Raw genomic sequence first — 57,671 nt, 5'->3', positions numbered from 1 at the left:
TCGCAGATTTCTCAGCGAATCTGGATCAGCAGCAGTGTTGGCAGTTCCAGAAGGCTACGCCGGCCCACATCCGGGCGAGTATTTACGGGCCGGCAGTCCAGTTTGAAAGCGCAAACAGGTTCAAGAATTGGATAGATGAACCCAGTGTTATCGAAGATGCACGACGCGACACCGAAACAGCCGGTGACAACACCGGTGTTCTGTCTCGGGTCACACGGCTCGTCCGAGGGTAACCACCATGTCTGACCACTCATCTCACCGACGGTTCGACGGGACGCTAGTCACGGCACCGTTCGGGGGCGCGAACGTCGAACGGACAGCGCGAGAGGAATACCGAACACTCCTTGACGAGCACGATTCTGAGGATGTGCTCGTCATTACGGGTGCGCCGACGAGTACGGACACGTTCCGGGAAACGTTAGGTGCGGAACTGCCGGGTGCGGCGACGCCGTACGTGACGTCGCTCGTGGTGCACGCGACCGATGTTCTCAATCAGACCGATGACCGCATCATTCTCTCCGACGCGCTACGGCGGGAACTCCTCTATCGGTTCCTCGCAGATTACGAGTGGGACACGGAGTACCTTCGACGGGCATCTGAGCAGCCGTCGTTCATCGAGGACGTGGACGCCGTGATGGGCACGATCTCTTGGCAGACTGTCACGCCCGAGGAAACCCCGGAACTCCGTGATATAACGGCTGCGCTCGACGCGTTTCACGAGTGGCTGGCTGAGCACGGCCATATGGAGCGCGGGCAACTCATTTCTGAGGCACTCGATGTCCTCTCTGGGGATGCGCGCGACGATGTCGTCGATTTCGAGGCGGTGCTCGCAGTCGAGTTTGAGGAGTTCTTCCCGCTCGACCGTGCGTATCTCGACGTGCTCGCAGGGGACTGTGAACTCGTCTGTATCGCCGAAGAGAACGCGAGCGTGCGCCGCACGTGGGTCGAGACGGGACCGATTACGGATTACGTCTCGTTCAGCGAGACTCGCCGCGGAACAGCGGGAGCACCGTCGACGCGACCGGCTGCCACTGCAGCGTATTTCGCTGACCAGACGGTCCCGGAAGACCCGGAAACGGGATCGGTATCAGTTCTCGCTACGGACTCCAGTGACGAACAACTCGCCGAGGTTGCAAACAAGATTGAGGAAGTCGTCGCGCAGCCGGACTGGAGCTACGACGACGTGGCTGTCGCCACGAAACAAAGTGGGAGTACGGTTACGGACATTATCGAAGCGTTCGAAGGCACCGGGATTCCAACGGAATCGACGACAGTCACCGGGTTCGGAGACGACCCTGCGATTCGGGAGCTCCTCGCTGCCGTCCGACATCTCGCCACAGATGGGGAGGAGAGACCCGATCACGGCCCAGACCTCGATACGGAGCGCTTGGATCGCATCCGCGAGATGGACAGCCTCGAAGACGGGGTCCGCTGGTGGGCGACAGACTCGGGGTTGAAAGAGCGAATCGCGGAGCGCGCAACGCCGTTGGACGCAAGGGCACAGTTCGGGAACGTCAAGCGAGCGTTCCGGATGGCGGAGTTCCTCGAAGACACCGAATTCGTGGATGCGACGTGGGCGTCCTTCGAGGAAATGCTCGAACGCGCCCATGATTACGCACCGCAACAAAACCAGACGAGCGCGACGGATCTCGACGGCGGCGTCCGCGTGGACCACTTGCAGGCGATCAAGAACGAATCGTTCCGCGCCGTCTTTCTCGTCAACCTCGTCGACGCCGAGTACCCGGGTGACCCGTTCCTGACACGGTTGTTCCCAACCGAGCGGGTCGCTTCGATGCCGGACTACCCAGGTGTCACGGACCTCGACGAACCAGACGTGGATGCGACGTTCCCGACGACGTCAACGGCGTCAAGTCGCCCGTTCGCGCGGTACCACACGGAACACGCACGGCGACGTCTGGCGATTGGGGCTGGTGCTGCGGACGAGCACCTGTACTGTTGTCTCTACGAGTACGAGGACACCGCGCTCGAAGAGCGTGCGCAGGCGTCACGATTCCTTACCACCGCCTACGAGAATCTGTCCTGGCTGACCGAAGCCGACGATCCACACATCACGAGCGAGCAAGCGGCAGAGGATTTCCTGTTGTCGCGGGTTGATGACGCGCTCGCGGAGGTTCGGCGCGCGAACAGTCAGGACGTGTCGGTGTCGCTCGACGAGGTGGAAGCTGAACTCGGTGAGATTCAGGACCTGCTCGATAAGAGTGGGGCGCGTGGCGAGAAGCTCCGGAAGGCATTGCGTGCACGTGTCGAATTCGCTAACGGAGAGGTGCGACGATGAGCCAAGAGTCGCTCTCACCGTCGCGGCTGGCGAACTACGCGACGTGCCCGCGGCTGTACGATTATCGGTACGTGCAGGACGTGAACGCGCCAGACCGCACCCAACTCTACCTCAATCAGGGGACGATATACCACGAGACTATCGAGGACGTGTGCGAGGCGACCGACCGGGACGATCCATCAGAGGTGATTCACGACCGGGCGATTCGGATCTTCGATGCGAAGTGGGACGAACACAGCACGCCGGATGATTACGAATCGGCTGCGCATCAGGCGTACCAGCGCGCTGAGAACCGGGCTGCCATCGAGTCGTTCTTCGATCCCGACGGCGGGACCGGCATCGAACACGCACGCCGCTCAATCACAACCGAATGCTGGGTAGAATGTGAAATAGATGGGCGCGGCCTCCACGGGAAAGCAGACAACGTCATCCGGACGGACGACGGCCTCCACATCTTCGACTACAAGCGGAAAACACACGGGATGCTCTCCGACGGGACAGCCGAGTACCTTGGCGACCACCTCGGCGGGGAGGCCCACGAGCCGAAACGTGTGCGGAACGCGTTCCAGACGGCGACATACATCGAGGGCGTGAAGAACGAACCGTTCTACGAGGATGGAATGGAGGTCCGGTTCAGTTTCTACGGCCTCCTCAACAAAACGTCGTTCGAGAGCACGCCCGACGGCTACGACGTGTCTGCACGAGGGTGGCCACGGGAAACCACGGAGATCTACGACGACCACTATGACACGATCTGGGCGCTCATTCGCGCCGCACACGACGGCATCACGAACGGAAACCATGAGCCAGAACCGTTCAATCTCCTCAACGAGGAGGCGTGCCCGGACTGTGACTATCGAGAGATGTGTGCGGATCGCCTGTCGACGGAGGTGCAGCGATGAGCGGCGACAGTGACGACTATCCGTCGTGGTTCCCGGTCCCGGAAGAGGACGTATCGCCGGAGCCCCAACAGCAGACGATCATCGACTCCGACGCGTACCCGATGCGTGTGCTCGCCGGGGCCGGGACGGGGAAGACGTTCACGATGGTGCGGAAGATCGAGCACCTCATCGACGAGGAGGATGTATCCCCGGACCGAATTCTCGCGTTGACGTTCACGAACAACGCTGCGGACTCGATGCGTGAGAAACTCAACGCGAAACTCGGGACAGCGGGGTACGACATCGACGCGTACACGTACCACTCGATCTGCAACGAGATCCTCACCGACTACGCGTACGAGGCGGGAATCGATCCAGACTTCGAAGTCGCCACAGACGCCGAGAAGTACGCCATCGTGCTGGACGTCCTGGACGACATCAAGTATCGGTTTGTGAAACCCAACGTGTACGGGAGCGACGGGTATGCGTCAGGGGCCGCGTCGAAGCTGCTCAACTTCATCGGATCGATGAAACGTAGCGGCATCACGCCCGACGACATCGACGCGTTCCTCGGCCCTGCTGACCGCGTCTACGAACTCGCTGACCTCTCGGAGCGCGTCGAGGCAATTGCCAGCGACCATCTGGGCGGCCGGTCCGTGTCGAGCGTGCTGGACTCGCTCCCGGACGCGCGTGCCGACCTCGTCGCTAAACGCGACGCGCTCGGGACGGACGGTATCGAAGCCAGCGCACGCGACTTCCTCGACCGCCTCGTGGATCTTTGCGACGCGCTGGAAGCAGCGTTCGAAGCCCATGAGGCGGGTGAGCGGGAACTACCGGACAACGCGTACAAGCTCCCGAAATACCTGCTCGGTGGATACGCGAGCGGGGCGCCGAAAGGGATTCCAGACAATCTCGATCTCGAACTCACAGACCATCTCGACTCGTTCGTTTCGGACTGTCTCACGGCCCGTGATCTGACGGCGGGGTATGCGGCGTACGAGCGTGAACTCGACGAGCGGAATCTCATCGACTTCGACGGTCTCGTCGTTGAGACGGCTGCACTGATGGATTCGCCGGTCGGTGAGGAAATCGCCGACCGGTGGGACTACGTGTTCTGTGACGAGTTCCAAGACACGGATCGCCTCCAGTTCGACCTCGTCACATCACTCGTCACCGACGAGAACCTGTTCGTCGTCGGTGACGACGACCAAGCGATCTACGAGTGGCGCGGCGCACACGTCGCCAACATCACCGACGAACTCGACCGCGCGTTCACGGCACTCACTGACGAACCCTTAGAGGAGAACTTCCGCTCCCGACAGCCAATCCTCGATCTGGCGAACGAGGCGATACAGAAGCTCGATCACCGCGAACGACACAAGACACTGAAACGCGTCGACGAACCTGCGTACGACGGGGACACTGTCGCTACCGTCGAACTACCAGACGAGGATGACGACGCAGACGGTGCGACCCAACTTCGCACGGTCGTGCAGAACTTGCTGAGCGGTGACGCGGAGAATCTCGACGACACGTACAACCCAGGCGACATCGCGTTACTCGTCCGGAAGAACGACCACGCGACGCCGGTCATCGAGGAATTCGAAGACGCCGGCATCCCGTACCAGGTTGCTGGTGATTTGGCCACGGAATCGGTCGGCGTCGGCACCGTCACCGCCTACCTGAAGGCACTCGCAAGAACCGAAGACGAGGTGAGTTGGAATCGCGTCCTCCTGATGCGGTATCGGCTCTGCGATGCAGACCTCCGCACCCTCAACGCGGGCGATGACCGCCTCGTGGACACGCTCCGCGAAACGCCGCTGGAAGAGTTCGAAGAGCTCGACCGCGTCGCAGAGGCCCGCGAACACGTCACGAAACTTCTCGACCTTCGGGACTCGGCGTCGCTCAGCCACCTGTACCGCGAACTCACGGACATCACGAATATCGAGTGGTATCTCAGTGAGCAGGAGCGCCGAGACCTCGCCCAGCTAGAGGACGTCATCGAACAGTACGGCGACAGCGCCGTCCAGCCGCCGCTCACGCCGGAGTTCATCGACTCGCTCGAACACTACGACTCCCTGTTCGACGAGAGCGGCTCGTCACCGACGAGTCAGCCGGACGTCGCCGACGACGCGGTCAACGTGATGACCATCCACAAGAGCAAGGGCCTGGACTTCCCAGTCGTCCTCATCCCGCAAGTCACGGCCGACGAGTGGGCACCGAGTTCGCGGACGTACGACGCGCTCGAAACCAGCCTCTCGGACGGCTCGGAGGCGGCGTTCGCCGAGGACTTCGTCGAGCGTGACGCACGTGAAACCCGTCGCGTGTTCCACGTCGGAATCACGCGCGCCGAAGACATCCTCGTTCTTCAGGGCGGCAGCGAGGCCGACGATGCTACGGACGTGCATCCGGTTTTAGAGGCGGTTGACGAGATTCTACCGTCACGGATCCCGTGGCAGCCAGAGCGAGGGCAGCTCCCGCTCTGGACCGACGTGCAGGAGTGTCTCCCGGATGACGCGGTAGACTGGACAGACTCGCTGGCCAGCGAGACGGTCGGGCACGTCGGCGGTACCGTCAATCATGACGGGAAAGAACTAACGGTCGAGGCGGCCCGCGACCGAGTGCTAGACCTCGCAACAGCCACCCTCAACGGGGATCTCTCACCGAGGACCGAGCGCAAGAAACTCCAAGTTGCATCGCTGACCGGCCCGTCGAAGCCAGCACCGTCGCTCTCACACAGCTACACGTCACTGGCGGCCTACGAGGAATGCCCGCGGAGCCACTATCTAGACTACGTGGTTAATGCGTTTCCCGATTATCAGGTGACAGCAGCCACGAACGGATCCGGAGATGGCGTGTCCCAGCGCGAAATCGGGTTATTATTCCACGACACTGCAGAGCAAGCCGCGAATCAGAGCGTGAGAGACCGTGAGGGCTGGTACGAGATCTGCGACCGCCTCGCCAGCCAACGCCGCGCCGCGGACGCGCTTCCGGCGGCGAAGCAATGTATCGACCGGTACTTCGAGTTAGACCTTCCCAACTACGAGATCATCGACGCGGAGCGAGAGTTCGAACTCAATATCGACGGACACGAACTCATCGGCTACATCGACGCCGTCTACCGAACGCCGGACGATGGGCTCCTCGTCACCGACTACAAGGCCACCGAACGCCACCGCGACTTGGAGGACGACAAGCAACTCCCGATTTACTTGTTAGCGTGTCGTGACCTGTACGATGAGCCTGTTACACGTGCTGGATACGCCTATGTCGGTGAGATAGGGCCGAAGATCGAATCCCGAACGTTCAGCGATGGCGACCTGGAAGCAGTCAGAGATGACGTGACAGAGTCAATGAACCACATTACTGAATTCTCGTTTAGCCGGTACACGGCTGGTGAGCACTGCCAGTGGTGCCAACACAACCAACTGACCTGCGCACCGGATTCATTCACCGTCGGTCCAGGATTTGAGGAGTGACCAGTCGAACCCGCGTTATTGGACGGACGGTATTCCCGTCTCTCCAGCCCTGTTTCGCCTGAACTTTCGCTGGGCTTGGTTCGTACTCTGCTCGCAGCCTGAGCATCTCCCGGTTAGGTCTGGTTGACCGAATGTTTAAGTCATTATCGCAATAATCATTATCAAGAGTATGACCTTCTACGACCGAGAGGCGGAACTCGATACCCTCACCGCCGCGGTGGAGTCCCCTGGTTCGGACTTCATCGTTGTTTACGGGCGACGTCGAGTCGGGAAGACAGAGCTCCTCAAAGAATTCTGTGCCAACCGTCCCCACATTTACTTCCTCGCCGCGCAGGAGGCCGAGCATAGACAGCGAGAGAAGTTCCTCGACCAGATCGCGGACCACTTCGACGAGCGCGTCCCGCGAATCGACGGGTGGGACGAGGCGTTTGAGTACCTCGGGGAACAACTCCAGCGTGAGGATCTCGTCGTCGTCATCGACGAGTTCCCGTATCTCGTCGCAGAGAACGACTCGCTCCCGTCGTACGTGCAAGGGTTCGTCGACCAAGAACTCGATGGGGCGGATTCGATGCTCGTACTCTGTGGGTCGAGCGTGAGTACGATGGAGTCAGAGATCCTGGGACACGAGAGCCCACTTTATGGGCGACGAACGGCGCAACTCGACGTGACGCCGTTTTCGTTTCGACAGGCCCGAGAGGTCATCTCGTACGACAGCCAAGATGCGATTCGCTCGTATGCCGTCACGGGTGGCACCCCGATGTACCTCACGCTGTTCGATTACACGCAGTCGCTCGCGGCGAATATTCGGTCGCACGTGCTGTCACCGTCTGCGGTGCTATACAACGAACCAGAGTTCCTCCTGCGAACCGAGCTCCGAAACCCGGCCCGGTATATGAGCATCCTCGAAGCGGTCGCGCTGGGCCATACGACACCGAACGAGATCTCCGGTGCAACAGGGATCGACTCGGGACCACTTTCGAAGTACCTCCAGACACTTCGTCGACTCAGGCTCATCGAACGAGACGTTCCAGTCACGGCCTCGGGGAAGAAATCAAAGCGGTCGCGGTATCGGGTGGCCGATGAGTTCCTTCGGTTCTGGTTCCGGTACGTCGAGCCGAATCGATCCAGTATCGAGGAGGCACCGGAGATCGTGTACGACGGAACGATTGAGCCGGACCTCCCAACGCACGTCGCAACCACGTTCGAAGACGTGTGTCAAGAAGCCGTCTGGGAAGGGATTCGACGCGGCACGTTCGACCCGTACTCGGAGGTCGGTCGCTGGTGGTACGGGGAAGAAGAGATCGACATCGTCGGGCTGGCACCGAACGACGACCGAGTCCTCCTCGCCGAATGTAAGTGGACGACAGATCCAGTTGGGGAAGACCTCGTGGAGAGCCTACGAGCGAAGGCCGAGCACGTCCGATGGGGGCCGTCCGACCGAGACGAACGGTTCGCCCTGTTCTCGAAAAGCGGGTTCGTCGACGGCCTCGAAGAACACCTCGACGACTCCTGGTCCCTGTTCAGCGTAACGGACATCGACGATCTCCTCACGCCAGATTGAGTGCTCCTGTCTCTGGGTCATAGAGAATGTCTGGTTGAGTCGTTTTGATTTCGTGTCGTCTTCCAGATTCCGCACATTCTCGGCGATGTAGTGGCATTACAAAGGTTTCATCGAAGAAGGGAGGGATTCCCGGTGGTGCGCGCGATGGGTTGAGCGATTCACCGTCTTTTCGCGGGTGGAGTAGTATCTATATTGTCACTATCGGCGATATGGTCGTACTGTCAGTCGGACGGTCGTGCTGTGAGTCCGGATTTCGGCTTCTAACGGCCTGTGGCGTTAGAAATGGCGGGATCTCAGGGCTAACCCTTTAATACGACCAGGTAATGTCCCGGTTTGCAATGCAGCGCGTCATCGACCAGAAACTGTACGACACGAACCGAGCCGAAGAAATTGCCCAACATGCCCCAAACACGGATCGAGGTGACTTCTACTACCTCATCGAAACGCTATACAAGACCTCAAGCGGGGAATACTTCCTCCACGGTGAGGGCGGTGCGGCAACCAAATACGCCAAGCCGTGTACTGGGGGCGGCACGACTGGCGGTGCGGAGATCGAACCCCTCGACGAGGAAGCAGCGCTGAACTGGTGCGAAGAACGCGGCATCGACGGTGAGATCGTCGTCGACGAATTCAGTCATCTGATCGAAACGTAGCTCCAGCGGCTGTCACGGACACCCAGCGACTGCCTCGGAACCCCACTCCTCACAAGTGGCTGGCGTACTGCGGATCGTGCCCGCAGCGAGGTATATGAGAGACCCAGAAGAGATCACCCGACTCCACCGTCGGGGAACGAATAACAACGCCCGTCCGTATCCACCGACCCCTGTCCCGTCCCCGGTAACGAAGGGCGGGATAGCCCACTCACCGGCCACCCCAGTAGGGTTAGACGCACGGCGGCGTGAACAGGTAGACGACGTCATCCGGCAACTCACGAGCGGCGGGCACGAGATTCCAGCACCGTTCTCGAAGCGAGAGCTGTACCAGACTGCTGCGAGCGTTGGCATCGAGGTGTGGAAACCCGCAGTAAAGAACCGAGTTACCGAGCGTGTGCTTGACCGACTCAGCTACGAGTGGGACTCGGTCTCTCAAACATCCGCGCCCGTCGTCATGGATGAACTCATCAGGGAGATTCGACGGACAGCAGGCACTATCACTCCAGTATTCGATACGGAGTTATCCGAGTCGCTCCGTGAGCGACTCCAAGAGTGGTGCGAACTACACGGGCTGGGGTCGATAGAAACAGGGGCTGTCCAGAAAACTGTTGCGCGACACGCCGTCCTGAGTGTGCTACTGAAATCAGCCCTGTACGAATGGTACCGGTGTCGCGGTGTCGTTCCGCCGCTCTCCGATTCGGTACAAAGGGCGTTTCGAAACGCGCGGAAGCAGACAGGAGACAGAGCGTTCGATCAGTTCGTTCTGGACCACGTCGCGGAACTGGCTGATGAGGACGCCCTGAAATCTGCGTTGGCCCACCGGGATCGATTGCTATTCTCACCCCAGCCAACGGAAGATATTGGGAAGCTCTACGCGGAGCTAACACCGAGCAAGTATCGACAGTCACTCGGGCAGTTTCGGACACCGCCGGAAATTGCAGTGACTATGAAGTCCTGGGTAGACCGTGACGCCGACCACCTTCTCGACCCTGGAATGGGAGCGGGCGTACTATCCAGCGCGTTTCACCCGCGCTGGAGTCTGAACACTGACCCCACGCACGTCGACGGGATCGAACGTAGCCCCCTCGCGCGAGTCATGGGAGCGACAGCCCTCACGTTGGGTGGACAGCTGAATACGCCGCGAACGCACGACTTCCTCAATCTTGATCCAGACGAACTGCAACACGACATCGGCGGGATCGTGTGTAACCCTCCATACACGAGCGGGGACGCGCTCCCGAAGGAGTACAAAGAACAGGTCAACGCCGACATAGAGCAATCGACAGGAATCGACGTCAGTGCACGATCCCCACTCTACACGTACTTCCTGTACCGCAGTCGGTCGTTCCTGTCTTCGGGTGATCGTGCGGCGTTCCTCACGCCGGACAGCTTCCTCACGACGGCCTACGGTGACTCACTCAAGCAGTTCCTACTTGACGAGTTTTCCATCACTGCTCTCGTGCAGTTCGACCCCGAAGGCGAGTCGGTCTTCGAGGACGCCCAAGTCACTGCCCTCATTTGCTTCTTAGAAGCAGATACCGATGGTGGTACGGGTAAGCATTCGTATTCGGTTTAGGAGCTAAATCGCAAGCCGACGGCTACCTGAACTCGTAGAGCAAAGGGGAGGTGAATGAAGCTCTCCCCAGATGCAATTACGTCGCTGTTGACTTCGCTGTTTCCGTCAGGTATGATCGACGACCTCGCGCGTGAGCGCGAAGTCGTCGTGAGAGAGCGCAAACTCGACGTCCGTGTACTGGTTTGGACGATGGTCGTGGGCTTCGCCGTCGGCGGCGAAGCCCGTTCGATCGCCGCGTATCGCCGTACGTACAACGGCGCTACCGGCCAGAATCTCGTCGCTTCGAGTTTCTACGACCGATTCACCGCACAACTGGAGCAGCTCCTGCGCGACCTCCTCGACCACGCCGTCGAGGAGGTCGCTGTCCCTCACACCATCGCTCCAGCCTTCGACCGATTCCGCGACGTTGTCGTCGCTGACGCCACGGTGGTGCGGTTGATTCGGTTCCTCTCAGCGTTCCCTGCGACGCATCCCGGTGTCTCCGGGCTCAAGCTCTACCTCGTCCACAGCGTCACCACCCAGTCGGTGATCGCGCGCGCGATCACCGACGAACGCACCCACGAAAGCACCCTGTTCAAAACCGGCTCGTGGCTGCGAGGACGGCTGTTCCTGCTGGATCTCGGCTTTTTCAAGTATCGTCGTTTCGCGTTGATCGACGAAAACGATGGCTTCTTCGTCAGCAGACTGAAGCGGAGTTCGAATCCGCTGATCGTCCGAGAACTGCGGGAATGGCGCGGGCGCGCCATTCCGCTCGACGGAACGCGGGTCTTCGATGTTGTCGGTGATCTGTGTAGGGAACACATCGACGTTGAGGTCGAAGTCAGGTTCCAGCGGCGAGCGTACAACGAACGGAAATCGTGGGACAGCAAGCGGTTCCGAGTCGTCGGCGTCCGCGATTCGGACGCCGACGACGGCTATCGGTTGTACATCACGAACTTGCCGAGCGGTGAGTTCAGTCCGGAGCAGGTAGCGACGCTGTACCGTGCTCGGTGGGTCGTTGAGTTGTTGTTCCGTGAGCTGAAGTCGCAGTATGGGCTGGGGAGATTTCGGACGGAGAAGGAACACATCGTCCGGATTCAGGTGACGGCGGCTCTGCTGACACTGGTGGTCAGCAGAGCCATCCTTCGGTTGTTCGTCGATCACGCCCAGGAACTGGGTGATGACTGCGTGTTTCCAACCGAACGCTGGGCGAAGACCTTCCGGTCGTACGCCCAGCAAGTCCTCTCCGAGATCGTCGTTTCGTTCAGCTACGAACCGAATCTCCCAGACACGTGGTATCGGGAGGCGAGGCAACCGTCTCCATCACGGCTGACTCTACTTGAGGAGGTGAATGCAGCGCTGTATGCTGGTTTCATGTCTTAACCGAATACGAATGTACGGGTAAGACACGCTTCATTCGCGTGGACGAATCCGTCGAAGCGAATACCCTTCGTGATGCAGTTCGGAACGGTGACCAGGGTGAGACCGACTGGGGTTTCATCAATCATGTACCGCAAGCGGATCTCGCGCCCGGCTCAAACTGGGCAGCAATATTCGATCCCTCCGACATCGATACAAGCGGACTCACGCCGCTCGGCGAGTTCGTCACGATCCACCGCGGGAAGTCCACCGGCGATGTGACGTTTTTCTGCTTAACCCAGGACGAGGTTGACGAGTACGGAATTCCTGAGAAACACTTGTCTCGACTCATTCGCCAACCGAAGCTCGTCAACGGGTACGACTTCCGCGAGGAGGACTGGGAGGAACTACGGGCTGCTGGTGAGGAGGTGTGGCTACTAGACCCGGATGTACTACCAGGTGTCCGGAAGTCACGAGCGGACTTCGAGAAGCAAGTGCTATTCAACGCTGACTCGTTCCCGAGGAACAGTGACGGTGAGATACCGAAGATCGTTTCGTATCTACGGGATAGCGTGTACCGGAGCAACTCACTCGGAGCAACCGTAATCGAAAACCGCCCATACTGGTATCGACCTCGGCGACAGAATTTGCCCCGGGTCTTGGTGCAAGACGCAGGGCGAGATGGATTTACCTTCATCGCTCTTCTGTAGGAGATTGTTGATACTGTTCAGCGGCAGCTGTGGAGTCGAAGAGGACAAGGGCACCGCGTCAGCGGTGCCCGACACGAATGATTCCACTGGAAGTGTTTGGGTCGGAATCGGTCGCAGCGGACCTGCTGCAACAGGTTCGCTGGCGTGACGGTGTCACTTGTCCCCGCTGCCGTTCTGACCTCACGGTCAGAAACGGCAGCTATGGGCACTTTCAGCGGTATCTCTGTAAGGATTGCGACCGCACGTTCAACGATAAGACCGGTACGATCTTCGCTCACTCGAAGGTCGCGCTTCGAAAATGGTTGTTCTCGATTTACGCGTTTCTCCGGTTCAACACGAGCCTTCGCCAACTTCAGCGGGAGATCGATGTCACCTACAAGACGATGCACCGGCGCGTCGAGCGCTTCACCCGAGCGCTCGACGCGCCTTCCCTCACGCTGGAAGGGCCCGTCGAGATCGACGAAGTGTACGTCTCTGCCGGGCTGAAAGGTCGCGAGCGCGACCGCGAGTCGCGCTCGCGTGGCCTGTCCACGCGTGGGCGAGGAACATACGAAGACGACAAACCACCCGTGTTCGTGCTGGTCGATCGAGGCACCAAACAGCGGTACGTGATTCCGGCGAAAGCAGCAGACGAATCGACGATTCGACTCCTGCTGGCCGACCGCCAGCAGGAGTCGATAACCGTCTACACCGACGGCTTTCGAGCGTACGAACCGCTTGAGGAGGACGACTCATTCGACCGCGAATACGTCGTCCACGGCGACGGCGAATACGCGGATGGAGACGTTCACGTCAACACTTGCGAGAGCCACGCGTCGCTGGCGCGACGGTGGCTCTCGCCGCATCGAGGCGTCTCAAAAGACAAGCTGACGCAGTATCTCAGGGCGTTTCAGCTCCGACGAGAACTCTTACAAAAACCGGGACGAGACGCTCTCAGACACGCTGTTCGAGCCACTCTCTGAAATCAACAATGTGCTACACATGAGCGTACCTTCATTCTCAACGAAACAGCTGCGAGGAACATCCACAACTTCCGTGGGTTCTACGACGTGGACCTTAACGAGACGGAGTTGAAGGCGTTGCTCGCGTACTTAAATAGTAACGTCGGGCAGCAGGTGATCCAAACACAGACGCAAACACAGCAAGGCGGCTACGAGAAACTCAGGATCAGGACGCTCAAAGAACTCCCTGTTATCGATCCGACAACGCTCGAAGAGACACTCGTGGCTACTCTGGCTGACTTATTCGATGAGTTGCGTGAAGCTGCCAGAGAGGGAGGGGATTGTGACTCGGTATTGAATCGACTTGACAGCTTGCTCCAACAAGTGATGTAAATCCCCATCCTCGCAGGTTGAGTGCGTTCCACCGAAGATATCGGTGTCCTCATTGAACGGATCAATGAGGCAATCGTCGTCGAACTCGCCACGACACCTGCTAAAGAGTTTACAGAGCTACGTAATTACTCACTTGTGTACATACGTATGTACGTGAGTACGCACCTTGGACTGTACTCAGGGTGGGGGTAGATTTTAGGAATGGTGTCACTTTGTCGACGGCATGTTTCGACGGTCGTTCCTCAGCGTTCTTTCGGCAGTACCGTCGCTTCCACTGATCCCTGACCGAATCCGTAAGGATAAGCGCCCACCCGTTCCGTCTGAGGGGAATCTCATGTTCTGGTTCCATTTCCACGGAGCCATCCAACGTGACCGACCAATGAGCACGGAACGGGCGCGCAAAAAGACCGTGGAGGAGCTGAATCTTCAGAACCTCACCGATGAGGAAGCCGTCCGGCTCTTAGAATTTGCCAACGACGGGGTGTACGACACTGACGACGTGCCCGAACGATGGCGTACTCTCTTCGAGAGGCTGGAGCAGGAACTCTGAGAGACGAGAAACTGCGCGGAAGCAGGCGGAATTCTATCTGATTTTCTGAGGTGCGTGGTGGGATGAGAGTCGAAGTTGAGCGGCAAAACCTCTTGCGCGCGCCGCCAATTACACTCTCCACCCAAGTATTATGTCCCCACAGTGTCATTCAAATGCAAGCGAATCGCATGACACCGGCGACCCCCGTTCCGAAACGTGATGAAATCAAAACGGTCGAAGAGGGGTTCCTTTATAAACGCCGTACCGCCGTCTGCCAAATGTTGCCCGTCACGCAGAATGATGGGCGCTGCAGGTCTTCACCGAGAAGGAACGCGAGACACCCCCCGGTTTCGAGTTGTAACCCTCGGGGGGTGACTTGTTGACATTCCAAAAGGTATTCAAGTAACAAGTCCTGTTGTCGACCTGCTGTCAGAGGCACCCCACTCCCGGAATCGTTTTTGAGACTCATTCGCGGAGCAACCTCCAGCGACGGTCAGCCTTCTCACGCTTCGAGGCACGGTCGTAGTGTTTGTCCAGCACCTGCTCGGAGGCGTCGAGCCGATCGGAGACGACACCGCGCGGGACGCCGTCGTTCCGGTACTTCGTCACTCGCGCTTTGCGAACATCGTGGGGAGATCGAGCCGAGGGACACATGCTCATCTTCTGGAACGAGGTGTAATCGCAGTAGGTCGGATCTTCATCGTGGGGACACTGGATCCCGACCATGCACGGTCGAGTCCACCGATAGAACGAGTCGCGGATGCAGCTGGCAGTGACTCGTCCGTGTTGAGTCGTCACCAGCGGTGCTCGATTGTCGTCGTCCCGAACCTGATTCCGCGGACCGTCGATGTAGCTCTGTAGAATACTCGCTACCCGGTCGCTGATTCGGTTGAACCGCTCGCCTTTCTCGTCGTTCTTGAGCGGGGTCGAGGGCGGTCGGTGGACGAAGTTGAGACCTTTCTTCTGGCCGTCGAGTTCGCAGTCCTGGAGATCGAGCGCGCGGACCGCGCCGAGCCGCGCGCCGGTGTGCCAGATGAGAATCCAGACGACGTGATCCCGACTCGCGTACTGGTACTGGTGGAGGTAGTCGATGATCGGAGGGACGCGCTCGGGAGCGATCGTCGAATCACTCACCTCCTCGGATGCGGAGAGCGAGGGAAGCGGGACTTTCTCGTACAGCTCTTCAGGGACCGCCTCGATCTGCGCGCAGAACCGGAGGAACGAGCGCAGTGTGGCGAGCGCGGAGTCGAGGGTCTTCGGCGCGATCTCTTCGTTTTGCCCTTCGCTGTAGCCGCCGTTTCGTCGCCAGACGCGGAACTCGTAGAGATCGCGTCCGTTGAGGTCGTTCATGTTGTCGATCCCACCCTCCTCGTTGCACCACTCGACGAACGCGCGGAGGTGACTCCGGTGAGAGGTCCGGGTCCACTCCGCGGAGTCGTCTTTCATCGCCTCCAGGTGGAGGTCGCGCGCCTCGGGGGGTGATATCGGAACTAGATCACCATTCATGGATCTACTATCCGTATAGAAATTGCTACACTATATATGTTGTTACGATTCTTTTTTGGTCCTCATCGTGATAGATATGGACTGGAGCACCGGATACGGGTTATGAGAAAATCTGGGAAGTGGATGGTTCTCCTCGATGACCGGATTCTAGAGCTATTGGAAGAGGAAGAGAACGAATACATGGCACCATCTGACATCGCCGAAGACGATCGGATTCACTATTCGTCGAACCACGTCGGCAGAAGATGCAAGAAGTTAGCCGAACACGGTCTACTCCTCTCTGTCGGGAGGGGCGTCTACACGATCACCGACGACGGTCGCGCGTATCTTCGAGGTGAGTACAACGCCGCAGAGCAGAACGACGTAGAGGTATCTGAAGAGTCGAACAACTCGGAAGCCGAGGGAAAAGATGGGGCTTGATCGATGACCGTGAGGCGGATGGGTCCGTGGATGTATCCCGTCGACGAGCGCGTCCTGGAGCATCTGAACGAGGAGTCGTGGGCGTCACCGAGTACGATGGCCTCGGATTCGAGGTTTCAGCAGCTCGGCGTCGACGAGAGTTACATCCAGCAGCGATGTGAGCAGCTGGTGAGTCGGGAGTTGATTGCGCCGATCGTCGAAGACGCGGAGATGTACGAGATCGCGTCGATGGGGATCGCGTATCTTGAAGGGAAGTGTGATGCTCGGTATCTGCCGAACTGGTCAGTTCGGTATGGGTAGATCACCACCCACCCTCACCCCGTAAACGGGGTCGGGTGGGTGGGTGGGTAAATGGATTTAAGTCATATCTCCGATAGGGACAACTGTCATCTCTTCAGACTCACCTTCGACCCAAATAGGTGCGTCAATGAGATCCGATATACTCGTAGTTTGATCAATAATTAGCCTTCTTGTAGGGAACGCTTCCGTGTATTCGTTCCCATATACATCATTGTAGATTAACTTATGTTGGAAAAACATTACTGAGATTCCCTCCTCTACGAGCCGATCAAGCAGTAGATCAAATACGATCACTGGAGGTAGAGAGCCATCATTTCTCTCCTCAGGATTAATAAATGGTCCCGCTTGGTTCTTTGATTTGTTTCTGAAACTAATACGATACTTGAAATTTCCTTTGGATTCTGGTTGCAATACACCTCCCGTCGCGTTTACACCGACCGGTGAGACATCTTCGCTCATATAAACATTTGATTTTGAAGCGCCGAGCTGAGGTATAGATGAGTTAGGATCGGTCTTCTTTTGATTTTTATTGGATGCAGTATTAATTTGCAACTCTGGTAAAAATATATCAGTTCGAAATTTAATTTTATATGCTGTTCCTTGACCTATATTTTCCAGAGCGAAGATCAGTCCGTTACCACGGTCATTAGGGCTGAAATCACCAATCTGACGAAGAATTGGTCTTAATTGTGCTCGTTGATTTTCAATTTGACGTTGCTGGTGCTGAACCAGTTTTTCATTCTGACGGATTGTTTTGAATGTTAGCCAAGCATCCGTGTTCGGTTAAGACGTTGAATCGGGTGACTGCGCTCCACTGACGAAGCTATCGATGTAGACCGCGTGGGGAGAGAATGTGTTCAAGACGCTCTCCCCGAACCTCATACGACGGCGGCTCACTTCCCTGTTTCCAGCAGCGGTTATCGAAGACATCGCGCGCGAGCGCGATGTCGTCCAACGCCACCGGACAATCGACATCACGATGCTCGTCTGGACGCTCATCATGGGCTTCGCCGTCGACGGCGAAGCCCGCACTATCGCCGGGTTTCAGCGGGCTTACTCCGCAGCGACCAACCAGACTGTTGCCCGCTCCAGTTTTTACGACCGGTTCACACCAGCACTTGCGACACTGTTGAGCGACCTCCTCGAGCACGCTCTCGAGGAGGTCGCGGTTCCCCACACGATCGCTCCCCAGTTCGAGTTGTTTCGTGAGGTGTTGATCGCCGATGCAACCGTCTTCCGGTTGCATCGGCTCCTCAGCGAGTTTCCGGCGACTCACGCGGATCAGTCCGGCGCGAAGCTTCACCTCGTCCATAACGCGACGACACAGACGATCGAGCAGTTCCAGCTCACCGACGAATGCACCCACGAGAGCAGCCAGCTCCGCACGGGGAGCTGGCTGCGAGGCCGGTTGGTGCTGTTCGATCTCGGGTTCTACAATTTCCGTCGGTTCGCGTTGATCGAGGAAAACGGTGGGTTCTTCCTGACACGGCTGAAGTCGAACGCGAACCCGTTGATCGTCGGAGAACGGCGGAAATGGCGCGGGCGCGCCATTTCCTTGCCAGGACGTCGCCTCCAGGACGTCCTGAGTGACCTCACACGGGAGATAATCGATGTGACCGTGGAGATCTCGTTCAAGCGGCGAGCATACGCTGGGAAGGAGTCAACCGATTCGATGGAGGTTCGCGTCGTCGGTGTCCGCAACGAGGACACCGACGACTACCATCTGTACGTCACAAATCTCCCCGACGCGTTCACTCCGAGGCAGATCGCGGCCCTGTACGGGTTGCGGTGGGAAGTGGAGTTGCTGTTCCGGGAACTGAAGTCGCTGTATGGGCTGGAGAAGTTCCAGACGAGTGATCCAGCGATCGTCCACCTGTTGGTGGTGGCGGCTCTGCTGACACTGACGGTCAGCAGAGCCTTGCTCGGCGTGTTTCAAGAGCTGTTTCCAGAGACGGTGTTCCCCCGTGAGCGCTGGGCGAAGACCTTCCGGTCTTTCGCCCAGCTCATCCTCGAAGATCTGGCACAGTCGCTCGGACATCCACCGCCGAATCTGTCGGAGCTGATGTTTCGTGACGCCCGCCAACCAGAGAAATCGCGGCTCTTACTCAGCGAACGAGTGGCTGAGGCCTTCATGAGGCGATCCAATGCTTAACCGAACACCGATGGTTAGCCAAGCAAGTGTAAGAGTTCCAACCGCCCCCATCGCGCTTGCAATGCTACTTTCATTCTGAATGGGGTACCAGCCCACCAATTGATTTGCCACTATTAATATTATAAGAGATATTAATATGATGATTAGTAAGCCAACCAGCCATGTGCGAAAAAATTCGTAGATCGCTCTTCGGAAGCAGGTTGTTGGTCAAGTAGAGCCGCCGCTGGCAAAGCGTAGCGGGCAAGGGTGACGCGGTAGCGTCACCCGAACGCAATGTTCCCATTTGAATTGCTTAGCTCAGAGGCGAGCGCCGCGAACCTGCTGGAGCAGGTTCGCTGGCGCGACGGCCTCTACTGCCCGCGCTGCCGGTCTGAGTCAGTGATCAAACACGGCAGCTATCGGACGTATCAGCGGTATCTCTGTAAGGATTGCGACCGCACGTTCAACCCCAAGACCGGCACAATCTTCGCGCACGCGAAGATCGGCCTCGACAAGCTCTTGTTTGCGTTCTACACGTTGCTCCGGTTCAACACGAGCATTCGCCAGCTCGACGCTGAACTTGACGTGTCGTATCGGTCGCTTCGGCGGCGCGTCGAGCAGTTCGCCAGAACGCTCGACGCGCCAGCCATCGATCTCGTCGGACCGGTCGAAATCGACGAGTTCTACGTGTCTGCGGGGCTGAAAGGCCGCGAGCGCGACCGGGAGTCGCGCTCGCGTGGCCTCTCGAAACGTGGTCGCGGAAGCTATGGCGAGGACAAGCCGCCGGTGTTCACGCTCGTTGATCGCGGCAGCGATCAGCGATACGTCGTCCCTGCGAAATCCGCTGGCGAGTCGACGGTGCGACTCCTCCTCGGCGACCGCGAGGAGGAGTCGCTAACCGTCTATACAGACGGATTTCGAGCGTACGACCCGCTCGAAGAAGACGAAAACTTCCAGCGAGAAGCGGTGATCCACGGCGATGGCGAATACGTCGATGGAGACGCACACGTGAACACCTGCGAGAGCCACGCGTCGCTGGCGCGACGGTGGCTCTCGCCGCATCGAGGCGTCTCAAAAGACAAGCTCACGCCCTATCTTAGAGCCTTCCAGCTTCGTCGACGAATCTTGCGTAAACCTGGTCAAGAAGCTCTCAAAGACGTCGTTCGAACTGTGCTCTGACTCACCAACAATGTGCTTCCCATGAGCGTTCGTAGATAGAATTTCTAATACCTCCACGAGAATCACTATCAGGCTGCATATAAAATTTGCTGGGCATAATCTACTTATTTCTATTCTACGAGATATTATAAATTCTATTTTTCAGTCATTTTTCGGATCACGTCGGAGGAGCAGTTCGAGGAATTCATCCCAATCCTCGAATGCGACCGTGAATAAATCTGCCTGAAGATCCCAATTCCAAGGCGAAGCGTCGTCGGGATCATATTCGGTGTAAGTAGTTTCAAGATTGACTAGGGAGCCGCCGAATTGATTCCCAGTGGGACGGTCAGAGTCAGCCGGCCACTCTGTGTAGAACTCCACAGCCGTTTGTTCCTTTTTGAAAAACGGAAGCGTAGTGAGTCGCTTCTGTTCAGGATGGAGATCTTTCCCGGTGTGACCGATCACACCGTTCGCCACAACACCGAGCTTTGAGAAGCGTTTCAGCGCGGGCGTCCACTGAGTAGCCACCTCGCGCCTATTGGTCCGCGCGTCGAAGTGCGTCGAGGCTTCGTCGATGACGACGAACTTCGGTGCCTCCCGATGACGACACAGCTCGACGAGGAGATCGTGCATCGACTGCACGAGAATATCGGTGCCGTCCCAACTGGCGACGTTCGAGAGAACGATCAGGTCGTCCCAGTGGACGCGGGCGAGATCCGCGAGGAGGAACATCGTGTTACTCTTTCCAGTGTTCGGGTTCCCCGCGCCGGTGATCGTGGTGAGCGCGCCGTCGTTTTCGAGTTCGTCCAGGAGGAGCAGCGGGAGCCGCAGCGAGGAGGCGTCGAGTTCCTGCTCGGTCACACCGACAAGGTACGACAGCGCCATCCCGTGTTGGTTCTGGACCGCTTTCGTAGCCGCTTTCGAGCGGAAGGCGGAGTCACAGAGTTGACCGAGGGTCGTCGACGCGAAGGTGTCTCCCTCGAGTAAGCCGGGAGAGTTCAGGAACGACAGGTTCGCGTGTGTTCGGTCGTCCAGAGGGAGTCCGGCGTGATCGAGGAGACGATCGTCACCATCGAGCCGGCCCGTCACCTGTTCGTAGAGCTTCGCCGCTGTCAGGAGGTGTTCGTCAGTCATGGGAGATCCCTCTCCGAATGGGAGCAGTGAGGAGTCGAAGCGTACACAGCGAGCAGCAGTCTCGGGGCCGGCCGTAGTAACAGCCCTTCGACCAGCCGAGGTGGAGCCGATCGTTCGGGCCAGTGAATCGGTCACGCATTGCCGTTCACCTCGGGCGTGGGGTCAGTGGCCTCGAAGTCGAACGAGGGAGAATCTTCCGAGTCAAGACCGAAGTCGTCAGCCTCCTCGAACAGTTCGGTCTCTTCGAGATCGTAGTCAGCCAGGACGGCGTCGATCTCTTCGCGGAACGCTTTCCCGTCGTCGGGAAGCGTCCCTTCCTCGAACGTCCGAACGACCGACCGAGTCGTCCGCATGACCGCAGAGCGGATCATCGCGAAGGCGTTCATCTCGATCGCCTCACCCTTCTTGGCCTTGTTCTCCAGCTGGTTCCGGTTGTACCGAAGGTAGATCAGCGCCCGCATGAGGACGGGCTCGGGAAGCGAGCCAGGCCAGGTGCCTTCGACCGTCTTCTCGTCGAGATCGACGTTCTTCCCGAACGCGAGGTTCGGCGTCGCCCACCAGAGGGAGTCCTTCGTCACCTCCCATTCGTCGTTCCAGCGCGGGGTGGGACAGTTGTAGACACCCGCGCCGTCGCGATCGAGGAGATCCACGTCGACGAGCCACATCAGTTCGGGTCCGCCCATGAGTTCGACGGCTTTGACGCCAGTCGGCCGACCGATCAGGAGTGCCGAGACGAGCGCGGTCCCGCCGATGATCTTCACAGATCGAGGGAGTTCGATCCCGAGGACCAGCAGCGCCGTGCCACCGACGAAGATCAGCGCGCCCGCGATCAGGTGACCGTTCTTGATCAGCCAGACGAGAGCGCGAACGAGACGACCGCGAGAGTCGTCGGCGTCGACGGTCGTCGAAGAGGTCGACACGTCCGGTTCGTTCGACTCGTCGTCGACGCGCTCGGCGTCTTCGGTCGCGTCGGTCATGCCTGTCTCACCATCCCACGGTGGAGGCCGAACCGACGGCGGATGATGACGATCAGCGCAGCGAGGGCCGTCCCGATCGAGGCACCGAGCGCACCGTCGCGAACGTCAGCTGGGCGAGGCGGACCGGAGAGGAACGAGCCACTGCCGCCGTCCGGAGAAATGTACGCGTACTCACTGTTTCGGATCGAGCCGGGAGTCGTGAGGACGATCGTCGAACCGGTCCGTTCCGTGGAGAACCGAACGACGTTTTTACCGGACGCGAGTCGCTGCCGACTCAGGCGACCGTTCCCTGATTCCCGGGAGGTATCGGGGGCTTCCGAGATCGTGAGGAGCGTCGGAGCCTTCGCCTCGATTCGGAGCGTGAACTCTCCGTTTCGGTACGTCCACTTGGTCACCTTCGCGAGCGGACCGATGACGAGGGTAGCGGTCGAGTTGTCGGTGACCGGTGTCTCTGTCGCCGTCGAGGTGGGCGTAGCGGTTTGGGTCGTGGTCACCGTCGAGGTCGAGGAGTTCGTCGGCGTCTCTTGCGCCGCGCCGATCTCGACGACTCCGGTGAGTCCAGCGAGTAGCACTGTCAGTGCGATCATGATTTTGGTGATGGTTGTTGTTTCGAGAGCCATCCGAGGCCCCGCGAGGGAGTCGAACCCTCCGGCTGGGTGCCGGTCCGACACGGGAAGGAGATCTGGGAGATTACCAGGGCCAGATGCTGGTAGTGAACTCCTCAGTTAGCCAGCTGAGGAACGGGTCGATCAGGTTCGTTGTCGCGAACCCGAACACGTCGACTCCCCCGAACTGGAGACCGAGGACGACCAGGACGATCAGGGCGATCAGCCGGATCGGAAGCAGCTCGACGAGGAGCCAGTAGACCATGTCAGGAGGCACCCTCCCTGATTTGACTCTTGAGCCAGCGGGCGAGCCAGACACCGGAGATGACCGAGAGCGGGAAGACGACGGTAGCCGCAGCGAAGTCGACGAGAGTCATCAGTCGTCGTCCCTCCTCCACATGAGCGCCGCGCCCGCCGCGAGGGCGATCACCGCGATCAGCATGGTGTTTGACGAGCCAGTACCGCCGCCGGCAGCGGAGGTCTGTTGTTCGTAGAACTCGCGTTGCTCTTTCAACGTCTCAAGTTCCTGTTGGAGCTTCGAGACGTTCGTCGACGAGTAGTCACGAGTCTCCATCGCGGTCGTGTTGACCGCATCACCCGTTCGGGTGTCGGTTGCTTCGGAGATCGTGAACGGTTCGTCGACGTAGTAGAAGCCACCGGAGTTGTTCAGTTCGGTGCCGTTCCCATCGGTGATCGACGCGACGCTCATGTACACCGAGCCGTTCAGGGTGGCCGGGTCGTACTGGGTTCCCGTGGAGAAGGATTGGTCATCCTCTCCGGTGTAGAACAGCGTCCCGGTGACGACGCGGGTCGAGCCGTTCTCCGTCGTGTTGACGACGTGCGAGACGGTTTCGTTCCCGCTCAGTCCCATCGCGGCGAGTTGTGCACTCGCGAGGCCGTAGTAGCCGGTGGAGTTGTAGTCCGTCGCGGCTTGCGTGGCGATCGTGGTCGGGTCGGAGGCAGCGAGGTCGGTCGAGTCAATCTCACCAGCCTGGTAGGCTGCGTACGTCTCGTTGACGTACGTTTCGAGATTCGACGTGACCTGCGTGTGCTGACTTGTCAGGTTCGAGAGCAAGCTCTCGTACCGGAGCGTCGACAGCACCTCAGTTTTCGTGGCGTCGGTGTCGTTCGCGTAGACGATGACCGGATTGATCGTCCCGCTCGCTTGGTGGTAGGCGTTGTTGCCGGCCATGCGAGGTCCGAAGACAGCACCCCAATCGTATTTGTCAGTCTCCGACGAGTTGACCATGTAGTCGACTGACGAATTGATGTTCGAGGTGATTTCGTAGGACGCCTCTGTGCCGTTCACGTAGCCCTGAGAACTACCGGTGTCGTCCTCGGTGTACAGGGCCGTGCCTGATTGAGCCGACAGGTAGTTCATGTGGGCGGCGCGGGCCTCCCAATCGCGGATGACGTTCTTTTCGCGAGTGAGGTAGTAGTCCTCAACGACTTCTTTCGAGTCGTTGAGGGCCGTGGCCTCCGATTCGTTGTTGTTCAGCGAGTTGATGACCTCGATCTTCGCTTTCGCCCATGCGACGGAGATGGAATCCTGAGCGAAGTTCGTCTGAGTCGTGCGGAACGACTCAGCGCCGTCGCCCAGAGCGAGCCCGCCAGCGTAGGCGTCGGTCTGATCGACCTGCTCCGTGTCGGGGGTGTAGAACGCGCAGTCTCAGTACTTCACGAAACTTCCTCGGCTAACCACCTCTGAAGCTTAAGTTCCGTGTCGAATCGACTCCACTATCGATCTTGACGAGGGGGTCACCGGAAGATCAAGAGAAGATCGTCGCTGTCGGCGGCGATCCGCCGCCGACGCGACAGCCTTGCCACTCACCGCAGGGGCGTACTCGATCGGTCGTTACCGGACGAACCGGTCGTCCGGCGGTCGGTTTGCGGGGACGGCCCGACGCGTCGCGAGGGCCGTCCACGCTGCCCGTCGGATCATGTTGGTGAACTCCTTATACGACCACTCCCAGAGGCGACGCCCGCCTCGGCGGGGCGTCGCCACATACTCCCAGTGCAGATACCGCCACACGTTCTGTAACAGCAAACTCACTACGACGTACAGCAGCCGTACCGCCGGATCCTGTGTCGTAGTCGTCGCAATCGTTTGCTCGGAGAGTCGGTAGCTGGCCTCGATACCGAAGCGTTTCGCGTAGTGGTATCGAGCGTCGCGAGGAGAATTGATGAACGGCGCGTCAGCGGCGTAGCCGTGACGCGCCACGCCATGTTCGTCGTATCGTCCGTTCTGGTAGGTACAGTCGATGTAGACGGGAAACTCGACGGTCCAGCTGTGACCGTCGAGTTTCGCCGTCATGTCGTGGTGAATCACGCGACTCCAGCCCTCGGAGAGTTCTTGCTTGATCGACTGACCCCACCGGATAATCGGGATGACGTACGCGTGGTTGTGCGCCTGCAGCAGCGTGAGACACTTGCTGTCGTAGAATTCTCGATCGAGGTAGACGGCCTTGACGCCGAGGTCAAGGCCGTCAAGGATACCGAGAAACTCGGCGAGGACGCTGCTGGCGGTGTCGCCGTCGACAAGACGGCGCACCGCCAGCGTGTAGCGTTTGTTCTTCACGCGTGCGTACAGCGTCGCGTACGCGTGGAATGCGGTTGTTCCACGCTTGGCTTCCGAGTGGTAGAGGCCCTCTGTGCCGTCTTCGTCACCGTAGTAGGGACGCAGGTGGAGGTCAGCGACGACCTCCACCTGCTTGGGAAGGGCATCGAGAATATCTCGCTGGAGGAGTGTGTTTCCGACTCGTTCGAGCTGTTCCAGCTCGAACTTCGTCCGAAGATGATAGAGGACGGCGTTGGCACGAGGGGAGTTAGCACTATTCTCACAAAGTGTCGAGATTGAGGTCCCGTCGGCGCACGCGCCGACGAGGACCTCACAGATCTCTTCCGACGTTATCTGAGCGTTCTCACCGAGAGTGATCGAAACTTCCTCGTCAAGGGTGTTGACGAGGAAGTTAAGAATCTGGTCCTCATGGAGTCTACTGTCTGCTTGCTGGGTTCTAAGCACACCTTCCGCAAGCAGACGTCTCAACTAACCGGCTTCGTGAAGTACTGAGTCTTGTTCGGCCATCCCGAGGGATGTGCCGATCGCGAGGGTGAGCGAGTCGGAGAACTCGCAACCCTCGAAGTAGCCAGCCTGGACCGTCTCGACGGGTGACGCGGGGCCTCCGAGGCCGCCGAGGACAGCAGTCGAGATGACCAGACCGGTGACGGTGAGCGTCGCGACCCGTTTGGTCGTCGTCGAGGAGATCGCGCGGTCGACCGTCGGGATGTGACGCCGGTAGGCGACCAGCCCGAGGACGAGCGCGATCGCGACGAACAACGCAGACGCGGGCAGCAGGCCGGTGCCGATCGAGCCGCCGAGGTTGGTTGTTGCGTGGACCTGTCCGGTTACGAACGGGTGCAGTAGCGAGCCGCCGATCGTGGCGGAGGCGATCGAGGCGATGGAGAGCAGGCGGGTGCCAGCGCTCATCGTCTCGTAGCCTCCTTGAAAAAGTGAATCATGGTAGATCCCTCAGCGGACAGCGACGGCCCACGAGAGCACAGTCGCGAGGAACGCGAGCTGCATCCCGAGTGGATCACCGAGCGAGACCAGGAAGTCGTGAACCTCGGTCACGTACTGGTCCCCCACGATGACGATCGGGCCGGCAGCGATCGCGATCTGCTCCCACGTCTCGTAGGACTCGAACCGTTTCGTCTCCGAACTCATGAAAGCGGCAGCGTACACGAGCGCGGAGGCGAGCGTCGCGTGTTCCGCAGTGAGAGTGTATCCGCCACTCCCACCGAGCCAGGTGAGCGTCACGTCCGAGATCCCGCCGAACTGGTAGAGACCAGCAACGACGAAGATGACCGACATCATCGCCGGGAGGGTCCGGACGTTCATGTAGTCCGAGAGCATCGAGTTCGCCTTGCTGGAGTACGCCATCAGGCGAGGCACCTCACTTCGAAGTCGTACGCTTCGCGCTCTTCACCTTCGTCAGTTTCGTAGGTGTACGGGTCGTCCCCCTTGCGGATCCCCACGGTGTCGCCGGGTCCGACATCGGCCGCGTTGAGCGCGCGATCGATAGTCGCGTTGGACCACATTTTGCACGGTTCGCCGTTTCGGGTGAGGTGAAGAACCGAATTCTTCCACTTCCCGACGTTCCGCTCAACGTGGCGGACCTCAGCGACCACGGATTCACCGGGGTCGAGTTTGATGACCGGGACGTCGTCGTCGGTGTCGTCCGACGTGTTGACCGGAGTCAGGTCGTCGAACGACGGCGTTTCTTGGGTTGCCATTCGCGATTACAACACTGATAGGAATAATCTAGAAACGAATGGGAAGCAGGGTGAAACTAATACACAGTCCGGAGTCTAATCTGAGTAGAGATTCCTCTACGCAGAAAATGGTCAATAAAAAATCTTCAGCGATCTATGCCGAGAACTCAGCCTGTCCGATGGTCGCTGTTGAATCGGAATTCGACGAAGACCAGATCACCCGAACAGTATCGCCGGATGAAATGGTGCCGCCGGAAGTGGTTGTCAGGCCAAGAGAGTCACCTGCGCTCACCTCACCAGTCCATTCTGGACTGGGAGAGCCGTAGTTTGTCGCAGTATCACTCGTGTTCCAAGCCTCGGTTCCAGCGACGTTCACGGACAGTTGGTCAGCCGAAACGGCGTCACCACCGTCGTGGGTGATCGTGATCGATTCAGACGATGTGGAATCGGAGAATTCGAACGTGAACTGCGCCTGCGGCGCGCTTTGAGACACCTGATCACCGAGTCCGAGGACGAAGGTCCCGATGACGGCTGCAAGGATCACCGTGATCGCGACCATCAGGATCACGCCGATTACTGGGCTAACTGCGCGGTCTTCTATTAGTAGTTTTTTGACATTCATTTTTATGCCTCGAATTGACCAACCGTTGCGGTTTTGTCGGAGTTGGGGCTGCTCCACACAATACGAACAGTCTCGCCATCGAAGGAGCCGTCACCTTTGACGTAGATCGTCGTCCCGGCGTTGATCGTATCACCAGAACTGAACCCGTTACCCTCGAGCTCGACTGTAGTCGACGCTGCGGGGTCTGGTGTGTACGACGACCCGGTTGACGAAACGTTGACGTTAATTCCGCTTGTGATGCTCAGGGTACCTGCATCAATCGCATCACCGCCATCGTGGGTGATGTTGATTTTGCTGTCCCCGTCGTAGTCGAAGGTGAACTGGGCCTGAGGTGCGCTTTCCGACACCTGGTCCCCAAGTCCGAGTACGAACGTTCCGATGACAGCCGCGAGGATAACCGTGATCGCGACCATCAGGATGACCCCGATAACCGGGCTCACGGCCCGATCTTGTGTCATCAGTTGTTTGAGGTTCATGCTTGTTCTTCTCACACGGGCCGAGAGAGGAGATTTATTACCGCGTAGGACGCGGTTTGATGTGTGTGAGGGGATTATCCCCCAACCTTCTCTCAACCGTGTTGGTTCCGAATCGAGAGTCACTATTCAAAACATTACCTCACTGATTATCGGATATGAAACTTGGAGATAAACTCTACTTAAACTCGTAATAAAGCGTATTGGGGTGTGAGACTCGATACGAGAAAGAAAGGAAAATTCAAATATCGATATACAGTATTACCTGCGGTAGGATATTTATTGAGAATATGTCAATATGGTGGGTGAGCCTTATCAATAGAGGGTGAAAGATATGGTATCGTGAGAAGTGAGGACTCGGGTCATTCTGATGAAAATGGTGAGAATAGATACTCTATTTCAGATTTCACCGATGCCCTTAGAACAGTATCAGCGCGTGTCTCCGGTCCATTACGTCTGATCGATTACCAGGAACACCGTGACGAACACCACCCCTCTGCATGGACAATCGTCTCGAGAGTCGGGTGGTCTACAGCATGTGATCGCGCTGGAGTCGAGTCACCTCGATCGAGATCGGAAAAAGAATTTACAGAGACAGATTGCGTTCGGGCAATAGCGACGGCCCTCGTTAAGCGAGGAACACTCATCAGTAGTTCAGAGTACGAACAGTGGTCGCGTGGTCGTGAGGATGTACCGTCATTGCGGACAGTGAAAAAGCGTACTGGGGGATGGTCGACCGCGTTAGAAGTTGCTCAAGAACTCACAGGAGTCGATTAGCTGGGACGGACAGCGGACCAGTGACCAGCCTAACCAGAATCGCGGCGTCGACCGGGCGGGACGGCTTGGCGGTCGCTCCCGCTGGTCGCGCTGCGCCAGCTCGTCCTGCCGGGTCGGCGCTGCTCAGTCGTACGCAGCCTACCGCTGTCTCAGTCCGCAGCTGGATGCTTCATACACTCACGCCGTCTATCGTTGTAATCCTCGACAGTGAGGACGGAGTCCGCACTCTCCGGGTCGTGGAGGCCATACTCTTCAACGAGGTGTCGAGCCATCCACTCCGGCTGGTAGGTCGCCACGTCGCAGTTTCCACAGCGGAACATCTCACCACTCTTCAGGTCATACTGAAGGCGTGTCTCCTGGAGGAGATGGCGAACGGGAAGGTGAAGCGTTACCATGTCGACGCCACCGCCGGATGGCTCGTGCTCCTGTCCATCGCGATCGACGATCGCCTCTAACTGCCAGTCGTTCAGAGGAGCAGGTCGGTGGAACGACTCGGATGTAGGTTCTTGCCCGTCGAGTACCTCGGTGACGATCTGAGCGTGAGCCGGGTCGATTTGCAACTCTCCCAAGAGACGAGGGACTGACGGAGTGGTCTCGGTATGTTGGTGAAGCCAGGAAGACACGTCACTCCGGATACGGGCGCGGACAGTCGACTCACCGAGAGACGCCGCCTCAGTCGCGGATGGCCAGCGTTGAGAGAGTGAGAGCTGATCGTCGAGATCGTCGTCTGCATCGAGAGCTTCGGAGAGTTCGTCATCGGACACGGGTTCGGAAAGACGAGATTGGTCGATGTTCCATCCCGAATCACAGCAGGAGCAGACGACATCGAGGCCGTGGCCGTCGTTCCACTTGACGCGGTCACCGTGGTCGTCGGTCTGTTGAGTCTCTGGGTGTTCGGCGCGCTGCTGACAGGCGTCGGCTTGAATCGCCATCGTGAGCACTCTCGATCGGGAGGTGCGTCGACGAGCAGCTGACCAGTAGACCGCGCCCCAGGCGAGGTACTCGATGGGTTTCTCCAGGAGTTCCTCGGTGTAGCCTCCCATGTAGGTGGCGAGATACGAACCCATGTTCGAAACGTCGGCGTTCAGGGAGATGCAACCGTCCGAGTCCTCTACGTAGTCGTCGATAGCAGTGTAGTCGTGCGCGTCGAACGAGGCATACTCGCAGACATCTACGTGTTTGTCGATGACTCTCTCCAACTCGGCTCCGACGGCGTGCAGATCGAGGCCGTCGGCGTCGAAGTAGATCCCGATGTGAAGGTGTGTGTAGCAGGCGTTCAGTCCCGGTTCGTCGTCTGAGGCCGCGTCGCCCATGCCGTGCGGTTCCGTTTGGAGCCAGTAGCCCCACTCCTCAGAGTCGAGGCCGAGGTGATACTCCATCGTGTTCCGAAGGGTATCACGGACGCCATCGTACGAGAAGGAGTCGTGTAGCGCATCGAAGTGTTCGACAGGTGAGAGGCGGGTGTCAGATGGGACCGAAGAGCCGGTGAGAGTGAGCATCCCTGTAGCGGGATTTGACCACGCAGCGACTGCCTCACCGCCGGAAGGGCGATGGCCGCCAGCCATCTGTCGCTGGAGCGCCATCGCGCGGGCGTAGGATTTCCGTGCGTACTCCTCTCCCCAAGCGTCGACGAGAGGGATCTCGAACGTGTCTCCGTCGTTGTTCGAGAACCGGGCCAAGAGGCCTTTGTACCGGGTGTGAGCCGTGAGGAACGCCGAAAGGGCGTCAGCCCAGGTGGCCGCTTGCCGGCGTTCGAGTTCTGTCACTTTGAAGGTGTTCTCAGTCGGATGATCCGGCTCCACCCACTCGTCCCGCCAGTCGGCTTCAGTAACGATCCGACGGAGTTTGCGCCCGTGGGTACGTGAGAGAGGGAGGTCGGCCAGCTCAGGATACTCTGTGATGAACTCGATGACTCGCTCGTGAACGAGTTCTTCGTAGTCAGTTGATTCGGCGTCGTCGGGGTTTACAGAGTTAGTCTCCTTGGAAGGCCGAGAGGCCGATCGGTTGCTCGGTGTGTCGACGACACCAGGAGCGTGTGTCTCGTCGCTACTCATGATGGCCACCGAGACGAGAGAGGACGACCGACTCACAATCTCCACAGAGAAGGAGGAGATCGTCACCAACGTCCACGAGACGAACCTCTGCAATAGTCCACCCGCAGGCGTCACAGCAGTTAGTCACTGAAGCCACCACCCGTCACGAGAGGCTCATCCTGGAGGTGATGACGACCGTGGGTATCGGGATCTACCGCCGAAAGGTTCGAGGGAAGATTGAGCCACGGAATCGAAATCTCGTGATGGACGTGCCACCCGGGAGGGAGATTGTCGAATCCGTGTTCAGCGACGAACAACAATCGATGGATGTAGACCGTCGAGTCGTCTCCGTTCGCCCGACACCGGACATACTCGTAGCCTTCACCAGTGTGTTGGAGAGTGAGGAGGCTGTCGTCGTTCATCGAGACCTCCGTTCCCATCGCCGTTGGCGAAGATATTCGTCGAGGACCGCGAGCGAGAGGATGACCCCGTAGAGAAGCGAGAGAGTGACAAGAGCGAAGACGAGGACGCTCACGTCTGTCCACCTCCCACCGTTGAATCCCTCGCGCCGACGGTACGGCTTACCGGGCGTGTGGCCTCCCTTCGGTCGGCCATTCCGGGCCGAGTCCGTTGCGTCGCCACTCGGTCATGCTGGCGCGACCGCGTTTCACGGGGGGAGGGAGGGGAAGGGCAGATGTAGCCAGCCAGGTCAGCAGCCGCGAGCCGATGAAGCCAGAGCAGCGAGGTGAGTCGATGATCGACGCGCTCGCGATCGAGATCGGGGACGCGGAAACACGAGTTGCACTCGTGATACTTAGCGCGCGGTTCGGAGTGAGGAACGAGACACCACTCTTTGCAGCTCCCGCAGCGATACTCGATGTGATGACCTGGAACGGCGTTCAATCCAGGTCACCTCCGTTTGCGAGCAAAATCGACGGACGGCGAAGGGACGCGAGTTGTGACGGAGTTGTATTGTTTGAGCGCGGTTCGCCGAAAAATTCGCATCGCCCGAAATCCGGCGAATAGACGGCTCTCCCAGGTGTTTCATTTTTGCGCCGAATCGAGCCGTGAAAAGATGGGCGCTGCAGGCACGATATCGGGGATTGGTTAGGCCGCGTGTCTGCCCAATTACCTTTATCCGAGAGGAAAAATACCCGTCACAAGCCGTGACGAAACCGTTTGTCGCGTCACATGTTTCTATTATCTCATACCACTTAAAATTCTGCCCGTCCTGCTGGTCAGCCGGATCGAGACCGATGCCAATTCGCAGCTGGTTACTCCGTTGCAAATAGCCGAAATCATCCGGACAGTAATGCGGATTTGCCGGCGTTGAGGTTCCTACCTGCTGAGATCACCGATCCCAGCCTCGGCGCAGAACCATTTATATGAGGACTGGATACCGGGGGGCTGGAGGTTGAAGATGAACGGCAAACACAACCCGCCACGGCACGAATCGACGCAGAACAACCGCGATGATACTGGAGGTGCTCGCGAATGAGCATCGACAGCCCGCACGGCAGCCGCGACAGCGATCTCATCCCGCTCACGTGGGACAGTGCGCTTGAGAAGCACGCCGATATTCAGCGCGCCAACAACCGCCGCCGGGCTACTATCGAGTCTCACCAGTACCGTCTCAGTCTCTTCATCGAGTGGCTCACGCCAAAGGCTCTTCTCGAGCCCGAAGAAGACGAGGGGCCTCGCATCTGCAAGACCACCGAACTCAAGCGTCACCACATTCAGGACTACAAGCTCAAGCGGAGCAACGAGGTTGCCAAAACGACGCTCAAAACCCAGATGGACACGATTCGCGTGTTCTTCCGGAACCTCGAATCGTATGGCGCACTCCCGGACGGGATGCACCAGTTTGCGGAGTCACCGAACCTCGAGGATGGGGAGGGACAACGGTCGCAACACCTCCCGACTGAACGCGGCAATCAGATCCGTGACCACCTTCGCAAGTACGCGTGGGCCAGTGAGCGCCACATCTTCCACGAGGTAATCTGGTCGACGGGGATGCGCATCGGTGCTGCCCACGGTATCGACGTCGATGACATCGACTTCGACGAGAACCTCATCCGGCTTCGCCACCGTCCCGATCAGGGCACCACACTCAAGAACGGCAAAGTCGGCGAGCGCACGGTCACTATCCACGGAACTGTCGTCGACGCCATCGAGGACTTCCTTGAGCGGCCTGATCGCCCGGACAACGTCGAAGACGAGTATGGTCGGACGCCGCTCTTCTGCAACGAAGACGGCACGGGACGGCGGCACAAGCAGTATCTCCGCGATCTCTGCTACTCGGTCACGCGTCCATGCCTGACCGAAGACGGCTGTCCCTGCGAAGATCGCGACCCTAAAACGTGCTCGGCTGCGCAGTCGAAGAGCAAGGCGTACGGTTGCCCGGCCAGCATGGCCCCCCACGCTCTCCGCTCGGGTGCGTTGACGCGTATGATGGAGAACGACATCCCACCGTGGGCCATCAGTCGCCGGGTCGACTGCAGCGAGAAGGTGCTGGAGGAACACTACGTCGAACTCGACGAAGACGAGAAGGCCGAGGTCTTACGCGACTACTTCGAGGACGACTACGAGTAGTTACACCATCACGCTGGTTGGTTGTTCGATTAACGCTATCACTGGCGAGTACTCCTGTTGTCTCCTGATTATTTTCGTCGCTTACTACAACTACTCCTCGCGGTCTGTGACGGCTACTAACTCTTGGACAATATGAACAAGATAAAAGTCTGGTTAATTTGAATATATAGTGTTTGGATCTGGCATATCTGGAATGTACGTGTTGCCATATCCAACATAGTACGGGTATTCATCGGTTCCGTATCCATCAAACTCTGGGCTAAGGGGTGTTGCTTCTCTCACTTCTTCTATTTCATTATCGTGTATTCCAATGACTCCGACACATTCGCCGATGTCGCCCGTACTGGTTATGATCTTCTTTGCCCGTCCGCTGACCGATGCAGGAACTGCAAGATATATCCGATCGAGAACACTTGATTCTTTGTACTTCTCCAGTTGTTCTCGCAACCTATCTGTGTTCTTCAGCCCTTCTTCTGTTTTAGCTTCAACACCGATGACTTCTCCATCTGTCTGAAGCGCCTCTGTTGCCGTTTCAGCAGATTCAAAAGTGACTAAATCGATATTTAAAGACTTAGAACCGTAGCCGGAATTTGGATTCGGAATCGCTCCTTCCACTAGTCCACCAAATTCCCGCCATAACCGATAATGAAGCCAAACCTCGTTTTGTAACGTGTTCGGAACGCCTGTTCTTGGGATCCTTTCAGCTTCCCGAATTACTGTTGGTTCTTGTCCCAACTCTGACGCGAGAATAGATTCACACATTTCATTGATTTTTGTCCGGTGCTCATCTTGACGTCTAACATCTATTGGGACGTGTATTATACCGAGTTCGTCAACCAGCGATTGAAAATTCCAATCCCCGTTCACCCACTCTTCAACTAATTCAATCGCTGGTTTGTCAACATCCGGTGAGGCAAGTTCGATACCGAGGTCTACGCAGTCTCTTGGGATTCCAAGTTTCCAATCAATAAAAGCCTCTCCGTTTGTGTCTTCAAATAGGTCAATTAAATACTCAACATTATTAGAGACAAAATAGACTCTGTCAAGGTATTCACTTTCCATGTACCTTTTAAGCTGTTTTAATATGGATGGGGAGGTTTTAGGACAGCCTTTGGTTTCAAATCCAATATAATCCTCCTCTGGAGTCTTTGCTACCAAATCGATCTTTCCCTCCTTCAGTTCCACCTCTGGCCAAACTTTGTATCCCTGTTCTTCCTCAAGCCACATCCACAGGCGATTTCGGACTTCTCCTTCCACCCAAGCTGGCATACCGATGATATTTCATAATTCTATATTATTTAATCCCACGACTGAGTTCAAGAGACATCGCTTTCACTCCATGAGCTGCGAGTGGCTGGCAGGACGAGTCGAAGGCCAACGCCACACTCCTCGGCCAGCTCGCGCAACTTTCGCTCGGCCTCGGCATCCGACTCTCGACGAAGTAGATTGTAGTTGGCGAAAACTACACACCGACGATCAATGCCATCGGGCAACTCTCCCAGCCGCTCAATGTCGTCTGCGATGTCCCGATACTTACTGGCGTCGTCATCCGTTCGGTACCGAAGATAGTTGGTATTCTTGACGTACTTGAATTCGGCTGCTCCGATCAAGTCTGTCGGAGCGAATTCCTGTGTGCCGCCGATGACGGTTATTCGCAGGCCGTCGGCAAACACTCCCAAGTCGAGTCGCTCGCGGCCTCCGAATGGGAAGTCGACGCCCCCCACCTCACATTGTACGCGGTCGATTTCAGTAACGTCCCGATACCGGGCGGTGTATGCCTCGTGATCGGGTATGTCGCCGCTGGCGCGGGAGGATTCTTCGACGATGACTGTCCCGACTGATGCTGGTGTCATTACCGAACACACCCGTCGCCGAACATCCTCTGCGAGTGCCCGTTCGTCGCTGTAGTTGGCCGGGTTCCGCATGAATGACTCTGCCGTCGTTTCGATGGCGAGGTCAAGTGCCTCCCGTGTTTGGGTCATATTGGTCGTGGTATAGCCGACTGCTAAAATCCATCCTATCAATAATACTGCACGATTACTACTCTCTGTTGTGCTACGACTTATCGATACTTTTGATTATTTGATTAGTCAAATGTTCCATATTTTCGTATGCTGAAGTGGACGGCAGATGTTGGCGAAGAGGACGACCTCAGGTCGTACTGCTCTATCCTGCTGGTGAGACCCGAGACGCGTGGAAACCGCACGTCGACCTGCTGGCAGACGACTTCCGCGTCGTCTCCATCAACCTGCCAGCGCATGGTAACCGTCCCAACGCTGACTTCAACTTCGGGCGTGCAGTCGACGACGTCAGCGACATTCTCGACGAGGTGGGAAGTACACCTCGTCTGTCACTTGATGCGTGGATACGTCGTGATCAGAGCGGCCGCGGCGTACGAGACACGCACCGATGGGCTGGTGCTGGCCGGTTCTGCCCACAACTGACGCTCGCCGGGGATGCTCGTGTTCGGTTCCCTCTTTTGCCACCTTTTGTACATGTGTCAGGCACTCTTGTACTCCGAGCGGTTTGAGCGTGCGATTGATCACAACGAGGAGGTTGCCCAGCCTCCTGCAGATGAAGGCGTCCACAGTACCCTTCGAGGAAGGGCAAAATCGATGCTAGAGAGCACCTATCGCCGGACGCGGCTGCACGTTGAGGCGTACGACGAGTCGAGCTCATCGTTCATGGCAACGACGAATATAGTAAGCGTTAGAACTTTCTACCCAAGCACTAGTGGTTATTCATGGATCATCCCGACGAGATTTCTGTCGAGGAACTTCAACGCGCACTCAACAACGTTGAGGGAAACAAGCCGACACAGCGGCTGACTGCGGCGATAGCGTACAAAAACGGCGTCACACAAACTGAACTTGCTGAGTGGTACGGTGTGGGGAGACGAACGATCTACAGCTGGCTCAAGCGGCTCGAAACAGAGCCGCTTGAGCAGGCTGTTCAGGACGACCACCGGTCAGGAAGACCGCGTAAACTCACCGAAGAACAACAAAAAGAGTTGGAACAAACGCTCCAGCAGCCACCTACCGAAGCAGGAATTGACGCGCCGGCGTGGACGCCGGCGCTTCTCGACGAATTTCTCCAAGAAACGTTCGACGTTGACTACTCAATCCCCAGTTGTCGGCGGTTGATGAAAGAAGCGGGATTGAGTTATCAGAAGCCTCGTCGAACAGCCGCCGAAGCTGAGCCTGACGACCGAGACGAGTTCTATAAAAAACTCAAAAAAAAAAGCGACGAGAGATGGACGCCACGGTAGTCTGTATCGACCAAACCAAGAAATCTGTACGAACTGAGCCGCGTGGTTTCCGCGCGGCACGCGGCCGTCGGTCGAACTCTCTGGCCAACGTGATTGGACGTGCGTGCTTGGCGCGATCACCGAGAACGGTGATCGCTTCTTCTCCCGATTCGAGGAGTACGTGACCGCCGAACACGCGAAGCATTTCATTCTCGCACTGTGTGAAGAATTCCAAGGAAATCTAATCGTTGTCCTCGATGGTGCGCCATACTTCCGGGCGTCGGCCGTCACGGACTTGACGGCCCGTGACGACCTTGCCCTCGTGAGATTGCCGGCGTATTCACCTGAATTGAACCCAGTTGAAGAGTGCTGGAGACAACTGAAAGAAGCTCTCGGCAACCGATTCTTTGATTCTCTCGACGAGCTTACCGCTGCGATCGACAAAGCACTCGACCGTGTCTCTGTTTCAAATATGAGCAACTATTTTTGATTGTCACTATACAACGCCGAGCACACTGAGCAAATAGCGGGACGCGTAGATGCCGAGCTCCGGTGGCTGCAGGAAGGGTATTTAGCACCGATGCACGAGCCAGATGCCTTCACGCGGCTGTTGGAAAAGTTCCTCGCCGAAGTGTGCGAGTGCAAATAATTCTACGTATTGAATCTACTCACCGTTGTTGAGTCTCTCAACGTCAGGAATAGAGTCGATATGAGACTCACTCTGGTTAACATCCACAGCAAGCGACACGGTTTCGAGATCGCGAACGAGGCGCTTGAACAAACGGACGGACTGGCTCCGACATAGGTTATATCGGTGGCGTCGGATTCGCGGATCTGTTCTGAACTGTTCTCCACTGTTGAGCTCCTCTGAGAGAGGAGCCAATCTCCAGTACTCGACAAGCCCCTCCGCCAACCGGGCTTCCTGTACCGGTGCCTGTGACGGGAAGAGTTTGATGTCGAGCTTGATCGGCCCCTCAGTGATGTCGTGAGTCACTTCCCACGTGTCAGAGACTCCTTGTTCCTGAAACCCAATCTGGTACCGAGGCGTTCCATTTCTTGTGATTGTGAATGATTTGACCACGATTCGATCGCACGACTCAAAGTCTCTGACTGACTCGTATAGGGCACCTTCTTGATTTACCCACTTTGCTACCTGTTCCTCCACCAAGCGAATGTCATCGGTATCACCGCACCAGTCGGCAAGCGTATTGTGGACTTTCTCGGGAATCTCAGTATCTGAACCTGAAGTTGTATCCGCAAAACTGGAGTCATTCTCGTCATTCTGAGGCAGGCCGTGGACGAACAGGTGTTTGCCATCGAACCTAGTTGGTTCGATGTCGAATGCATACTCGGTTCCTCGATGTGGTTGTATTTTTAATGACACAGCCAATCCCTCTTGCAACTCGAACTGTTCATCCGGGTCATCATACTCCTGCTCACTGAACGGGATAGTTTGATAGTCCACTGTCTGCAGACGCCCGTATCCCTCCTTCTCGTCGAACGAGAGGACGATGCCTTCCGTCTCCCCGTCTCGTGTACCTGTTGTCGCTGCTGTAGATACCTCCTCCACGGCGGCGAGATACTCGTCTGGGAGTTCTTCGGGAACTCTGTCAGTGAGATCCCACGATGACGTTTCGGGGTGGTGCCCCGAAACCTCATTACAGAACCAGACAACGTCGGCATAGACAAGCAGTGCGTCCCTTACGTTCTTTTCTTGAAATTCTCCGTTATCGACGGCTACCCAGTCAACTCCTTTCGGTGAGATATTGAACAGTTGTGTAAACCCATCTCCCGGGCAGACGGTAAACACCCAGTCACACGGATGATCAATCCAGCGGAGGTCAGTAGCCGTCCACTTGCGACCGCCTGTACTGAACGAATACACGGGATTTCCGCTACCCGACATCCGGGCCTCCTTAACGTTAATCGGGAGATCCCAAGCGAGGTGTCTGATCGATTTTATCGTACCTGCTTGATTAGCAGCTCCGTCAAGAAACTCGGCTGTCTCTTTATTGCTGTAGTTGGGGTTAGTACTCCACTTCCTCAGGGCACCGTGGATGTCCTTCGGCACATCGACACTCAGGGAGTCATTAGAGAGGAACTCCTCAAGCTTGTCTTTCTCCCTTCGATTAAGCGAACTGGAATTAAGCTGGCTTTTCGTAATATCAGCCACCTCAGCGGTCTTCCCGCTTCCTCCAGTATAGATATGCCCTTGCTCCCAAAGCGGTTTAATCAACTGCCAACTGACACTGTCGCTGTCTGTGTACCCTAAGTCACGTAGAAAGGACTCTGCGGCCGGAGTTGCCTGTAGAGTAATAAACGAACCATCGATGTTGCTATTGAGATATATGCCGGATCCATCTGTGTAGTCGTGAATGACTGGCACTATCCTCTCAAATTTGGCCACCCTATATAGAGGGTGTCATAGAACGGTTACCACACCAAAGAGCAGGGTGAACGCTGAGGTGGATGAGTTCAGCGACCCTGCAGGATGATCCTTCGGTAGAATCGTTCTTCAATGTCGCGGAGACCGAGACACTGGCGCTGTTTGAACACCTTTCCTTCGAGTTTCTCGAAGAGTTCGACGTGTTCGCCCCGGCGGAGACGGGGCGAACACGAGAGCACGAACCACCAGAGTTGATGCGTGGTTTCCTCCATTGCTACTACCACGACATCTACGGGATTCGTCCCGTTGAACGAGAGCTTCGGAACACGGTCGTTTGGCTGAGCTGTGGCTTCGATCGACCGCCGTCGAGAGACGCGGTCGATCGGTTTCTCACCGACCTCGAACACGTCGTTGACGAGGTCTTTAACCGACTCGTCGAGCAGGCCGCCCGCCGCGGCCTGCTCGACTTGACCTACTGTATCGATTCAACTGACGTGAGGGCGATGCCTGCCGATCAGGACGCGTCAAAGTGCTATGATCCAACCGACGACGAGTACTACTACGGCTACGGCTGTACGATCGTCTCGACCGGGCAAAAGATCCCGATTGCAGCCGAGTTCACCGAGAGCAAACAAGCGCCAGAGGAGACGGCGATGCGCGTCACGCGTGACGCGCTCGCCGTCGCCAAGCCGATCTGGATGGTCGGTGACAGCGCCTACGACACGCTTGACTGGCACGACCACCTGCTGGCCGCAGGGGTCGTGCCAGTCGCTCCGTACAACGCGCGAAACACCGACGAGCCGAAAGATATCGAGTACAGGGTCGAAGACCGCATCGAACAACACAGTGAGGACGTTCAGTTGAAGCAGTCCACGTTGGATGAGACGTACAATCGCCGCACAGGAGTTGAACGAACCAACGAATCAGTGAAGGACTGCGGCCTCGGGCGAACGCACGCCCGAGGCCGCGTCCACGCACGAGCGCAGGTGTTTCTTGCGCTGTGTCTTCGCCTCGTCGTCGCAATCACCAACTACGAACGCGGAGACAATCCGGGTAGCACCGTGATCACGGTGTGAGAACTCTTCTATGACACCCTCTATATAGCTTTTAACCCGAGGGAACCAAACCTATCTTCTATTTTAATCCTCGCTGTACTACACTTTCTCTAATGCTTGATTTCGTCTCCCCGAGACAATTCTAATTAGTAAAATACCCCAGTGTATTTCGATGATTAGCCAAAGGCTCTGTCCCCACTAAACGGTCTCAAGAGAATTCTACCCTTGGTTCGCGTGATGAATCAAATACCCACAAAGCGTGGATTCCGATGCAAATTCGGCCTTCGGCGGCGACGAGGAACCCCCTACAGTTCCAGTGGAGCAGTGAACCGATGTTATTTGTCGGGATTGATATCTATGATCCCGAGAGATACGGGGCACGGTCACCTTTTCAAAGAGTACCTTGCTCGGCATTGAGGCCATGCGGCCCGGGAGTATTACCGGCGAGACTCCCCCTCTATATGTTGACGGCGCACCGGTCGGCTTCAAATAGAGTTGAAATTTGAAATAGAAATTGAATTCGGAGGAGGAATCTAATTTTTTGTAAGATATTTTATGTTATGGGGCCAGAGGTACGAGTGAAGGTGACGAACGAAACAGACCTTGCCGATCGAGATCTGCGAGTGCTCGAACTCGTGGAACAGTTTCCTCGGCCGACCGTGACGACGATTCGAGAGGCTCTCTACTGGGCCTCGAAGAACCAGCACATCCACTATAGGCTGGACAAGCTCGAAGAGCGTGGCCTCGTCGAGACATGGACGGACGAGGAGACACAGACGCGTGGCCCCTTGGATCCACGCAGAGCGACCAACACCGATGCGGGTGAGGCCCTACTCGCCGACGTGGAGCGTGACGAGAGCTCGAAGGATATTGAAGAGCGGCTTGACAGAGTCGAACAACGATTGGAGCGGTTTGAGGAGACGTACGGGAAAGTAAAGAAACGAATCGTTGAGGCAGAGCAGCAGCTTGACGAACACGATGAGGAGATACGCGAGGTGCGGGAAAATCTCGGGCGTGTGAAGCAGCTGATGGAGAACGACCCGATGCCAACGATGAGTGTTGAAGAATTTGACTTCGACCGCGACTAATTTGGTTGCTCTTTCTCCGGGTTCACGCGTCGAGCCTCTCGCGTGCCTCGGCAAGCGTGTCTTACTGCCGAGTCTGGCGACCCAATTTGTCGGTGTGTGGCTCTTGTGGTCTTCAGCTGCCGTCCGTTATTTTCGGATTCGTGGCAACCGCGTACTGGGTTTAATGCGTCTTAAGATCACACGCGGTCTCGGCGAGCTTCGATTTCGTCGTAGAGGCCTTCCGTAACGTCCAGAGTCCAGACTCGGACGTATTCACGCATCGTGCCATCCATTACATCGTCGACGACATCGAGACCGTCCACGACTTCGTTCGCCACTCCAAAGTCGAAGTTGAGCGCGTCCTCAACAGACTGTATCTGCATCGTCTCTCGCGTTTCTTCGCTTAGCTCGCCGAGGATGTCGTCCAGCATCTCCTCGTCGTAGTCAACCTCCTCCGTGGGGAGTTTCTCGTGGATGGCTTCGGTGTCGATCCCGGCGATAAGTTGGTTGACCTGTTCGATGTCAGGATTGGGCTCGTCGCGCTGTTTGGCGGTGCTTTGGAGAATGGAAAGGAGTTCCGTGGGTGACGAGTCGTCGCCTTGTTCGGTGATGATGACGAGGCCATTGGCGATGTTGGCGAGATTGTTCATCCGTTCTTGGGCCTCCGGCGGTACGCCATCGGGTGCCCTCCCGGCGTGTTCCTTGATTTCTTCGGAGAGTGGTTCCAGTTCCGAGCGAAGTGTCTCGGTGTTCGTCTCTGTTTGAAACTCGGTGACCCGTCGTCCGAGGTGTTCGACGCGTGCGATGAGGCCAAGGCTGTCGCCGAACCACTCCTTGACAGTCTGTTTGCGGTCAAGTCGGTATCGGTAGCGTTGGACGAGGATCCCACCAGTCGCACCGATGACGATGCCGCTGGCGACTCCAAGTGGTGTGTCGACCATCTACCCATCTCCCTCGTGGGAATTCATACGATGTCTTGACTTTTTTGCTAGTTAACTGTTCGAGGTGACGAAGGCTCTCTTCGAGAGGCAAAAGAGGACGAATTTCGCGTGCTGCGATTCGACGGGGCCAAGCACGATCAATTGTCGGGGCCGCATCCGGGGTGAGTACTCTTCATCTCGTATGGGCGTGCGTGGTCACGACATGACTACGAGAGTTACCGGCCGGAGAACCAGACGAGATAGCCGATGACTGTCGCAATACCTGAGGGGATGGCAAGGAGTAGAGCGATACCAAGCGAATTGGAGAGAGCAATCTCAGCCGAGTGGAATGGAGCGGAGATGGTACTGGCTTCAGCGGTCGCGTTCAGAAGGAGCATTCCGGTGTACACGATGATGCTGACAACAAGGAGGGTGAGGAAGACCGAGGGCAAATCAGGTGCTTGCTCTGGCATAGATACTACGTGTGAATATGTTGAACGACGGTCTCTGTTGTGATAGGGCAGGTCATTTATCACCTACAGTGGCGCTCAATCGTCGATTGGAGGATTGGAGAGATGTGATCTTGAGGAGGCGAACAACCTCGACTGAACCGATACGTATTGATGTTTGATCACGGAACGCGGTAAGCTTCTCATCCCACGGGCCAAGATCGGAGATTGTGATGACACCGAGATGGGCTGGTGATTTGACATCGATGATGGCCTCGTTGTCGGTGCGGTGGCGGACGTGGCCGGTAACTTCCCACGTTCCTTGACTGGCGTGTGCGAGAAGGAGTTCGACGTAGTCGTCCTTGTCCACGACGTTCATGTCTTCACTCGCCCTCCTGCGGTTCGCCGAGTTCTTCGAGTTGCTGGTGTCCGAAGTCGGTGAGTTCATACTTGTAGTAGGGGTTCGCCACGTCGTCGACGCGTTCGCGGTCGACAAGCATGCGTTCCCAGAGCTGCGTCAGCGCTGGATAAACACTGGAGTCAGAGACACCCGTGACCTTCTCTTTGACCTCGCTCCCGGGGATCTTCCCGCTCTCCCCGAGTTCAGCGAGTTTTTGAAGGACGCGGTGGTGGCTAGTGTTCGGCTTGATTGTACCTTTCTTTCGTTTCTCCTCCTTCCGAGCCTCGCGTTCTTCGGTGGTTTGTTCCTTCGATGATGATTCATCGGTGATGCTCGTCTCGGCTTCACTTTTGCTCTCTTCCTCCTCCGTGAACGCTGAAGTGGGCACTTGGACGCTACCCCCGGTACCTTCCTTGTCGGGGGTGTTGATTTGGATGGTGATGGACGAAATGTCCTCCACGTCATCGTATTGGTCTAAGATGCGACGGGCGTGTGCAGCGGGATTTTTGCCCGAGATATCTAATTTAACGAGTTCCGCCATGTTTTGGGCCACGTGCCGCACGTGTATAAAGTTGTGGGTAATTGAGGGCGTTTTTGCCAAGTGAATTGCTTAGCCTGCACGTTCCAGCAAGAGCTATCTATCCGAGAATACGGCCTTGAGTGCGTTATCGCATTTGTGTAGGCCGAAATTGCTGAATATCTGGTTTGAGCTGAATCGCAACCGATACTTCCTCGGCGTAGGGTCGAATCACACCGTGTGTTAATTGTCCCTCATCGACTGGGCAGCTCGGACAAGCAGGAGAGTTTCGCTGAAGTGTGTGTCCGGGATTCCGGTGAACGAGGACAAAACCACCCCGCCGACCGCTGCTCACCACCCTCTATCTGGGGAGCACTTACCCAAAACGTCCTCCTTTTGCATAACGCGGACACCCCGCGTTCGACAACATGCGAATGAAACCCTACGAGAACCGAGAGGGGAAACGCGTCTGGCTCTCGACCGACGAGATTGAGCAGGTCATCGACGAGGCAAAAGACACCGAACAGCACATCGCACTCTCCCTCGCAGCGAGGTGTGGCCTCCGTCGAAAGGAGATCGTCCAGATTACGCCGGCGGACTTGGTCACCTCGGAGAAGGAGAACTACCACCTCCGCGTCTGGGAGGATGTGGCGAAGAAGGGCCACTACCGCGAACCGCCGGTTCCCGACCTGTTGGCGGACAAGATGGAGACGATGGCCGATCTCACTGCGATGGATAGAGACGACCCGTTCGTCTCGGTCTCCGACCGGACGGTGTATCGGTGGCTCAACAGGGCGACCGACCGCATCGAGGAGCGGACGCAGGACGAGGGTTGGTCTCGCGTCGATGTCCATGACCTCCGCCGTTCGTGGGCCACCCACATCCTCGGCGAGGGGGTTCTTCCCTCGGTCGTGATGTCGTGGGGTGGGTGGCACGACTGGGACACGTTCAGGAAGCACTATTTGGGCGAGTTCAGTCCCGAGGTGCTCGACAGGGAGCGTCAGAAGGTGGACTACCTCGCTGACGGTGATGCGCTCGAAGCCGACTCGGCGGGGAGCGTGATGCCTCCCTCATCGTCCTCAATTCAGCACGCTAACCGCTAACGGGCGAAAATACCCCCGGGGCAGCCTTTTTCGCCCGGGTGTTCTATTATACGCGTGCCCCGAAAGGGGCAATCGCGACTGCCACTTCGGTGGTGGATTCAGGGAGAGTCACTGCCCGGTTATGGGTGGTTACTCCACTTTTGTGTCCCGGTATTTCTCTCATCAAGAATGGCTAAACTAGAACTGTGAAGCACGCAGAATCGCAAACATCTTTCTCCGGATATGTTCACTCACTCTCAGTCAAATCGGAGGAACTACCAATACAATGACATTTGGGGTTGCGCATAAAGTGAACGATATTGTGTGAGCGGCCGCAGTCACTGCACCGAATCTTAACTGAGACGATAACATCTGGTTCGCTGATTGCAACACGACCGTATTTACTGAGCCGACTTATTTCGCCTGAAACAACAATTTTTATTCGACCTATGAATTTCTCAATGTCGACAAGACCTTTACTGAGATCTGGGGTATAGTTGCGGCTCGTATCTACTCCGAGACACTTATTCAGATGATGATATACGGCCTTGTGGGATACGAAATCGTCTTCCACCTCCTCAACATCAACACCCGCTAGACGAAGTCTTCGGCGGGCATCATTGCGTGATGTTTCAGCTACGTCATCGTCGGTCAGTAGTCGATAGTAGTTCCTTTCGGCACCGTCGATTACAGACATCCCCTCGGAGAACATTGCCCTTCTGAGCAACCAATGGTTAATATATGACGCTAGTCTTCGCCCTCCTGCACCATCTTCTGTTCGGCGTGTCAATATTCTATCATCGAGATCCAATAACGCATATTTGTCACTGACACGATCAACCTTGCATCCGCCGCTTTTCGGCATTACTCACAGCTAACAACACCCAATGATATATCCAGAGGTGTTGACGCGGTTATTGCAGTGATTTGTTGATGAACTGAACACATCCTCAGGGGTCGGAGAGTCCCCCAGTCGGATAGGCTCAGGCTATAGAACCCTGCTATGAGTCTGCAGAATATTCATCCTCTATATCATCGGCTTCGTAGTTCGCCTCCTGTACGATTTCACAGTAACCTGTAAACGAGTCTCCGCCGACATCTAGTCGCCCAGACCGATACCAGTCATGGGCTTCGCTGATCATCACGTGAGCCGCTCGCTCGTGTGGAACTTCAGAATCATCGTTCGCTTGTGTGAGTCCGTATCTGTTGAGCAGGGCTGCAAACTCTTTCATAAATACGAGCATCTTTACGTCCTCTTCTGTGGGTTCGATGTCCGGGATATCGCTCATATTCCGTCTCCGAGAAAGCCAGTCTTGTCTTAAATGGGTGTGTGCGCAGGCTGCGTGTAGGTTGAAGAAACAATTGGAGGCACGCTTTTATCAAGCTACCATGAAATCAAACAAGAAATGAATGGTTCCGCGGGAAACTACACGGTAGAGGACGCGAAGGAGAATCTCGACGTCCTCCGTGCCGTCCCGGACAAGGTGGTCGAAGCTGTCGAAGATGCCAACGGCAGCGACGTTCTCGAGTTTCTCATCCGCGAACAGGGATTGGACAAGTACCACGAGGGCGACCAAGGTGTCGGGATCATCAGACAGGCCGTTCTCAAATCACCCCACGCGTCCCAAGGACTGAAGCGAACGGTCAGCACTCGAGGTGACGACACTCCGGAGCGCATATTGGTTCCCGATGACGTAGAACGAAACGCTCGAACCGCCCTTCGCACGGGGAAACCAGTCGTTCTCTACGGCCCAACAGGCACCGGGAAAACCACCTTTGCGAAGCAGCTCGCCCTCCAACACTGTGTCGGCTACTCGCTCCACACCGCAACGCCATCGTGGACAGCCAAGGACATCATCGGCGGGATTGGCCCGAAGCTCACGGGTTCCACCGGTGTTCGCTCGCTAGGCTATCAGACGGAGCTTGGTGCCGTCTCGGAGGGCGTCAAACGGGCTCGCGATTTCGAAATCCCCTACGCCGTGATACTGGACGAGATCACGCGAGCAGACATCTCACAGATCTTCGGGCCGCTCTACACTGCCATCGAGAACCGCAACCAGACACTCATCGAGACCGACGACGGAGAGACCATCGAGCTGGACGAGCGGGTGAGCATCATCTGCACGATGAACATGTCCGACCGGACGGTCAACGAACTGGATAACGCCATCACACGTCGGTTCGCGATGGTCGAACTCGACGAGTACGAGGACGAAGACCGACGGTCGCTGTTCGAGGGGTGGATCGACGACTACCTCGGCGACATTCCTCTACTCGACAACGGAGAGCTACTTGACCTCTTCGAGGCGGACTTCGACGGCATCAATCACGGCTCGGAGAAAGCATCGCGTGGCCCAATCATGCGATTCGGCCCGATGCACTACCGTGACGTCACAATCTTCCTCCACGAGGCGCTCCAAGATGAGAGCCTGTACATGGACGAGCCCGAGGAGGCAGTTGGGCAGGCATTTCGTACGTTCATCGTGCCGCGCCTCTTGAACTCGGCGGCATTCCCCCAGATCGAGCAAATCGAGGAACACTACCGAGCACTGAACAAGTCCTTTGAGCGGTTCGAACTCGGGCCGGCGGCGGAACTCGCCAGCCGAGAGTTGGAGGCCGAACAACGGCAGATGGGCTCGTACCAGTAATGAGTACCGCCGAGCCTGTCGAATCGTACGAGTACGAACCCGGCACGTTCAGCATCCCGGAGCGTGGCCAGATTCGGATCGAGAACTGCCCTCCCACGATCGGCGAGCAACTTCGCCGAGCGTCGTTCGAGCAGGAAGCCGACAACATCTACGTCAAGACTCAGAAGTCGCTCGACGACAGCGACGATGAGTACCGGGTTGTCCGAATCCGGCTCGACGGACGCGTGATGCACGTCACGGCTCGGGACAACGTCGGAATCGTCAGCCTAACGCCGAGGTCGAAGCTCCGAATCGAACCGAAGATCGACTGGGACTACATCTTCGACATGCTGCTCGCCGTGCACGGCCGAAAGCGATCGGTCGAGTATCACGGCATCCCACTGTCCGAGTTCCGCACGGAGGACGTCGACCTCGAAGACGTCTTCCTGATTCTGGCCATCAACTACCTCAACGGACTCGAATCGATTCACCGTAACGGATTCGTCCGGCGGCTGGAGACGCGTCGGGCAGATCTCGAACAGCCTCGCGGTGTTATCGACGTCGAGCAGTCACTCATCAATCAGGCCGAGGGCCGGGCGCAGCAACACTGCATCCTGAAAGAGGTGGAATACGATAACGCTGCGAACTCCCTGCTCCACTACGCCGGTACACACCTCCTCCGGTTGTTCAGCCAGTACGAGGACGAGTACGATCACCAAGCGTACTACCACATCTTCTCGCAGGTGCATCAGGAGGTTCGACACTTGGAGAAGTTGGACGTGGGTAGCGGTCGACGCCGGATCCCCGAGTACCAACGGTTCTCACTTCATGACCTCCCGAAACAGCGCCACTACTACCAGCAGGCCATCGAGGTCTCGAAGGCGATCGTGGCATCGTCTCTGGGGACACCCGCGATGCACGGAGACCGCGAACTCGTCGTGGACTACGTGCTGAACATGGAGTCGCTGTTCGAGCAGTACTCGCAGGTCGCAATCGAGGTCGAACTGGACGCGATTAAGGGGTACGACTGGCTCGACCAGACGGAGAACGTCTCCGCCGTGCGCTCACCGACGGTGAAACCATTCGAGGACGAGGCGCAGGTGTACCACCAGCCGGATCACGCTGTCGAGGAAGGCGACGATACGTTAGCTGTCCTCGACTCGAAGTACTATGCCGAGGGCAAGGATCCAGTGAAGAGTGGGGGCTCCCGGTCACGGCTCTTCAGCTACGCGTACCTGCTCACAACGGATCGGATGGGGTTCCTGACGCCACTCAACGAACCACGCACCCGTGCTATTGCACAGACTGGTGCTGAGCTGCAGGTCATCTCGCCCGACAGCCAGTATTTCTCACTGGGGGAGTATCACGAGGGCATTCAGCAGTACCTGCACGACGTTCTCGCGAGACACTATCCAGCTCTGGATGTCTACAGGGCCGTCAGGGAACACGCCCTCTGTCTCGACCAGCACGACATCTCTGACCTGAAGCGGCTAACTGAACCAGATGGCCCGTTCGACTTCAGCAACGTCCACGAGTTCTCTCTTCGGGTGGTGAACGCGGCCGCAGATACATTGTCGTTTCAACATAAATCACGATCTGACCTCGAGCATGAGGGTCAGTGGACTCGAAAACAAATCGAGACCCATTGTGGGAAGCGGTCGCCTGACTCGACCACTTGTGTACCTGTTTTCCGACGAGACGAACGTGAGGGCCGAATCGACCTGTACTTCGTAACGCGTGACGAGGTCGGAAGCCCCACGCAAGTCTCTATGGTCGGTGACTTCCGGCTACTATGATTCAGTTCGTAACCACATCTCGGTGAAACGCGGCTAAAGGGTACGTATGTCTCAAAACGGTGAAGTAAGCCAACCGCTGCTTCGGCGGTCTATTTGTGGGCCGAAGACCCGACTCAGTCGGAAGAGATCTCCTCCAGCCTGTAGCTCGAAGTCACGCTGTCGGCGCTGAAACGACCCCTTTACAGCGAACTGGATGGTCGGCAGCGGGTGCCTCGTTTCGAGACTGTTCGCGCTCCGATTCATCAACCGCGAGAGTTCGTTCACCGCCTCTTCGTCCTCGAACACTGCTCCGAGACCGACGACACACACCTCGTCTGGCACGTCGTTCTCCCGGAGCATCTCCTCGAATTCCTCGATTGGGACTCGGTGGTCGAAGAGGTCGTACTCGTCCTCGACGACGATGTTGTACTCGCCGGGTAGTTGGCCGGGGTCTGGCATTGTTACTCGAAGTTGATCTCCACGGAGAGACTCGACGCTTCGTCGGGCATCTCCTCGAACAGTTTTCGAACCTTCGTGAAGTCCTCGCCCGACTCGAGCGTCAGCTTCGTCATCGTCTCTTTGACGCGTGCGGTTCCTTGAAGCGGGCCGGGAATCCCCATTCGGTTGTTCAGTTTGAATCTGACCTCTCCATACGTGACCTCGCCAGAGTCCTCCTCGCTACGCCACTTTCGACGCAGCTCGGCCACGTCGTCGCCGTTGAACACGAACCGCCAGCCACCGCTCGGAACACGGAACTGGTAGCCGGGTGACCAACGCGTCGGGTCGCCCGAGCCGTCGGAGGCGATGACGTACTCTGGCTCGGCGTCTCGTCCGAGGTGTTGGAGGAGGAACGTCTGGACAGCGTTTTCTGTGACGGTTGCATCGAACCGGTCGGTCACGCTCCCGACGGTGAACTCCTCGCCGCCATCGAGTCCGCTGATGTACTCGATAATCTTCTCGCCGACGTCATCGGGCACGACGGGGACGAGGGTCACGTCGGTCGGGTCTCGGTCGTCGAGTGAGTCGAAGTACTCGCGGTCGATGTCGATGACGTAGTCGTCGACGAGGAAGTCGTTCACCGCCTCGCGGAACGAGCGAGCGGTGTCGTCCGCCGAGAGGTACACTGTGTCGTCGCGGCGGATATCCTCAAGGATTCGGCGAGTGTTCGCGCGACCGCTCGACTCCAACGCGTCGCGGATTCGACCTCGCACTTCGGGGGTGCCGATTCGCTCGGCGTCAGAGGTGTCACGGATTGTTGCGTCGGATTGTGCCTTCGTGACGATGTCCGTGCCGCTGTAGAGGACGTACTTGTCGTCCTGACCGAGGATGCCGACGGCGGTCATCACCGTGTCGTGGCTGTCTCCTTCGAGCCAGACCTCGGTGTCTTCGAGAAGTTCGAGTTCGAAGTTTCCGACGTCGATGGACTTCTCGCCGCTCCCGAACCGGCGTCGGAGTTCGTCGACCACGTCGTCGACAGTCCATCGCTGGACGTCGCGCTCGTGGAGGATCGTCGTGTCGAGGGAGCTGCCCTTCAGCGACTCCGAGAACCCGTTCGAGCCGTGGGTGATGACCGGCTTGTCGGCGAGGGCCTCGACAGCTGCGTCCAGTACATCGCCGGGACTACCGGGGATCGGGTAGGTCGGTTGGCGGAGGAACTGCTCGTAGACGTCCTCGATACTGGCCTCGCCTCGTCGGTCGAGGAGGTCTTCGACGATTTCCCAGACGAACCGCTGGAGGTCGATTCCCTCGGCGTAGACGCTGGCGGCGATGCCGTCTGCGTTCAACGGCTCACCGTCGGAGACGAACACGTCGAGATCCATCTCGGCGGCGAACTCGAAGTCGGTGAGGAGGTCGTCGCCGTCGATAATCTCACCGTATGCGAGTTCGACCCGGTCGCGGAGTTCACGCCGCTCGTCCTCGCGCTGGCGTTCGACCGAGGAGCGAATCTCGTCGTCGAGGGATTCGTCTCTGAGGACGAGTTTGGCCCCCTCGATGTAGCGGGCTTTCTCGATGAAGCCCGTGCCGGACTCGATTGCCTTGTCACCCTTCGTCTGGACGAACACCAGCGTGTTGCGCCATTCACGGCCGGGCGTACCGCTGGCGTTCTTGATGACGGTCTCGATGTCCTCCTGCGTCCACTTGTCGGCCTTGACGACGACTTTGATGTCGCGGCTGTCGGGTACCTGCTTCAGGTCGCCCTCGGTGAAGCCGGCGGGGTACGCGTTCCGCCCGAACACCTCGGTGACCGTCTCGGCGATCTGTTCGAGTGCGACCTGCTCGTCGACCTCGCTGGCCTTGTTCTGGATGAGCGCGTTGGGGTTCTGGCGGTCGCGGATGGCGTACTTGCCGTTGAGCTTGTGGAGGTACCACGCGACGCCGTAGAGCTGTTCGAGGTTGAGGACGATGTCCGAGACGAGATTGCCCGTCTCGTAGGAGCCCATCACGATCTCGGCCTTGCCCGCGCCCTCGCCCTCGTCTGGCTTCAGGCTGTAGAGGAGGATCGTGTTGAGGATGCGCCGGCCGTAGGGGATCTTGTCCGGGTCGACACGGTTCTCGATGTCCTCGATGCAGACGTTCGGCCGGTCGAAGTTGATTCGCGAGAGTTCGTCCTCGAAGATGACCGCGTCGATGTCGCCGTGGGTGACGAGGTCGGTCTCCTCGATGAGCAGCGCAGCGTCCGCGTCGTCCGGGTCGGCCTCAGGATCTGCAGCGGTCGTGAGGATCTTCGAGAAGAGATAGATCATCCCGCGGGTGTTCTGGTTGCCCTCGTCGGCGTAGTAGCGGGTTTCGAGGGCCTGCAGGAGCACGGGGTGAAAGGGGTACGACTCGCGCATGTCCCGTGCGAGGTCGCTCGGGATGTCTGAGTCCGGGACATGGTCGTTGTCCGCGTACGCGTCCACGTAGCCGTCGACGATCTCGGCGACAGCGGCCTCGTCGATGTCGTCGATGAGCCGGTGGCGAAGCACCTCGCGCTTGCTCACCTTGCTGTTCATATTGACCTCGGACGCGTTCTCCCGTTCGAGGATGTTGTGAACCTCCGAGCCCTTGCGGAGGACGGAGACGAACGCGAAGAGGTCGGAGTTGTCGTCGTCCGCGGCTTCGAGGAGCGCCTGTAGGAAGCCACGGTTCATCTTCTTCCGGTCGCCGGTGAGCGGCTCGAACCAGTCCTCCAGTTCGTCGACGAGGTAGGCGACGGCTCGGTCGCCGACGGCGTCAAGGATGGTCTGGCGGTCGGGATAGCCACCGCTCTCGTACGTGCCGGGGTCGTAGTCGAGGGCGTCGAAGAAGGGTTCCCAGAGATAGTCCGGCTGGTAGTCCTGCAGGGAGACGGTGATCGCCTGTGAGTTGTCGTCGTCGGGTAACGCGTCCCCGAAGCCGTCGACGTGCCGGTCGGCGAACTCGCCCGCGGCAGTCGGCGAGGCGAAGCAGTGGTACATAGCGACCATCTGGTGCGACTTCCCGGAGCCGTACGGCCCGTAGAGGATGTGGCTCCCGTAGTTGGCGTCGCCGTTGAGGGTGTCCCGGAGGTCGACGAACGCCTCGCGGAGCCCTTGGGTCATCAGGGTGCGGTCGAAGAAGGTCGACGCGTCGGCCTCGAACTCGTCCTCGTTGTCGACGTTGTAGAGCTTGACTTGGCCGTCGATCTGGCCTTCCTCGCGGAGTTCACGGCTTATCGTGACCGTGTCCGCGATAGTTCGTGAGAGAGACTCCGTGCTGGCCATGTTATCAAGAGTGGTGTATGTGTATCGCTTAAATACTGTGGTCAAATTATCAACTTCGCCCGACACACTTGGCCACAAGACGAATCAGGCAGGGTAGTCGGTGATGACCTCTCGTTGGAAACCACACAAATATCCTGCCAATTATGACCCGAGCAGTTTGGACTGAGCAGCAATCGCATCATCGCTAGGGTACCATGTACGATTTTGTCTTTCGGCTAGACCTAGCTTGGTAAGCCTGCTCAGAATCGTACCAACCCGGCCCCGCTCACTGCTGCTCTCAGGGTCTGTAAAGGGCGACCCATCCAGCTCAGTCGATTTACGATGTATGACTCGACGAGCGCGTCCATCTGAATACTTGCAGAGTGCTTGGAACACGTATTGTTCCTCCTCCGTGAGTTCAGAAATAGTGTCTTCGGGAGTATCGACATCTGTAAAGCGGGTTTCCGGTGTCTCCCAGACCTCAATTATGAATTCTTCTGCCAACTCTCGTCCTCGAGTTTCAATGGCATCAATCGACCATTCGTCGTACTCTTGGAGCTCCCACTGCGCCCAGAGCTTCGATTTCTCATACCCGCTAGCCCGCTTCTTATCGAATTCGACATTTCCCCAAGTAGAGTTCCATGAGCGGCTTGCCAAGGTGAGATTCCCGAGCCGATCGATGTACGCGTCATACCGCTGCTCTGCGCTTGCGTACTCGCCTTCTTCATCGATTGGTAAGACCTCGGGGTTCCGAGGCCAGATGTGCTCGATGGTGTATTTATCACTCATAGCTTCGTCTAATGAAATCGATCCGCTCTCACCCTCCTCTTCAGCCCGATGCTCATTGTAGAAGTAGAAGAGGTATCGAAGATCCTGTGAAGAACTCTTTGTATAGAGATCAGATAACGAAAGTGTTCGTCGGAATTGGGCATCGTCCTCGTACTGGTTCATTATCTCGACTATCTCTCGGATCCAGAAATCCAGCGAGCTTTCCTTGTCAGCGTCTCTAGCCAGCGTCTGTACTGACGAACGACCTGTGTAGTTGGGATGATTACCAATCGAATAGACCCGGAAAATGAACGTCTCGATAGCATCGAGTAGGCTTCTTCGTTCGGCTTCTTCTAATTGGGGCCATGCCTTGATAAGGAGAGGATAGAACTTTGTCGCGTGTCGGAGTTTGTGAATACGGTCGATCAAATCCGCGATATCGTCATTGTCACGGTGAGATAGGATATCTCCTAGTGCATCGAACGCGTTCTCAAGACTATCAGTGTAATCACTGATGTATTTCAGACACTCATCGGGATCCTCTTCACGGAGATTCCGAATGTGAGCCTTGAGGAGGTCGAGAAACCTTGGTGTCTGATGATCTTCTCTTTTTGACCAGTCGAAGAATGTCATAAAATGGTACCGCTGCACGGCATCGTCACTGATGTCCTCAACATATGGTGAATTTAGCATACGCTGGTGATCGTTGTACATCTCCCCAAACGCATCCCGGATTCGATTAATGAGTTTTTGCCCCTCGTCTTCGTCCTGTGCAGCGAGGTACACCATCCGCATCAAGAACGACTTCGTTTTATCGAAGGTAGATAGTGCCCGGCCACGGTCGTTGACGCTATCGAAGATGAGTGTCGCCTTTTCAGGGCTGTTTTCATCCACGACATAGACCATGAGTTCCAGATTCAGTATCGACTTCCAGAGCTGCCGGAGTCTCGTGGCAACATCCACAGGTTTGAGACTTGGATCCTCGCGGATTTCTTCGAGACACGTATCAAAGTACTCCTTAGCATCGACCATCAGCTGCTGAGAGGGGCGCTCGGGGTCGCGCTGCGGGTTCTCTTCTATTATCCGTTTGAGGTACTTCCAGTCCTCTTCGTCAAGTAGCTTGAGGAAGTAGATGTTATCCTCAACGAGGAACTTTTCCTCCATTTCCTCCACGTCATTGAGAATTGCGTCAGAGTGCTCTGTTTCTGGAGCGATATCTCTGAGGCACTCACTGATTGCTTTCACCAATAACGTCAAAGACGTCAGACGCTGTTGTCCGTCGATAAGGAGATTGATTCGCTTGGTTGTGCTACCACCATATCCCTCGATATTTTCTGCCCTTTCTTTCCGAGTCGTCTTTTGGATAATGACTGTGCCAAAGTAGTGTTGCTTCCCTTCAGGCAGGGTGTAGAGATCCGTCCAGAGATCGTCCCACTCCGACTTTCGCCATGAGTAATATCGTTGGTAATCTGGAATGTGGAAAACACCGGCGGTAGTCAGTTCTTCAAGAGATTTTTTGCCTGATTCCATGGAGTGGCATCCTCTCGGCCCTGTATTATAACCACTGACGTGGACAGTTGGTTCTCGAAATTAACAACTTCCATCATGGTCAGATCACGGGCTACTGATACACCAACTCTTCAGTGATTCATGTCTTTCGATGGGGTGAGGCAGTGTTACATGACGACCATTTGGTGGGACTTCCCCTGAACCGTACGGCCCGTAGAATGTGTGGCTCCCGTAGTTGGCGTCGCCGTTGAGGGTGGGTGTCCCGGAGGTCGACGAATGCCTCGCAGAGCTATGGGTCATCAGAGTACGGTCGAAGAAGGTCGACGCGTCGGCCTTGCCTCGTCGTCGACGTTGTGGAGTTTGACCCGGCCGTCTATCTGGCCTTCCTCGCGGAGTTCACGACTGATTGTGACCGTGTCCACGATAGTTCGTGAGAGAGACTCCGTACTGGCCATTCTGTTGTCAGGTGACTAGTCAAGACTAACATAACTGCTGTGGTGATTCTCGGAGACAATAGTGAACTGAAGGGGATAATCCAGTTGGAATGGTCAGATATACGATATGAGTCCGATTGCCCGGAGCGGAAAGCTATACAACCCTCCCACCAACAGGGTAGGTTATCATCAATGTCCCGGGAAATCGGTCTATCTGAAGAGAGTGAGCGAAAAATGCTGCCCATAGAGAGAGGATTCCCTATTGAACGCGTAAATGAGATTGCTGAAAAAGAAGGCCGAGCGAAGATGCACTACCGGCCCGTCTACACCATGCATAAATGGTGGGCACGTCGTCTCGGTTGTGTTTTCCGAGCAATCTGTCTTTACACCCTCCTTGACGATCCAGAGAATGTGTCTGTCCGTGAGCCCGGAAAAAACGAGTCACTCTCAGACTTCGTCGGTGATGCGGATGAAGTCAAAGAACTTATCGACGGCGTCGATATTTCAGACCCAAGCTCACTCTGGAAACTCTACACCAAGGACGTCCGGGTAGATGACAAGAAAATTCTAGACCCCTTCATGGGTGGCGGGACGTCCCTCGTTGAGGCGTCCCGCTTCGGAGTGGAGTCCGTGGGATACGATCTAAACCCTGTTGCATGGTTTGTGTGTAAGAAAGAGCTGGAAGCAGGTCGTGTGAGCCCTGACAAATTAGAGGAAAGCTTTGAGAAAGTAAAGGAGCGGGTGTCTGACGACATTAAACAATATTACAAAACACATTGTCCAAATGGGGACAACGATCATGACGCGGAAGTTATGTACCACTTTTGGGTAAAGGAACTTGATTGTCCCTCGTGTGACCATACCGTACCTCTGTTTCGTGATTATCGGATCGGAAGTGGACGGTATGATAATAAAGGCAAATATAATGTGTTATGCCCGTCATGCGAATCAATCGAATTAGTTGATGATTGGCAGACAGAGTCTGACTGTAGCGAGTGCGGGGCTACTTTTGACCCATCGACCGGGAATGCGAAGAGAGGCAATTTGAACTGCCCCTCCTGTGGTCAAAAGTATCCGATAATTGATGCAATTCAGGAACAAGACGGGTTCGATACCCGGTTATATGCAATAGAGTACTTTTGTTCTCATTGTAAGGAACAAGGCAATCCAAAGTCCGTACACAAAGGGTACATGCAGGCTAAAAACTACGATCAAGAACAGTTTAGCTCAGCCAAACAAGAGTGGGAAAACTCAGATGAGCTGAAAAAATATGTACCCAATCACCCGATCCCTCTCGGAATAAAAACAGATAGCTCAAAATTTGAGGGCAATATCAGTGGGGGGCATAGTCTACTGCGTCAGGGATATTCTGATTGGACAGACATGTTTAATTCTCGTCAGTTGTTATCGCTTTCTAAATTACTTGAATCGATTGACCAAGTGGAAAATCAGTCACACAAAGAGTTTCTCCTACTTGCGGCGTCTGGAGCACTCAGATATAACTCAATGATGGTTTCTTATAATACTTCATACAACAAGATTGGAGATATTTTCCGGAGTAACTCTTTTAATCCCCCATTATATCCAATTGAAAATAATGTTTGGGGAGCAGAAGACGGTAGTGGCACTTTTGAGGCGATGTGGGATCTAGTAAAAAGTGGAGTCGAGTACGCGAACCGGCCTACAGAACGGTATGTTGAGGACGGTGACACACATAAGACAGATCCGTTTGGCAAACCAATCGGCGAGAATTCAACGGTGTATTGTGGAGATGCAAGGAAGATACAAGATTCAGATGTCGATGTCGTAATTACCGATCCACCATATTACGATAACGTGATATATTCTGAATTATCTGATTACTTTTATGTATGGCTACGGACTGTACTAAAAAAAGATTATGATCATTTCAAGCCGGAAAAAAGTCCGAGAGAAGAAAGCATTGTTGCGAATCCGGCTACACAGAAAGGCGCCAAAGAATTTGAAAAAGAAATGCGCGAAGCCTTTGCACGCATTTCGAGGGTTCTGAAAGAAGATGGCTCATTGGTATTCACTTACCATCACAGTGATTCAGAATCGTGGGGTGAATTGCTAGAAGCCTTATGTGATGAAGGGTTTGAGGTAACTGCCACTTACCCAATTACTGCAGACATTAACAAACTCGTTAAGGGAGAATCGGTCTCGTTTGATATCATAATAGTTGCTCGTCCGGCTGGTCAACGTGAACCGATCTCGTGGAATAGTCTTCGTCGCGAAATCTATCGAACAGCCCAGAAGACCCGTAAGCGCCTTGAAGAAAACCGTGATTTATCTCGTGGAGATATCGGTGTAGTAGAAATGGGCCGATGTTTTCACGAGTACTCGAAGCACCATGGCA

50 protein-coding genes and 2 pseudogenes (2 of these 52 only partly in view) are annotated in these 57,671 nt (G+C 56.8%); 24 read left to right on the top strand and 28 right to left on the bottom strand.

What is annotated here, in order from left to right; all coding sequences use genetic code 11:
- The 12 genes from NKJ07_RS07425 to NKJ07_RS07370 all read left to right on the top strand — a co-directional run.
- Positions 1-233 carry the 3' portion of a phospholipase D family protein gene (locus tag NKJ07_RS07425; protein ID WP_318569950.1) on the top strand. It extends 1,888 nt beyond the left edge of the window, so 233 of the gene's 2,121 nt are visible here — the last part of the coding sequence; its start codon lies off the left edge, out of view; the stop codon is at positions 231-233.
- Between the two features lie 5 nt (positions 234-238).
- Entirely contained in the window at positions 239-2,296 is a 2,058-nt protein-coding gene (locus tag NKJ07_RS07420) for a PD-(D/E)XK nuclease family protein (RefSeq protein WP_318569949.1), read from the top strand.
- Positions 2,293-3,198 carry a RecB family exonuclease gene (locus NKJ07_RS07415; protein WP_318569948.1) on the top strand — a complete coding sequence of 302 codons (906 nt, stop codon included), beginning with the start codon at positions 2,293-2,295 and terminating at the stop codon, positions 3,196-3,198. The genes NKJ07_RS07420 and NKJ07_RS07415 overlap by 4 nt, the downstream gene beginning before the upstream one ends.
- Positions 3,195-6,656, top strand: coding sequence for an ATP-dependent helicase (locus tag NKJ07_RS07410; RefSeq protein ID WP_318569947.1), 3,462 nt, complete (start codon positions 3,195-3,197; stop codon positions 6,654-6,656). Before NKJ07_RS07415 ends, NKJ07_RS07410 begins: the two co-directional genes overlap by 4 nt.
- 169 nt (positions 6,657-6,825) lie before the next feature.
- Entirely contained in the window at positions 6,826-8,217 is a 1,392-nt protein-coding gene (locus NKJ07_RS07405; RefSeq protein ID WP_318569946.1) for an ATP-binding protein, read from the top strand.
- A 338-nt stretch (positions 8,218-8,555) separates the two neighbouring features.
- Positions 8,556-8,870 (top strand): hypothetical protein, encoded by a 315-nt coding sequence (locus NKJ07_RS07400; protein WP_318569945.1) that lies wholly within the window; start codon positions 8,556-8,558, stop codon positions 8,868-8,870.
- Between the two features lie 94 nt (positions 8,871-8,964).
- Positions 8,965-10,446: an Eco57I restriction-modification methylase domain-containing protein gene (locus NKJ07_RS07395; RefSeq protein ID WP_318569944.1), complete on the top strand. Its 1,482-nt coding sequence runs from the start codon at positions 8,965-8,967 to the stop codon at positions 10,444-10,446.
- Positions 10,447-10,500: 54 nt separating this feature from the next.
- Positions 10,501-11,808: an IS4 family transposase gene (locus NKJ07_RS07390; protein WP_318569943.1), complete on the top strand. Its 1,308-nt coding sequence runs from the start codon at positions 10,501-10,503 to the stop codon at positions 11,806-11,808.
- 38 nt (positions 11,809-11,846) lie between these two features.
- On the top strand, positions 11,847-12,494 hold the full coding sequence (locus NKJ07_RS07385) for a hypothetical protein (RefSeq protein ID WP_318569942.1): 648 nt from the start codon (positions 11,847-11,849) through the stop codon (positions 12,492-12,494).
- Positions 12,495-12,571: 77 nt separating this feature from the next.
- On the top strand, positions 12,572-13,456 hold the full coding sequence (locus tag NKJ07_RS07380; RefSeq protein WP_318569941.1) for an IS1595 family transposase: 885 nt from the start codon (positions 12,572-12,574) through the stop codon (positions 13,454-13,456).
- Positions 13,457-13,543: 87 nt separating this feature from the next.
- Entirely contained in the window at positions 13,544-13,828 is a 285-nt protein-coding gene (locus NKJ07_RS07375) for a hypothetical protein (protein WP_318569940.1), read from the top strand.
- Between the two features lie 379 nt (positions 13,829-14,207).
- Positions 14,208-14,378 (top strand): hypothetical protein, encoded by a 171-nt coding sequence (locus NKJ07_RS07370; RefSeq protein WP_318569939.1) that lies wholly within the window; start codon positions 14,208-14,210, stop codon positions 14,376-14,378.
- 444 nt (positions 14,379-14,822) lie between these two features.
- Here NKJ07_RS07370 and NKJ07_RS07365 read toward each other — a convergent pair whose 3' ends face one another.
- The gene (locus tag NKJ07_RS07365; protein WP_318569938.1) at positions 14,823-15,863 is read right to left on the bottom strand and encodes a tyrosine-type recombinase/integrase; all 1,041 of its coding nucleotides are present in this window, start codon (positions 15,861-15,863) and stop codon (positions 14,823-14,825) included.
- A 123-nt stretch (positions 15,864-15,986) separates the two neighbouring features.
- On the opposite strand from NKJ07_RS07365, the gene NKJ07_RS07360 reads away from it, so the two are divergent.
- Together NKJ07_RS07360 and NKJ07_RS07355 are read left to right on the top strand one after the other, a co-directional pair.
- Positions 15,987-16,283 carry a MarR family transcriptional regulator gene (locus tag NKJ07_RS07360; protein WP_318569937.1) on the top strand — a complete coding sequence of 99 codons (297 nt, stop codon included), beginning with the start codon at positions 15,987-15,989 and terminating at the stop codon, positions 16,281-16,283.
- Positions 16,284-16,313: 30 nt separating this feature from the next.
- On the top strand, positions 16,314-16,583 hold the full coding sequence (locus NKJ07_RS07355) for a hypothetical protein (protein ID WP_318569936.1): 270 nt from the start codon (positions 16,314-16,316) through the stop codon (positions 16,581-16,583).
- Positions 16,584-16,640: 57 nt separating this feature from the next.
- Here NKJ07_RS07355 and NKJ07_RS07350 read toward each other — a convergent pair whose 3' ends face one another.
- Positions 16,641-17,042 carry a hypothetical protein gene (locus NKJ07_RS07350; RefSeq protein WP_318569935.1) on the bottom strand — a complete coding sequence of 134 codons (402 nt, stop codon included), beginning with the start codon at positions 17,040-17,042 and terminating at the stop codon, positions 16,641-16,643.
- Positions 17,043-17,436: 394 nt separating this feature from the next.
- On the opposite strand from NKJ07_RS07350, the gene NKJ07_RS07345 reads away from it, so the two are divergent.
- Both NKJ07_RS07345 and NKJ07_RS07340 read left to right on the top strand, forming a co-directional pair.
- Positions 17,437-18,735: an IS4 family transposase gene (locus tag NKJ07_RS07345; RefSeq protein WP_318569445.1), complete on the top strand. Its 1,299-nt coding sequence runs from the start codon at positions 17,437-17,439 to the stop codon at positions 18,733-18,735.
- Between the two features lie 273 nt (positions 18,736-19,008).
- Positions 19,009-19,893: an IS1595 family transposase gene (locus NKJ07_RS07340; protein ID WP_318569934.1), complete on the top strand. Its 885-nt coding sequence runs from the start codon at positions 19,009-19,011 to the stop codon at positions 19,891-19,893.
- Between the two features lie 141 nt (positions 19,894-20,034).
- Here NKJ07_RS07340 and NKJ07_RS07335 read toward each other — a convergent pair whose 3' ends face one another.
- The 13 genes and pseudogenes from NKJ07_RS07335 to NKJ07_RS07275 all read right to left on the bottom strand — a co-directional run bounded on the left by NKJ07_RS07335 (position 20,035) and on the right by NKJ07_RS07275 (position 31,187).
- On the bottom strand, positions 20,035-21,006 hold the full coding sequence (locus NKJ07_RS07335) for a hypothetical protein (protein ID WP_318569933.1): 972 nt from the start codon (positions 21,004-21,006) through the stop codon (positions 20,035-20,037).
- Positions 21,007-21,137: 131 nt separating this feature from the next.
- Positions 21,138-21,983 (bottom strand): DUF8125 domain-containing protein, encoded by an 846-nt coding sequence (locus NKJ07_RS07330; RefSeq protein WP_318569932.1) that lies wholly within the window; start codon positions 21,981-21,983, stop codon positions 21,138-21,140.
- Positions 21,980-22,570 carry a DUF8063 family protein gene (locus tag NKJ07_RS07325; protein WP_318569931.1) on the bottom strand — a complete coding sequence of 197 codons (591 nt, stop codon included), beginning with the start codon at positions 22,568-22,570 and terminating at the stop codon, positions 21,980-21,982. Before NKJ07_RS07325 ends, NKJ07_RS07330 begins: the two co-directional genes overlap by 4 nt.
- 103 nt (positions 22,571-22,673) lie before the next feature.
- Complete coding sequence (locus NKJ07_RS07320; protein WP_318569930.1) at positions 22,674-22,853, bottom strand: hypothetical protein; 180 nt, start codon at positions 22,851-22,853, stop codon at positions 22,674-22,676.
- A 111-nt stretch (positions 22,854-22,964) separates the two neighbouring features.
- Positions 22,965-24,224, bottom strand: a pseudogene (locus NKJ07_RS24580) (Env/VP5 family phage fusion protein); the annotation flags it as partial.
- 219 nt (positions 24,225-24,443) lie between these two features.
- Positions 24,444-25,610, bottom strand: a complete 1,167-nt coding sequence (locus NKJ07_RS07310) for an ISH3 family transposase (RefSeq protein ID WP_318567202.1) — start codon at positions 25,608-25,610, stop codon at positions 24,444-24,446.
- 24 nt (positions 25,611-25,634) lie between these two features.
- Positions 25,635-26,075, bottom strand: coding sequence for a hypothetical protein (locus NKJ07_RS07305; protein ID WP_318569928.1), 441 nt, complete (start codon positions 26,073-26,075; stop codon positions 25,635-25,637).
- Between the two features lie 42 nt (positions 26,076-26,117).
- Positions 26,118-26,528, bottom strand: coding sequence for a DUF8023 family protein (locus NKJ07_RS07300; protein WP_318569927.1), 411 nt, complete (start codon positions 26,526-26,528; stop codon positions 26,118-26,120).
- Positions 26,528-26,881, bottom strand: a complete 354-nt coding sequence (locus tag NKJ07_RS07295) for a hypothetical protein (protein WP_318569926.1) — start codon at positions 26,879-26,881, stop codon at positions 26,528-26,530. The genes NKJ07_RS07300 and NKJ07_RS07295 overlap by 1 nt, the downstream gene beginning before the upstream one ends.
- 133 nt (positions 26,882-27,014) lie before the next feature.
- Positions 27,015-27,482, bottom strand: a complete 468-nt coding sequence (locus NKJ07_RS07290) for a type IV pilin N-terminal domain-containing protein (RefSeq protein WP_318569925.1) — start codon at positions 27,480-27,482, stop codon at positions 27,015-27,017.
- Positions 27,483-27,484: 2 nt separating this feature from the next.
- Positions 27,485-27,958, bottom strand: coding sequence for a type IV pilin N-terminal domain-containing protein (locus NKJ07_RS07285; RefSeq protein ID WP_318569924.1), 474 nt, complete (start codon positions 27,956-27,958; stop codon positions 27,485-27,487).
- A gap of 923 nt (positions 27,959-28,881) precedes the next feature.
- The gene (locus NKJ07_RS07280) at positions 28,882-30,852 is read right to left on the bottom strand and encodes a hypothetical protein (RefSeq protein ID WP_318569923.1); all 1,971 of its coding nucleotides are present in this window, start codon (positions 30,850-30,852) and stop codon (positions 28,882-28,884) included.
- A 53-nt stretch (positions 30,853-30,905) separates the two neighbouring features.
- On the bottom strand, positions 30,906-31,187 hold the full coding sequence (locus NKJ07_RS07275; protein ID WP_318569922.1) for a hypothetical protein: 282 nt from the start codon (positions 31,185-31,187) through the stop codon (positions 30,906-30,908).
- Between the two features lie 1,072 nt (positions 31,188-32,259).
- Here NKJ07_RS07275 and NKJ07_RS07270 point away from each other — a divergent pair.
- Positions 32,260-33,357, top strand: coding sequence for a tyrosine-type recombinase/integrase (locus NKJ07_RS07270; RefSeq protein ID WP_318569921.1), 1,098 nt, complete (start codon positions 32,260-32,262; stop codon positions 33,355-33,357).
- Between the two features lie 153 nt (positions 33,358-33,510).
- Here the strand turns inward: NKJ07_RS07270 and NKJ07_RS07265 are convergent, their stop codons facing one another.
- Together NKJ07_RS07265 and NKJ07_RS07260 are read right to left on the bottom strand one after the other, a co-directional pair.
- Entirely contained in the window at positions 33,511-34,614 is a 1,104-nt protein-coding gene (locus NKJ07_RS07265; protein WP_318569920.1) for a hypothetical protein, read from the bottom strand.
- A 59-nt stretch (positions 34,615-34,673) separates the two neighbouring features.
- Positions 34,674-35,339, bottom strand: a complete 666-nt coding sequence (locus NKJ07_RS07260; RefSeq protein ID WP_318569919.1) for a hypothetical protein — start codon at positions 35,337-35,339, stop codon at positions 34,674-34,676.
- 761 nt (positions 35,340-36,100) lie between these two features.
- Between NKJ07_RS07260 and NKJ07_RS07255 the strand changes: the two are divergent.
- Positions 36,101-37,094, top strand: a pseudogene (locus NKJ07_RS07255) (IS630 family transposase).
- A gap of 174 nt (positions 37,095-37,268) precedes the next feature.
- Here NKJ07_RS07255 and NKJ07_RS07250 read toward each other — a convergent pair.
- Positions 37,269-38,990 (bottom strand): hypothetical protein, encoded by a 1,722-nt coding sequence (locus tag NKJ07_RS07250; RefSeq protein WP_318569918.1) that lies wholly within the window; start codon positions 38,988-38,990, stop codon positions 37,269-37,271.
- 83 nt (positions 38,991-39,073) lie between these two features.
- Here NKJ07_RS07250 and NKJ07_RS07245 point away from each other — a divergent pair, with 83 nt between their 5' ends.
- Positions 39,074-40,066 (top strand): transposase, encoded by a 993-nt coding sequence (locus NKJ07_RS07245; RefSeq protein ID WP_318569917.1) that lies wholly within the window; start codon positions 39,074-39,076, stop codon positions 40,064-40,066.
- A 557-nt stretch (positions 40,067-40,623) separates the two neighbouring features.
- Entirely contained in the window at positions 40,624-41,133 is a 510-nt protein-coding gene (locus NKJ07_RS07240) for a hypothetical protein (RefSeq protein ID WP_318569916.1), read from the top strand.
- A 176-nt stretch (positions 41,134-41,309) separates the two neighbouring features.
- On the opposite strand, the gene NKJ07_RS07235 is transcribed toward NKJ07_RS07240, so the two are convergent.
- The 4 genes from NKJ07_RS07235 to NKJ07_RS07220 all read right to left on the bottom strand — a co-directional run bounded on the left by NKJ07_RS07235 (position 41,310) and on the right by NKJ07_RS07220 (position 43,422).
- Complete coding sequence (locus tag NKJ07_RS07235; protein WP_318569915.1) at positions 41,310-42,053, bottom strand: hypothetical protein; 744 nt, start codon at positions 42,051-42,053, stop codon at positions 41,310-41,312.
- 215 nt (positions 42,054-42,268) lie between these two features.
- Positions 42,269-42,505: a hypothetical protein gene (locus NKJ07_RS07230; protein WP_318569914.1), complete on the bottom strand. Its 237-nt coding sequence runs from the start codon at positions 42,503-42,505 to the stop codon at positions 42,269-42,271.
- Positions 42,506-42,557: 52 nt separating this feature from the next.
- Positions 42,558-42,860, bottom strand: coding sequence for a hypothetical protein (locus NKJ07_RS07225; protein WP_318569913.1), 303 nt, complete (start codon positions 42,858-42,860; stop codon positions 42,558-42,560).
- A gap of 4 nt (positions 42,861-42,864) precedes the next feature.
- Positions 42,865-43,422, bottom strand: coding sequence for a hypothetical protein (locus tag NKJ07_RS07220; protein WP_318569912.1), 558 nt, complete (start codon positions 43,420-43,422; stop codon positions 42,865-42,867).
- A gap of 404 nt (positions 43,423-43,826) precedes the next feature.
- Between NKJ07_RS07220 and NKJ07_RS07215 the strand changes: the two genes are divergently transcribed.
- The gene (locus NKJ07_RS07215; RefSeq protein WP_318569911.1) at positions 43,827-44,501 is read left to right on the top strand and encodes a site-specific integrase; all 675 of its coding nucleotides are present in this window, start codon (positions 43,827-43,829) and stop codon (positions 44,499-44,501) included.
- A 226-nt stretch (positions 44,502-44,727) separates the two neighbouring features.
- Here NKJ07_RS07215 and rdfA read toward each other — a convergent pair whose 3' ends face one another.
- Positions 44,728-45,345 (bottom strand): rod-determining factor RdfA, encoded by a 618-nt coding sequence (rdfA, locus tag NKJ07_RS07210; protein ID WP_318569910.1) that lies wholly within the window; start codon positions 45,343-45,345, stop codon positions 44,728-44,730.
- Between the two features lie 136 nt (positions 45,346-45,481).
- Positions 45,482-45,769, bottom strand: coding sequence for a hypothetical protein (locus NKJ07_RS07205; RefSeq protein ID WP_318569909.1), 288 nt, complete (start codon positions 45,767-45,769; stop codon positions 45,482-45,484).
- 117 nt (positions 45,770-45,886) lie between these two features.
- Here NKJ07_RS07205 and NKJ07_RS07200 point away from each other — a divergent pair, with 117 nt between their 5' ends.
- Positions 45,887-47,128: an AAA family ATPase gene (locus NKJ07_RS07200; RefSeq protein WP_318569908.1), complete on the top strand. Its 1,242-nt coding sequence runs from the start codon at positions 45,887-45,889 to the stop codon at positions 47,126-47,128.
- Positions 47,128-48,903 carry a 5-methylcytosine restriction system specificity protein McrC gene (locus NKJ07_RS07195; RefSeq protein ID WP_318569907.1) on the top strand — a complete coding sequence of 592 codons (1,776 nt, stop codon included), beginning with the start codon at positions 47,128-47,130 and terminating at the stop codon, positions 48,901-48,903. Before NKJ07_RS07200 ends, NKJ07_RS07195 begins: the two co-directional genes overlap by 1 nt.
- 51 nt (positions 48,904-48,954) lie before the next feature.
- On the opposite strand, the gene NKJ07_RS07190 is transcribed toward NKJ07_RS07195, so the two are convergent.
- The 4 genes from NKJ07_RS07190 to NKJ07_RS07175 form a co-directional block, all read right to left on the bottom strand.
- Positions 48,955-49,341, bottom strand: coding sequence for a DUF8076 family protein (locus tag NKJ07_RS07190; protein ID WP_318569906.1), 387 nt, complete (start codon positions 49,339-49,341; stop codon positions 48,955-48,957).
- Between the two features lie 2 nt (positions 49,342-49,343).
- Positions 49,344-52,604: a DUF499 domain-containing protein gene (locus NKJ07_RS07185; RefSeq protein ID WP_425504747.1), complete on the bottom strand. Its 3,261-nt coding sequence runs from the start codon at positions 52,602-52,604 to the stop codon at positions 49,344-49,346.
- Positions 52,605-52,745: 141 nt separating this feature from the next.
- The gene (locus NKJ07_RS07180; RefSeq protein ID WP_318569904.1) at positions 52,746-54,881 is read right to left on the bottom strand and encodes a DUF262 domain-containing protein; all 2,136 of its coding nucleotides are present in this window, start codon (positions 54,879-54,881) and stop codon (positions 52,746-52,748) included.
- A gap of 278 nt (positions 54,882-55,159) precedes the next feature.
- On the bottom strand, positions 55,160-55,315 hold the full coding sequence (locus NKJ07_RS07175) for a hypothetical protein (protein ID WP_318569903.1): 156 nt from the start codon (positions 55,313-55,315) through the stop codon (positions 55,160-55,162).
- A gap of 171 nt (positions 55,316-55,486) precedes the next feature.
- On the opposite strand from NKJ07_RS07175, the gene NKJ07_RS07170 reads away from it, so the two are divergent.
- Positions 55,487-57,671, top strand: partial view of a DUF1156 domain-containing protein gene (locus tag NKJ07_RS07170; RefSeq protein ID WP_425504746.1) — the 5' portion only. It continues 473 nt past the right edge of the window; only the first 2,185 of its 2,658 coding nucleotides appear in the window; it begins with the start codon at positions 55,487-55,489; its stop codon lies beyond the right edge, outside the window.

The organism is Salinigranum marinum (assembly GCF_024228675.1).
Lineage (GTDB): Archaea > Halobacteriota > Halobacteria > Halobacteriales > Haloferacaceae > Salinigranum > Salinigranum marinum.
This window is presented reverse-complemented; position numbering and strand designations above follow the sequence as displayed.

Excerpts from the sequence above, each read along its gene's own strand:
- NKJ07_RS07230 (WP_318569914.1), bottom strand. The coding sequence starts at position 42,505 with ATGCCAGAGCAAGCACCTGATTTGCCCTCGGTCTTCCTCACCCTCCTT.
- NKJ07_RS07220 (WP_318569912.1), bottom strand. The coding sequence starts at position 43,422 with ATGGCGGAACTCGTTAAATTAGATATCTCGGGCAAAAATCCCGCTGCA.
- NKJ07_RS07355 (WP_318569936.1), top strand. The coding sequence starts at position 16,314 with ATGTATCCCGTCGACGAGCGCGTCCTGGAGCATCTGAACGAGGAGTCG.
- NKJ07_RS07320 (WP_318569930.1), bottom strand. The coding sequence starts at position 22,853 with ATGGTCTACTGGCTCCTCGTCGAGCTGCTTCCGATCCGGCTGATCGCC.
- NKJ07_RS07225 (WP_318569913.1), bottom strand. The coding sequence starts at position 42,860 with ATGAACGTCGTGGACAAGGACGACTACGTCGAACTCCTTCTCGCACAC.
- NKJ07_RS07300 (WP_318569927.1), bottom strand. The coding sequence starts at position 26,528 with ATGGCGTACTCCAGCAAGGCGAACTCGATGCTCTCGGACTACATGAAC.
- NKJ07_RS07360 (WP_318569937.1), top strand. The coding sequence starts at position 15,987 with ATGGTTCTCCTCGATGACCGGATTCTAGAGCTATTGGAAGAGGAAGAG.
- NKJ07_RS07175 (WP_318569903.1), bottom strand. The coding sequence starts at position 55,315 with ATGGCCAGTACGGAGTCTCTCTCACGAACTATCGTGGACACGGTCACA.
- NKJ07_RS07400 (WP_318569945.1), top strand. The coding sequence starts at position 8,556 with ATGCAGCGCGTCATCGACCAGAAACTGTACGACACGAACCGAGCCGAA.
- NKJ07_RS07370 (WP_318569939.1), top strand. The coding sequence starts at position 14,208 with ATGAGCACGGAACGGGCGCGCAAAAAGACCGTGGAGGAGCTGAATCTT.
- NKJ07_RS07245 (WP_318569917.1), top strand. The coding sequence starts at position 39,074 with ATGAGTTCAGCGACCCTGCAGGATGATCCTTCGGTAGAATCGTTCTTC.
- NKJ07_RS07395 (WP_318569944.1), top strand. The coding sequence starts at position 8,965 with ATGAGAGACCCAGAAGAGATCACCCGACTCCACCGTCGGGGAACGAAT.
- rdfA (WP_318569910.1), bottom strand. The coding sequence starts at position 45,345 with ATGCCGAAAAGCGGCGGATGCAAGGTTGATCGTGTCAGTGACAAATAT.
- NKJ07_RS07275 (WP_318569922.1), bottom strand. The coding sequence starts at position 31,187 with ATGAACGACGACAGCCTCCTCACTCTCCAACACACTGGTGAAGGCTAC.
- NKJ07_RS07405 (WP_318569946.1), top strand. The coding sequence starts at position 6,826 with ATGACCTTCTACGACCGAGAGGCGGAACTCGATACCCTCACCGCCGCG.
- NKJ07_RS07295 (WP_318569926.1), bottom strand. The coding sequence starts at position 26,881 with ATGGCAACCCAAGAAACGCCGTCGTTCGACGACCTGACTCCGGTCAAC.
- NKJ07_RS07270 (WP_318569921.1), top strand. The coding sequence starts at position 32,260 with ATGAGCATCGACAGCCCGCACGGCAGCCGCGACAGCGATCTCATCCCG.
- NKJ07_RS07325 (WP_318569931.1), bottom strand. The coding sequence starts at position 22,570 with ATGATCGCACTGACAGTGCTACTCGCTGGACTCACCGGAGTCGTCGAG.
- NKJ07_RS07180 (WP_318569904.1), bottom strand. The coding sequence starts at position 54,881 with ATGGAATCAGGCAAAAAATCTCTTGAAGAACTGACTACCGCCGGTGTT.
- NKJ07_RS07195 (WP_318569907.1), top strand. The coding sequence starts at position 47,128 with ATGAGTACCGCCGAGCCTGTCGAATCGTACGAGTACGAACCCGGCACG.
- NKJ07_RS07235 (WP_318569915.1), bottom strand. The coding sequence starts at position 42,053 with ATGGTCGACACACCACTTGGAGTCGCCAGCGGCATCGTCATCGGTGCG.
- NKJ07_RS07390 (WP_318569943.1), top strand. The coding sequence starts at position 10,501 with ATGAAGCTCTCCCCAGATGCAATTACGTCGCTGTTGACTTCGCTGTTT.
- NKJ07_RS07350 (WP_318569935.1), bottom strand. The coding sequence starts at position 17,042 with ATGAGCGAAGATGTCTCACCGGTCGGTGTAAACGCGACGGGAGGTGTA.
- NKJ07_RS07205 (WP_318569909.1), bottom strand. The coding sequence starts at position 45,769 with ATGAGCGATATCCCGGACATCGAACCCACAGAAGAGGACGTAAAGATG.
- NKJ07_RS07200 (WP_318569908.1), top strand. The coding sequence starts at position 45,887 with ATGAATGGTTCCGCGGGAAACTACACGGTAGAGGACGCGAAGGAGAAT.
- NKJ07_RS07420 (WP_318569949.1), top strand. The coding sequence starts at position 239 with ATGTCTGACCACTCATCTCACCGACGGTTCGACGGGACGCTAGTCACG.
- NKJ07_RS07260 (WP_318569919.1), bottom strand. The coding sequence starts at position 35,339 with ATGACCCAAACACGGGAGGCACTTGACCTCGCCATCGAAACGACGGCA.
- NKJ07_RS07330 (WP_318569932.1), bottom strand. The coding sequence starts at position 21,983 with ATGACCGACGCGACCGAAGACGCCGAGCGCGTCGACGACGAGTCGAAC.
- NKJ07_RS07285 (WP_318569924.1), bottom strand. The coding sequence starts at position 27,958 with ATGAACCTCAAACAACTGATGACACAAGATCGGGCCGTGAGCCCGGTT.
- NKJ07_RS07415 (WP_318569948.1), top strand. The coding sequence starts at position 2,293 with ATGAGCCAAGAGTCGCTCTCACCGTCGCGGCTGGCGAACTACGCGACG.
- NKJ07_RS07365 (WP_318569938.1), bottom strand. The coding sequence starts at position 15,863 with ATGAATGGTGATCTAGTTCCGATATCACCCCCCGAGGCGCGCGACCTC.
- NKJ07_RS07410 (WP_318569947.1), top strand. The coding sequence starts at position 3,195 with ATGAGCGGCGACAGTGACGACTATCCGTCGTGGTTCCCGGTCCCGGAA.
- NKJ07_RS07340 (WP_318569934.1), top strand. The coding sequence starts at position 19,009 with ATGTTCCCATTTGAATTGCTTAGCTCAGAGGCGAGCGCCGCGAACCTG.
- NKJ07_RS07380 (WP_318569941.1), top strand. The coding sequence starts at position 12,572 with ATGATTCCACTGGAAGTGTTTGGGTCGGAATCGGTCGCAGCGGACCTG.
- NKJ07_RS07335 (WP_318569933.1), bottom strand. The coding sequence starts at position 21,006 with ATGACTGACGAACACCTCCTGACAGCGGCGAAGCTCTACGAACAGGTG.
- NKJ07_RS07290 (WP_318569925.1), bottom strand. The coding sequence starts at position 27,482 with ATGAATGTCAAAAAACTACTAATAGAAGACCGCGCAGTTAGCCCAGTA.
- NKJ07_RS07190 (WP_318569906.1), bottom strand. The coding sequence starts at position 49,341 with ATGCCAGACCCCGGCCAACTACCCGGCGAGTACAACATCGTCGTCGAG.
- NKJ07_RS07215 (WP_318569911.1), top strand. The coding sequence starts at position 43,827 with ATGCGAATGAAACCCTACGAGAACCGAGAGGGGAAACGCGTCTGGCTC.
- NKJ07_RS07185 (WP_425504747.1), bottom strand. The coding sequence starts at position 52,604 with ATGGCCAGCACGGAGTCTCTCTCACGAACTATCGCGGACACGGTCACG.
- NKJ07_RS07305 (WP_318569928.1), bottom strand. The coding sequence starts at position 26,075 with ATGAGCGCTGGCACCCGCCTGCTCTCCATCGCCTCGATCGCCTCCGCC.